The sequence below is a fragment of the Paenibacillus sp. 4624 genome (assembly GCF_050435065.1).
GTDB lineage: Bacteria > Bacillota > Bacilli > Paenibacillales > Paenibacillaceae > Paenibacillus > Paenibacillus amylolyticus_D.
Genome location: NZ_JBNDJR010000005.1, coordinates 403,699 through 461,369, shown reverse-complemented (window position 1 = coordinate 461,369; position 57,671 = coordinate 403,699). Strand labels below are relative to the sequence as shown.

The window sequence follows — 57,671 nt, the reverse complement described above, 5'->3', positions numbered from 1 at the left end:
CAGCCAAGGCGCATTTTTCGTTTCCATCGGTCGTCCCCTCCTTTCTACAAAAACTGGAACCAAGATGCGAGCACCCTCACATTACTTGCACAATACAAACTCTTTAAAGATACGTATTGTATCTTTATGAGGATTATAAGACACAATACGTATCTAAGTAAACAAGCTATTTCATCCCTTTCTTAGGGTTAAGTATTTCCCTTTAGCGCTACTGATTACCCAAGTTAAAGCCCGCTCGCCTCTATTATAGCTTTTTTTATTTAGACATCTATCTAATCGGAAATGGGAACATGTTCTTGTCCCTCAAACATCAGTCGATCGATTGCATGAAAAAAGGCAACCCATCATAGATCGGCTGCCTCATTAATTTTTTTTATTGAGCACGGTTATCCTTACATTCAATATTAAATCTAGTAAGACATTTTAATAAGTTAGGTTAAGCCGAAATGTTCTGTTAAAATCTTCACTAAAACTTGCTTATAAACATTCAAATCATATGAAGAATTGTTTGCCGTTTCCTTAGCTATATTTATGTTGTTAAAAATATCCTTTTCCAATTCTCTTCTTGCCTTAAGAACCTGAAGAGTTCCCTCTAGCCCAATGTAACCAAATTTTTTTCCATACCCTTGATTTGTATAATATTCAATAAAACCCTCTGACCATTCTTTAGGTCTTTCCTTAAACGCTTTTCTAAAGGAATGCTCAAGATCATTCTGTTCAACATAAATCAATAAGGGTTTTAGTCCTTCTACAATTTTTTCCAGTTCTCTGATATAGCTAGTAACATCTTCGTTCATAGCGCCATATTTGATCATTCCTATTGTTATAGGATTTTGCATAAAGCAACAATCAAAAATGTAAGTGTCTGAACCACTCAACGCACGCTTAGTAAACTGCTTCCATCGTTCTGTAATTAGTTCCTTGTTGTAATCTAGTGTTAATTCATAAACATCGTTTTTTAAAATTACATCTAGCAACTCATTTGGAATCTTGGTCGCACCCTCATTTATCATTTTTTGATATTCAAGGAAATAATGGTTGCCTTCATTAATTATACAATTATTTAATAAATCTCTAAATTTTTCATGGTTATTTAACAATTCATCGTATTCCTTTTTCTTAAAACAAGCTACTCCATCGTAGTCAGCAGGATGATCCAAGTTCCCTTCCAAATAAAGCTGAGTTTTAATGTTCATATCCGTTAGAATTTCATGGACCAATTGAGCAGTTGTTGTTTTCCCGAAGCCTGGTATTCCCTCAATCAAAATCAACTTAGGTGTCATAAGATTTCCTCCATTCAAGAATTTGGAGGATAAGCAGGTTCGAAGCGATTTGAGATGCGTTTTCACAATAAAATAAAAAAACGAATACCAAAAGTTATCCGGGGAATAGGTTTATAAAACAACTTGACCTGCATACCCTGTAAGAATAATTAAAAAAATGCCAAATAAAAGGCTGTTACTTTTAAAGGCCTATTTTAATTTGTTAATCTTTACAGGTTAATCCACATGATAAGGTTTATGCTCCTTTGTATGCATCTCATGACTGATTTTACCATTGGAAATGTAAAAATACAATGAAACGTAAGCAATTCGTGTGCACCGCATCTCTATTTTATGACTATATGTTCATCGAATAAACCCTTCAATAATATCGAATTAATTCGAATCCTTAATTTATAAGATAGTTATTCGATATGTTGATCTGATGTACGTTTGAGTGACATAATGGATCCTCCTATCAAAAAAGCAGCCCCGTCAGGAGCTGCTTCATGTTATACCTTATCTTGTAATCTGATCTGTTCCCGCTAACCTGCCAGCTTACTCGGCATCCGGATAAGGATTGATCTTCTGGATCGTTCCGTCTTCGTTGTATTTTAACTCGGAATATTTAACACAACGCTTGTGGTTGACGCCTTCCGACAGGGAGCTGTCGTGATAGAACAGATACCACTTGTCTTCAACTTTCACAATGGAGTGGTGGGTTGTCCAGCCGATAACCGGAGAGAGAATCTCGCCCTTAAACGTGAATGGTCCCATGGGGTTCTTGCCGATCGCATATACGAGCTTATGCGTGGTTCCTGTAGAGTAGGACAGGTAGTAGTAGCCGTTATATTTATGCATCCATGGGCCTTCAAAATATCTCCGGTCCTCATCCCCGGCCAGAATTGGATTCCCGTCTTCATCGACAATCGATATCTCGGCAGGCTTGCCCTGGAAGGACAGCATGTCGTCGCTAAGCAGTGCAACTTGCGGTCCAAGCGCCGGCTGGTCAGGAGCCGGTCCTTCTGCATCTGGCAGGAAGCTGCCAGTCTGCCATTTCTCCAACTGACCACCCCAGAGTCCGCCGAAATAGATGTATGACTGATTGTCGTCATCCACCAGTACGGCCGGATCGATACTGAAGCTGCCTTCCATATAATTCGGCTGCGGCGTAAAAGGGCCTGCCGGAGACTCTGATGTTGCCACACCTAGACGGAAGATACCGTCATGGTCCCGTGCGGGGAAGAACAGGTAATAGGTATTGTTCTTATAAGCGGCATCCGGTGCCCAGAGTTGCTTGGAGGCCCAGGGAATATCTCTCAGATGCAATGCTTCGCCATGATCGACCACCGGGGAATCGAAGTTGTCCATTGAGAGGACATGATAGTCTTCCATTTTATACTGGTCGCCGTTATCGTTGCTCGGCTCGTCATGATCGAGGTCATGGGAAGGATAGATGTAGATTTTGCCTTCGTAGACATGAGCGGACGGGTCCGCAGTGAAGATGTGGGTTACGAGCGGCTGGTGCGGCTTAGGTGGTTGTTGTTGATTCATAATGCATCTCCTTTGGTATTGGAATAATAGAATTCAGGACGGATACATATACTGTCTCCGACCTTTTCAAACAAAGCAAGCGCTTACATATCTGATGTAATTGTACACTCCCCGCTTGTTTTTTCCAATATACATACTAAAGGTCTTCCCCGAAAAAATGTACAATTTCTAACTTTACTGCTTCGTCCAACTAAGTGTAGATGATTCATAATCATATGTTATACTTGAAAGGTTGTTTTAACCAAAAGTAAGGAGGAATGTAAAAATATCTGTAGCGATTGTGTTATTCCATCCGCATTTCCCCCTTTTCTTCCTGTAACTTTTATGTAAAAAATCTAAATTGAGAGTCATACTAACTAGGAGGATGCATGTAACAAGTTGAATGTAGCATTTATAGATTTATAGTCTATAGCTACCAGTACAACCAGAATAGGAGTAACTTATACCATGAGAAAAATCATTCAACGTACATTTTTAATGACGACTTTAACCGCTCTTCTTACGATTCCTTTAGTCTCAACCAACATGACCATATCTGCTGCGGGTTATAAGCTACTTCCTAAGCCAGAATGGACATATCATGTACCGTCCGATACGACCACACAAATACATAGTAAGAACAATTATTACACTGGGAGAGTCGTTTTTCCTATTGTGTCAGAACTGACTAATCTAGAAACCGCATATACATTCTTGTATAAAACAGCTCGTTCTGCCGGCAAATCTAAAGCTGTAAATTCAATACTCGCGATAGATGATAAAACAGGAAAACAAAAATGGATTCATGACTCACCTATGCGCTATAATTCTTTTGACTTGGATGAGGAAGGTAATGTCTACTATTATGATGAGGTAATGTCTGGTAACAAAAAGGTATACAAATTAATTGCCCTGGATTCCAATAACAAGCAACGTTGGGTCAAAACATTCAAAGAGCATTTTCAATTCAATATACTGGAAGACGGACGTATAGCAGTAGTTACGTTCACCAAAGACACTAGCGTAATCACAATTTACAACCAGGAAGGCAAGCAGCTTATCAAAACGGAGTTTCCTGGTCACATGCGTCATATTCAGGGCAACTACGTCGGATTGATCAATTCTAATGCACCGAGAAGCACGACGACCATTGATATCTATTCCATATCCACTGGTAAAAAGGTTGTTACTGCTGTCCAACCACAAGATCATGTCAATATTGTGCATGCTGACTTTGAAGTGTTAAGCGGTGGCACTGTGATTGTTCCAATATATGATGCTAAGACGAAAGTAGAAACTTTACACGGCTACAAGTCTAACGGGGAAGAAAAATGGACCAGAAGATTGCCTAAGCCAGCACAAGATGCCGTGTACGGCACAACATACGCCCACGGCATGTACGATTCTATATATGTATCCTTAGGAAATAACTACTTGATTCAAGAAAAAAATAAGCTTAGTTTGTACAATACTAACAATCAATTGATAGCGACCAAGACATTTGATGATTTACCTGCACAAGGATTGCTACAACAACTCAACGATTACAGTATCGTCTTCGGAGCCACTGATAAATCACAAGCCTGGTATGATTCAACTAAGCCAGAGCCTAAGAAGGCAGTCTACTACATTCTAGATTCGCGGACATTAAAAGTAAAAAACACCCTTGAACTCGATGACGCTCTTTTTCACCAAGCTGATATTCGTTTTCACGATGAAAACACATTCTATATTCACATGGGTGAAACGATCACCAAATACGTTTTAAAATAACCTATGCAAGCTTGCACATTCACCTGAATAATGACGTATGACCTCGCTCCTTGATAAGAGCTAGGCATACGTCGTTTTTTTATTAGGTTATTTCATATTAGCAATCGGGTTAATACTCGTAATCCCCCATCAATGCATCTATCCAACATATTGAAGAATTAGCTGGTATAGCGCTATGGAAAGCCCTAGAAGACTCGCCTTCATTTTTGATGGATGGTATCTCTCTCGGTTTGATAAATATAATTAAAATCAATAAAAATCCAATGGGAAGCGATAGCTCAAAGTCTCCTTCTGATGAACCATAAGAATAGATTGGTGTAACGAGTGTACTGATCCAACAGTAAAGTGGTTCTCACACAAATTAAATAGATAATATGTGCAAGATCTAGTTATTTTCTTAAAAGGTAGTGCGGAACTGATGTTTCGATCTGTTATTATACTGACCGCTTATGTTACATCTTTTCATCGTGTAGTTTATACACCAATATTATTATGTATTACGGTACTTAATTCGTTTATAAGTGATGAGCTAAATGATTTAACATCCATCTAATCGGCAATTGAATTTATATTCATGTCAATTCCGGCAATCAATACAAGTCCTTGGCTCAATACAAGGACTTGTATTGATAAAAAAGTCGATAAAATAACGACTTCTTTTTTTGTAATTTCAACTACCATTTTAGAGACTTGTTACCTCGTGGCACAGCTTCTTTGTATTTATAATCGCTTAGCACACCGAATCCAACATTACTTTAAGCTTTGCGAAGCATTTCTCTATCGCTTAGGTGTGAAAGCATATCCTTCGTCATGGCCTTCAAGTCGTAGCGGGTATGAAATCCCCATTCTGTTTTCGCTGCCGTCGCATCAATGGAATGCGGCCAGCTATCGGCAATTGCCTGTCTCTTCGGATCAATATCATAATCGAGGATAAAGCCGGGAATCTCTTCCCGAATCGCTGCAGCGATCGCCTCCGGATCCACGCTCATTGCGGTGACATTAAATGAGTTTCGGTGTATCAACCGGGATGAATCCGCTTCCATTAAATCAATGATAGCATTCAAGGCATCCGGCATATACATCATGTCCATGTTAGAGTTCTTGGCAATATAAGATGTATACCGGCCAGTTGTTACAGCTGCATAGTAAATTTCCACCGCGTAATCCGTCGTTCCTCCGCCGGGAGGCGTCATATAAGATATCAAACCCGGGAATCGCAGCCCCCTGGTATCCAGACCGTATTTGTAAAAATAATAATCACAAAGCAGTTCGCCGGACACCTTGTTCACGCCGTACATCGTATTGGGCCTCTGGATCGTATCCTGCGGGGTATTGTCTCTCGGAGTCGAAGGGCCAAAAGATCCAATCGAGCTTGGGGTGAAAAATTGGCAACTGAGCTCCCTGGATACTTCAAGTGCATTCATCAATCCGCCCATATTCAAATTCCAGGCAAGCAACGGTTTCTCCTCTGCGGTAGCCGACAGCAGCGCAGCCAAATGGATGACGGTATCCACTTCGTATCGCTTGGCGATTTCGAACATCGCCTTAGCATTCGTCACGTCCAGCAGCTCGAATGGCCCGGTTCGGGTAATTTCGTGGGATGATGATCTGAGATCCGTAGCAACGACGTGGTCCTCACCATAATTTTCACGTAATTTAACAACTAACTCAGAACCGATTTGGCCCAGTGCTCCGGTCACCAATATCTTTTTCATAAGACATTCCTCCCGAAATAGACTCCCATAGGTTCAACTAAATCAGCTTCATTTCTTTGCCAACTTTCTCATAAACGGAGATCACCTGATCCAGCATCTCCTTGGAATGGGCAGCTGTCGGCATGTTGCGTATTCTTCCGGTTCCTTTCGGAACCGTAGGGAACAGGATTGCCTTGGCGTAAACGCCTTCTTCATAGAGCCGTTTGCTAAACTGTTGGGTGGTTACTTCATCGCCAATGATACAAGGTGTGATCGGTGTTTCGCTTTGGCCTACATCATATCCAAGCCGACTCAAGCCATTTTTCAAATGATTGCCGTTCTCCCACAGCTTCTCGATCAGTTCTTTGTCATTCATCAAAATGTCGACAGAAGCGCTACAAGAAGCGATTACAGCCGGTGGCAGCGATGTCGAGAACAAAAACGGACGGCTTCTCAACTTCAACCATTCGATCAGTTGTTTTTTACCCGCGACATAACCGCCAACAACGCCGATCGCCTTGGAAAGAGTACCAATTTGAAAGTCGATGCGGTCGGACAATCCAAAATGCTTCACGGTTCCCGCACCTGCTCCGAGAACGCCCGAACCGTGGGCATCATCCACATAAGTAATCAAATCGAATTCTTCTGCTATTTTCACGATTTCGGGCAGCTTTGCGATATCACCATCCATGGAGAAAACCCCGTCGGTGATGACCATAATTTTATGATACTGACCGGATTCCTTGGCCTCTTTCGCCTGCTGTCTTAAATCATTCATGTCCGAATGTTTAAAGCGGATCACCTTGGCTCTCGACAAGCGGCAGCCATCAATAATTGAAGCGTGGTTCAGCTCATCTGATAAAATCGCATCATGCTGGTCCATTACCGCGGATATAGCAGCCATATTGCAGTTAAATCCGGATTGATACACGATAACGGCTTCCGTTTTTTTGAAACGGGCGAGTTTTTCTTCAAGCTCAACATGAAGATCCATCGTACCATTAATTGTTCTCACAGCTCCTGCGCCAGCCCCGTATGTCTGCGCTGCCTTAACTGAAGCGTCGATCAGGCGGTAATCTGTTGCCAGTCCCAAATAGTTATTAGAAGACAAGTTGATTAGAGACTTTCCGTCGATACGAATAACAGGACCATTTGCACCCTGTAGCGTATCGATGACGTTATATAGACCTTTAGTCTTTAGATCTTCGATGTTAGAATTTAAAAATTGGTCCAATGCTTGACTTGACATTCCATTCCCTCCTCGATATACGTATGTCCTCGTACAGGAGACAACTAATTATACTTAAAAAACCTTGTTATAAAAGGATTTTTTCTGATTTCAATGTAGCATCTTTTTTGTTTTTTGTACACATATGGAGGACGAATTGACAAAAAAATCCGCAAATAAACATAGCGATTGCTCCCCAATTCCCGGAAGCAATCGCTGCTATATTTTTGTTTATATCTTTTGTTGCTCGGTAACTTTATGTGCAGCCATTTCCATAGCTACAAACTCCTTGCTTCAGTTCACTCACATTTTTTCACATCGCCACGATAATTGGCCATTCTGAAACTGGCTCCGCATCCACACGAAACTTTGGCATTTGGATTATTCATGGTGAATCCGCCTAACATTCCGCTTTCTTCATAATCAATCTCAAGACCATCGATATATGGAATACTGTTCGCGTGAACCAATATCCTGAATTGCTTTTTATTTAATATAATGTCTTCTTCTGCCTGCTGATCATCCACGACAAGGGTATAAGATAAACCACTGCATCCCCCTTCAACAGCGCCTACTCTAAGGAAAGCATCTTGGATATCCGCACTTGATAAAATTTCGATAATTCTGTCCGATGCTGCATCACTGACCTCGATGATCATCTTCATTCCTCCCTGATGGTATCATTTTGAAAATCTTGTATCCCAGTCCATTAGACAGGGGATGAATGTAGCAAGAGCAGCTCCTTTGGGTGTAAGTTCATACATAATTTGTGTAGGATGTTCCAGTATTGTTCTTTTGACCAAATGATCATGTTGAAGACCCTTCAAACGTCTGGAGAGGATCATTTCGGAAATGGAAGGAATACTTTCGAAAATTTCTCCGAATCTCTTTGGGCCTTGAGACAGAGCACATAAAATATGGATCGTCCATTTCGTTCCGATGATACGATAAGCCGTAAATAGTTTATTCGAATCTTCAGTGAACAATGGTTTGTACACCCACTTTCTTATTCATCGGCGTGGTGAGATCCGAGTGCTGGCAATGATACTCATGACAATCAACAAGAGATGGAAACCCATGGCTACAATTAAGCCGGATTGAAGTGACATTCCGCCAGCCTGGCACACGACAAGGATGGAACCACCGATGCCGATCACTACGCCAGGTGTAAAAGAATCTGCGAATTGCAGATTTGCTGAGGTTTGGCCCACGCCTTCTTCCCCCGTTTGGGAAAATGCGACAACACCGCTAATCGGATGTGCCAATCCGATACCGACTCCTGCGATGATCTGACCAATAACTGCAATGGTAACGGTCACAACGGGTACCCAAAATACGATGGCAATCCCTGTCGCAAGCAGTAATACCCCAATAAAAATTCTCATATGACGTCCACGGCCCTGATCTGCCGCATCCCACCGTCCTTGCAGATACGCAATGATACACCAACTTAATGCAGCACTGGCTACAATTAATCCGGCCTGCGAAGGTGTAATTCCTTTCACGTCGATTAGAGCCAGTACCAAGAAATTCTGAGTGCTGGTATAGGCTGCGAAGAACAACCCACGTGTTGCCAGAATAGCTGGCATACCTCTGCGCAACGTAAGCGTTCCCTTCGGTAGCAATTTACGGAGAGGAAATACCATAAATACAAAACCAATTGTGACTAAAACAAATCCCACAATGCTCGGAAGCCTACTTAGACCAACCAGGAAAATCCCTGTACCCATCGTTAAGAGTAACGCCATCCAAGTGGATGAAGATCCGCTATCCCCTCCCGTATTCTGCACTTTCAATTTCCTGAAAGCGGGTAAACTAAGAAATGCTGAAACAACCAGCACAGGTAGGATCCCCCAGAAAACAAACCGCCAGGACCACTGATCTGCTATAAGACCTGCTACATATGGACCAAGCATGGACGGCAGAACATAAGCTGTACCAAATGCTCCAAGTATTTTGGCGCGTAACTCATCCGGGTAACTTAAGGATATTGCCGTGTATACACAAGTCATCATAGCTCCGGCACCCAAACCCTGCAGAGCCCGTGATCCTATCATGATATACATATCGCTTGCTGTTGCGGCAGCAATCAGTCCTACGATAAACAACAGAAGCGCAACGGTAAACGGTGCTGCAGGTCCTTTTTTATCTATGATCCGACCGACGACCAGCGTTCCGATAATCTGCGCAAGCAGATACGTACTGAATATCCACCCGAACAGACTAAGACCGTTTAAGTCTCCAGCAATCGAAGGAGCTATGGTGGTTACGGATAGACCTTCGAATCCAACGGCCATCACTGACAAGATGATTCCTATGGAAAGTGCAAAATAACGTGGGCTGAAAATACCTTGATGATTAGACGACATGAAATGTGACCTCCAAGAAAAATGGTATGTATACTCGTATCCGGATACTTAGTAAACATTTTTGTTTATAATGTTAAGCTACAGTTCCACTTTGACTTTGTCAACATTTTTGTTTAAAATGTAGTGAGTGAGGTAAATTTAGTTGCTTCAAAAGGAGATGCACTATGAGCCGAAATCAAGTCAAAAAAGATGTCTCCACCAGTACTCGAAGAGCGATCATTGATCTGTTAAAGGAGCGAGGTGGCATGGATGTTGTGGCACTCTCCTCTCAATTTTCGTTGTCTGGAATGGCTGTTCGTCAACATTTGAATGCGCTGAAAGAAGAAGGATTAGTTACGAATGTGGAAGAGGCCCGTCCCATGGGTCGACCCACCAAGCTATGGATATTAACTCCCGCGGCTAATCGTTTTTTCCCAAGCGGCTATTCCGATTTATCCGTCAGTCTCATTAATTCGATGAAAGAAGCTTTTGGTAATGAAGGGCTGGACAAGCTGCTGGATGTTCGAAATAAAAATATGCAAGAAAAATATCTTCAGCATCTTGGCGATGCATCAAATGTTAGAGAGAAATTGGAGAAACTGGCCGAGATTCGAACAAATGAAGGTTATATGGCCGAGGTTGAGGCGCAGGATGATGGCAGCCTCCTACTCATTGAGAAGCATTGCCCAATCTGTGAGGCGGCGGCGGTATGTACCGGGTTATGCAAGAATGAATTACATTTATTTAAAACGGTTCTAGGCAATAATGTTCATATTGAACGGGGGGAGTACCTTTTAACAGGAGGAACAAAATGCGTATACACCGTCAGGCAACATAAGCCATGAAGAAAAGAGCAACCTCAATAGAGATTGCTCTTTTGTTTACTTCACATCAGTACTTGTTGATCTCTTTTATTTTTATTTTATCTCATTCATAAACTTCCTAAAGTTTTCGACCATTTCTTTGGATCGGGTATGGTGTAAATAATGTTGCAGCCGTGATCTCTTCAGGCGCATAGGTATCATTGTCCCCATACAGTATAGCACTACCGTTTCTTTTTACTTGGAAAGTAGATGGTTATTGTTATTATCGCAGTGGCGCAAAATGGCTGATGGAAGACAGAATGTTTTCCGTTTCCGAGATAATATCAGGTGTAAGCTGAAGCTCAACCGCTTTGAGATTCTCTTCAATCTGCGCGGGTCTGCTGGAGCCAATGATGGCAGAGCTTACTACGGGTTGACGCAGAATCCAAGCTAATGCGAATTGGGACAAGGTTGCTCCGAGTTCATTAGCAATTTCCGACAGCTGTAAAGTGCATTGGAGCACGTCCTCACGTAAATAACTGTTGATGACACCATTCGTTTGATCATTCGCAGCCCGTGTGCCTTCTGGGATTTGTTGCCCCGGTTTATATTTGCCCGTGAGCACACCCTGTGCTAGTGGAGAGAACACGATGAGCCCCAGCCCTTCCTGCTCGCATTGCTTAATCACACCTTCTCTCTCGATATAACGCTCAAACATATTGTATATTGGCTGATTGGAAATTAACGGACGCAAATTCAGACGTTTGCTGATTCCAGATGCTTCCGCAATCTGTGCGGCCGTCCATTCACTGACACCTGCATATAAAATTTTGCCTTGCGCTTGCAGATCATCCAATGCTCGAAGCGTCTCATCAACAGGAGTTTCGGAATCAAAACGATGACATTGATATAAGTCAATGTAATCTGTACCCAACCGCTTTAAGCTTGCCTCACACTGCTCGACGATGTGCTTGCGGGACAATCCACGTTCATTCGGTCCCGATCCTTGTGGGAAAAACAACTTTGTAGCAAGGACATAACTACTACGTGAATACGGCTTCAACGTACTTCCCATAACCTCTTCAGCACCTGCATACGAATTCGATGTATCAAAAAAGTTAATGCCGAGTTCGTATGCTTTGTGCATACATGCACGAGCTGCCTCCTCTGAAATGGCCGATCCATAGGTCAGCCAGCTCCCCAATCCGATTTCGCTAACCTTCAATCCACTTCTACCCAGTCTTCTGTATTTCAACTGAATCACTCCTTATGAGATTGGTTGGACTAGAGCCTATAATTGTAAACGCTCTATTGTACTATCTTAGGATAGTGGTTAAACTTAGGTTTAAGTCAAGGCCTTCAACCCTTTTTTGAAAGGAAGATATGCTTGGAATTTACGATTAAACAAGTCGCGGAACGTACTCAATTGCCTGCTTCCACTTTGCGGTTCTATGATCGGGCAGGTCTTATGCCTTTGTTGAAAAAGACGGAATACGGTACTCGTAAATATTCCGAGATGGATATATGTTGGCTGGAATTAGTACGTTGTCTGAGAGACAGTGGTATGCCACTTGAGAATATAAAAGCATTCATGCTGCTCTGTCTGGAAGGTTCAAGTACTAGTGAACAGAGGAAAGAAATGCTGCAGCAACATCGGCAAAATATTATGAAGCAAATGGAGATGTTGAACTGTAGCCTTGATGTCATTGATTATAAGCTAGAACATTATAATGAGATAGGCATCTTCCATATCGATACCAAATAATACGGTTGATGTTTACCAGCTTGATGTTCCTTTCAAATTTGGCTCTGCTACTCTAATTATAACCTCCAACCCTGTTGAAAATATTTTTACGAGGAGTGATTTTCATGCGACAACCGATCCAAGACGAATCATGGTACTCATACCCCGGAATGGTTGCAATAGTGACTGCGCGTCATGAGGGGCGACAAAATATTATGGCTTCTGGATGGCACACGTACATCGGCTCTTCACCAGGAATATATGGTATATCGCTTCGCAAAGAAACCTATACCTATACATTAATTAAGCAAAGCGGAGCATTCGGTGTACACTTTTTGCCTGCACATTGTTCAGAAATAATTCAAGCCGTTGGAACATACAGTGGGAGAGATTTGGACAAATTCAAGGAATTCAATATTGAGTATGAGGAAGGACTACAAGTCGATATACCTGTTCTCACGGATGCCTACTTTGCATACGAATGCCGTACGTTGAGCATTACAAGCTTTGGCGACCATGAGTGGATCGCAGGAGAAATTGTACAGCGGTATAGAGATGAGCAATGTTTTTTAGAGAATGGACTCCCCGACTTCTCAAAGCTTGAGATTCCATTATATGCAGGCCAATCAACCTACAAAATACTAAATCACGAAAGCCCGGAAAAGAACCATCCATTGTATCTTAATAGATCAAAGTAGATCTAAATCCTCTTAATAGATCAAAGTAGATCTAAATCCTCTGAATAGAACTAAATAGAAAGAGTCCCCTTTTGGGGACTCCGTTCATCATTCTGGATTTTTACGAGTTTTTCATGATACTGGGTCGCCATGCTCATATCGAGAAAGTTACCGCAGCGACTTAGCAAAGCCTGTTCTCCATGTAGGATATTCTAGAACCCACCCGCATTCGTTTTTGACTTTGTCGTTCGAGGCCCCTCTCTCCCACGGACTTCCTCCCGATTGAATGTCTGGTGCCGATGCACCCAAAGCTCGAGCATATACAGGGAGCCAGTCTACTCCCTTGGCGGGTTCATCATCGACGATGTTATACGTGCCGATCGGCCAATCGAGCGCCAGCAAAGCAGCATTTGCGGCATCTTCGACATGAACAAATGAAGACACCCCGTCCGTAGCGTTCATTTCTTGATTCATGATCTTTTGTGCGGTATCCCCATTTTTAGCATACCAAGTTGCAGGTCCATACAAAGTACCATATCGTAAAATGACATGCGCAGGAATTTCTTTTACAGCTTCCTCCAGGGCCACAACACCGTTAATGGTTGTATTTCTAGGCATAGGTGCATAGATGTCCAATGCGGTTTCTTCCGTCGCAGGGGTTGTGCCAGGCTCATAGGCCCATGAGATACTCTGTGCAATCATTTTTTGTACCTTCGCCTGTTTAGCTGCGTCTACCAAATTGCGGGTTCCTTCAATACGTATGCGTGCATTTTCTGCTGAGCTGCCTTGACTTAATGAGGTAAGTTGATGAATTACAACATCAGGTTTAATTTCCATTAGAATATCCACCATTTGCTCTCGATTAAACACATCGGCAAGCACGGCTTTGGCTCCTGTTTGCTCGATGGCTTCTTTCTGCTCTTCTTTCCGCGTCATGCCAACAACTTCGTGTCCAGCTTGTACGAGCTGCAGCAGCAACAATCTCCCAATAACACCACTTGCACCAGCTACAAAAATTTTCATAGAAATAGACCTCCAGGTTCTGTTTACAATTTATTATTTTGAAATTTCGCATACTTTATTTTGATAAAATCAATGAATCTTCTTTAGACATCATAGTTAAGGATAGAATTCCCATCGCTGTAGAGATCAATACCATGACCAATATTCCTTCATTAAAATGACCCGTACGATCATGCAGATAGCCTGTTAAGAATGGGCCTGATGCTCCAATTAGAAAGCCTATGCACTGCGTCATAGCCGCCCATGAGGCCGCCTCTTCAGGCGAAGTAGTCAGTTCAACCGGAAGCAAATTGAGCAGTGCAAACAACATACCCGATCCCAAACCACAAATAAACACAGCAAGCCATAAATAAGTAGAAAAGAAAATCAGCAACAGACCAGCAGCTTGCATTATGGAGGATACGATGAGCCAGTTTCTTCTTGATGGATGGCTTTTAAGTAACTGTTGCACAATGGCACCACTTGGAATTTGTATCAATGCGAACAAAGTAACCATAAGCCCGGCATGAAGTTTGGAAGCACCTGCTCCAATAAGGATTAAGGGAAGCCAACCTAAAAGGGAATAAAATACAAGGGATAACATTCCGAATTGCACAGCTAGAATCCATGCTTTTTCCTTTTGCCAAGGTAGTTCTAACGATTTTTTGTATGCAACGGTTGAATTCGGTTTAGAGCTAGAAGGATGTTGCTTTAGCACACTAAGCCATAGAGGCAAAGCGAGAATCACAGGCATCCCCCAGAACGATAATGACATTTGCCACGAATGAAGCTTCCAATTCAAGGGTGAAGTAAGGCTTGAACCAAGTGCCGCACCTAATGCTAGAGCCATAGAATAGATTGCAATCATGGAGGGTGCTCTGTCAGCCATATGCTTTTTGATAAAGCCGGATAACAAGGGTCCCATCATAGCAATACCTACACCAGATAACAATGTAGTGAAAAATAACAACGAAGCGGAATGGATAAATAGGCGTAAAAGTGTGCTCCCCCCAATCAGCGTTAAGGAAAAGGTAATGACCTTCTCAATTCCCCATTTTTCACTCAATTTTACAGAGAACGGAGCAAGTATCCCCATGCATAACACCGGAATAGATACAAGCAGGCTGGATACAGCACCGCTTAGGTCAAGGTCATGTTGGATGCTTCCCAAGACAGGAGCAATAGATGATACAACAGGTCTTAGATTCAGAGATGCCATAAAAAGTGCTATAACGCATAACCAACGATGCAATTGGTAATCTTTGTCCATGGGTATAATGGGTATCGGAGGTATACTCTCAGGTGCTGTGTTCATTGTTGGTGCTCTAAGGGTGTTGCTCCTATGTTTTCTCATACAATTCGCTTCTTTCTATAGGAATAGAGTTTGGCATGACTTATGATATCATGATATATTGGTCATCATTAGAGCCATTTTTATTTCATTTTGACCATACCACTTTAGGATGAAAGGAGATCCTTCATGCAGTCCGAACGGAATGAAACGAAAACCAGACAGGTATACTCGTGGATTAGAGATCGAATTATGCAAGGCATTTACAAAGCAGGGACCTCCCTCCCCTCTACTCGGGAATTGGCCAAAGAACTTGGGGTTTCACGTGCCCTTATTGTAGAGGTGTATGAGCAGCTAACGGCTGAAGGATTTCTGGAAGGTAAACAAGGTTCAGGGACCTTTGTAAGAGATATTGGCTCAAGCACAACGCTACGTCTGCAGCCTGAAGATAGGAGTTACAGGAATGAGGATATCTCTCCAATGCATGGAGATCGTTCATCTTATATCGATTTTCGTCCCAGTTTTCCTGCTCTTGAGCATGTTCCTCTTCAGAAGTGGAAAAGAGTTGCACTCGATGTGTACCACAATTTCCCCCCTTCTATGCTCGGGTATCAGGAGGATATGGCTGGTGATATGGAGCTTCGACTAGCTATTTGTGATCATCTTCTCCATATCAAGGGCCTTCACTGCCTTCCTTCGCAAATTATCGTTACGGCTGGAGCAACGCAGGCTTTTTCGATACTCGGCAAGCTTTTATTAACGGCTGGTGAAACGATTGCAATGGAAGACCCAACGGCAACATTTATTCATAATATCTTCGCTGAGACGAGCGCCCGGATTGTGCCTGTGCCCGTAGATTCCGATGGTCTATGTGTAGAGCAGCTGCCAACCGATGTGAAGCCCAAATGTATTTTTGTAACGCCGTCTCATCAATTTCCGTTCGGGAGTATTCTGTCGATCAGCAGGCGCCTCCAATTGCTGGACTACGCTCGAAACGCAGGCGCCTACATTATAGAGGATGATTATGACAGTGAGTTTCGTTACGGGGGAATGCCTATTCATGCCTTGCGAGAGCTTGATACAGAGCGGGTAATCTACGTAGGGACATTTAGTAAAAATATGTTCCCTGCATTAAGGCTCGGTTATATTGTGGCCCCACAAGAGTTGGTAGAATCGATCGTACAGCTTAAACGTACGGCCGATATGCAGTCTCCTGTCTTATCGCAATCAACATTGGCCCGATTTATGAACGAAGGGCATCTGAAACGTCATATTTTGCGAATGAAACGGATCTATCATAAACGAAGAACTCACCTGCTTCAGGCGTTACGGGAAACATTTGGAGAGAACGTTCAAATATCGGGTGATGCAGCAGGTTTGCATCTTATCGCAACTTGGCCAGGACGCAGCGCGGATCTTTTGACAGCAAAGGAACTGGAGAAGCATCATATCAAGATTTACCCAGCCGAGCGATACACCATTCGTAAAGATCAGCATAATGACAGTCTTATCATGGGCTTTGGCAATGTGAACGAGACTCAGATTTCCGAGGGGATTCAAGTGCTTGCACAATTTATATAATTTAGTGAGCATTTATATTTCTCCAAACGATCCAAAATCGCGAATATAAAAAAGGAAGAGCCTCTGCCCTTCCTTACTTCAGTTTTATTTCATTTGTACCATCAGATGATCCCTTCATCGAAATAGGATACCTGCACATTTTTACGGACGATTTTTTGTAAACTTTCCTCATAAAATGGCATCAGCGCATCCGCTTCTTCAAGACGAATCCAGGTTATTTGTCTGATCTCATCAGGTCTTGAGATGGTCTCAGCTCCACTTACAATGCATGCTCTGAAGGTTACACATATACCATGTTCGGAACAATCTTTCTTCCTATACTCATTTATGGCTGCGACACCTTTAAGCTGTACATGTAAACCTGTTTCTTCATATACTTCACGAATGGCAGCGGCTTCTAACGTTTCGTGAGGTTCAACTTTGCCACCCGGAAGAGACCACGTCTCTGAGCCTATATTTTGGACCATTAATAGATGTGAATCATTCGAGTCGGTAATCAATGAATAGACGGTGTACACTCTGTTCATCCTTTATTCCTTTCTAGATGCTGACGATAATGACCCCTAGAAGAATAATGCCAATGCCTGTCCATTGACTCTTCATCAGCTTTTCTTTCAAAATCCATCCGGCCATAAGTATGGTAACGACACTATATAATGACGTGAGTGCAGTTGTGCTCGTGGTATAATCAATGGTTTGTCCCATATTAAAAGAGAGTAAAGCTCCTGTATCCAGCAGGGCGGCTACAACCAGAATAAGACCGGTTGACAGTCCTATGCGCGGGAGCTGGATTCTTTTTACCCGTAGAAGTGTAAACGCACAGAAAAATTGGATGATCCGTGTGACGAGTACAGGAAGAGTCACCCCCAGCTGAGGAGTGACGTATCCGATCGCCCAAAAATAAAAACCGATGCAGATTGAGGCGATAATTGCCTCCGGTATACCCGACAACGTCACTTGTTGCCCAGCGCTTTTGCTTGATCTCGTTACCGTCAACACGCCGATAATCAGTAGGATGACACCAATAATCGTATTGAAAGGCAATCGCTCACCGCTGGCAAAAGCTAGAATGGCAGTTACCACAGCAAAGCCCGAGCCGATCGGAGAAACGAAGGATAAGGTCCCCTTTTCAAAAGCTCGATACAACAATAACGTACCAACAAAGTTAATTAAACTTATACCTGCTATTCCCATCCATGCCATTGCGTTTTGACTAATATGAGGGGATTGCGTAAGTACATACCCTCCCAGCAAAAGTGAGGAAATGAACTGAATTCCGAGCAAGGCAGGCAAAGTTTGAACTTTTCTGGTGGCCTGGGTAACCATAAAGTCCGAAAAACCAAAACAAAGTGCTGCAATCAGGCCGAATATCATACGTTTATCCTCCAAATTTCGCTTTTTGCCATGCACCCGAATTATTTATAAATTATGATGGAGATACAGAATTGTGGCTGCTGCCCTTCGTTTTACGATTCAAAGTTCTCTCTTCCCCGTACTTGTAGAACAGTACTAAGCTAAACATAAACAGACTTGCAAAAAGCGTGACAAGAGGTAAGCTCCACACTTTTTCTGCTGGAAATATAAAGGTTAGTAGCGGTATAGCGTACAAAGCGGGAATTCGGGCTTGAAAAAGGCGCGATATCATGACGACTACAATCATATCCATGAACGTAGCCAGCACCTGTGAATCCAACTGCATAAAAATGAGAACGCCAACGGCAGCAGATAACGTTAGTGTAATTCCCTGCTTAAATGCAATTTTTGCTGTGTACATCGGCTTTTGCAGCGATTCGTAAACGACAACAAAAATAGGCGGAATTACAGCCATTTGTTCATAACCCAGTAACCAGCAAACACTAAGCCAGCATAGTGAAATTCCCAGGAAGATTACCATGTATTTGTATTGGATCATCGACTTTGTTGCGAGATTTTTATGAAGCTGGAACACAACAACTCCGGCCATTAAAGTTAATGTAAAACCAAAGACAATCCATACAAATGACCAATCCTCTGAATGAATAGCGAGTGGTAATAGACCTGTAGCAATGGCGGGTGTAAGATTCGAACGTATTAATCTTAAAAACAACATCATGAACATTAGAGTAAGGACGATCTTGATTGGATAAAAAATCTGGAACTGATTGATGATCAGACCTATCGCAGCTGTAACGGTCGGTGCAATGAATATGACAGAGGGACGTCTGATCCACCCTGGTTCTCTATATACCCACATGGCAATAGCCATCGCTGCAACCTCTGGTAAAATGATCTCTGAATGTTGTAAAAGTTCAGATAAGCCAATCATGAGTAGAATAAATAATATCGCAATAACGTAAGGCATCTTGCTTATTTTGTTCGTTGCGGGATCTGTTGCATTCATATGCTCCCCTTTCATTCCCTGTTGCTGTTGGATAATCATAGCTATGATTGATATACATTTATTACAGCATGCTGTTTGATTATGCTAACATGAATATTTTGAATGTTTTAAGTACCACTATATGCATTTTTTTGCATACCAATTTTGAGTTGTAGGGAAAGAAGAAACTAAATATGTAATGAACTTTAGCGTTATACTTGAAAAATGGTGTGTGTATAACGAAAAAAGTCGCTAAATTAGCGACTTTAATAGGACTATGTTCATACCTGGACCCATCTTTCTTTCAATTCTCTATAAAAATTACAAGTATAGTTTCTATATGATGATAAAAATTAACTTCTATTTAAAATGCCGAGATAAGCACTCCAGGGTCCAACATCATTCCTGTATCTCTCCGCCATCACCCTAACAATCTGCGAAATATGTGTAAAATCATGAACGACCCATGCAGAGAGAAGCTCCCTTAACTTTACCTGGCCAAACTCCGGATGCAAGCCGGTTTTCTCCAGGTCAGGATTTGAAAGGATGATATCGTTGAGTGAGGAGATACTTGTCTTTCTGATGATGCTAAATTCCTGTAATGCCTCTTCCGTGGTTCGATCCGTTGTATCCTTCAAATGGGAGAAACGGTCAAAAGCAGGAAACAGCTGATGTTCCCCTTCCACCACAATGGATTGTACTCGCGGAATCCAATTATGTTTCTCTGCTTCAATGAGATGTTCCATCACCTCGTGTACATTCCAGGTTCCATCACCTTCATTACTTTGCAGCCATCCGTTTGAAAGTCCAGATAAGAATTGCTCCAGAGTTTGCGGCGTGCGCTCCAAAATCTCAATTGCTTCTTGTAAACTGAAATTAATATCAATACACCCCTCTATTAAATAATACATTCAATGATTGAACCAAGCCCATACCTTTGATCTTTACTAGAGTCTCAAATGAGATTAACAAAGCAACTTCTTTAAGTCTTCATTTGGATTGTTCTATTAGTTTCTTTTCTTTAACGCTTGTCCGTGTTCCTTCTTTTCCTAACTTTTCAGATGGATGTCACCATATTGAAAAACTTTTATTATGTCAAACGAGGAGTATAGCTCTAACGGGTCTTGTATATATAACAGCCCCCTTCTCTAAGGAATCGTTTGGAATACCCATTATTCTTCTTGTGCTTTCACTTTTGGCAGGTTATTTTTTGGATCGTCGATTATTTGTTAAAAAAAGAAGGTAATTTAGGGGATTCACATTTAGGCAACTTATAAAACAGATTGAAAGATGTGTCAAACTAAAAAAGATGGGCAAGAAATACAAAGGGAATTCCACTGTATTTCTTGCCCGGTTTATTTCAAAAAGATGGCGAAGGAGCAACTAACATCCCAGATGGAAGGTTGCATAATTAGTTTACGCCCAGTTTCTCTAACACAAGATCAATCGATTTTTCCTTAATATGAGGAGCATCGCTAATAATCCAGTGAGGTACAGTATAAACTTGTTTGTTCTTTATTGCCTTCATGTTGTTCCAGATTGAACTTTGAGTTAATTCCTCGTAAATCTTTTTAGCTTCTTGATCTCCGCCGCGCAGAGGGCGCCCAATCTGAATAAATATATGATCTGGATTTAGCTCCGGCAACTGTTCAATTGATATATTTTCGAAATTTTGAATCGATTCGGTTTGAGGCAAATATTGTAGGCCTGTGTCTTGAGATAATGTCGCTCCTAAGGATTGAGTGGAGCTATATATTCGAAGTACCTTAGGCATCACACGCATATAAAGGACCGTTTCAGTAGGGTCAATCTTTGAGGTAAGGAGCTGCATTGAAGCAGTTGCCTTCTGATCATACTGAGCTAACCATTCCTCCGCTTCCTTGTTTTTACCAAGCATGCTTCCGAGTTCTTGCAAAGATTTACGCCAATCATCGTTTTCCTTTGTAAGGATTGTGGGTGCAATTTTGGTCAATTGGTCAACAATTTCTCTTCGGCTTTCCCAACCGATAATTAAATCCGGATTGCTTTGAGAGAGTACTTCGAGATTGGGTTTATCTCCAAGATCAATGACACCCTCTAATGCATCTTTCTCTAAATATTCCAGGTTCGTTTCTCCCATTAAGTTTGTCATAGCGTAAGGTTTGATGTCCAAGGCTAAGAGAAAATCAGCTAGTTGCCAATTTAAAACTGCAATCTTTTTGGGCTCTCCATTTATCGTTGTTTCCCCTGCTTCATTCGGAATAGATATGGAATGCTCAGATGCTCTTTCCCCGCTTTTATCTGCATTAGAATCACGCTGCGTACCGATTGTGCGTTCACCTATACCACAACCAGAAAGGAAAAGGGTACTAATCAGCAGTAGGAGTAAAGTAATTCTGAGATATTTTTTGATATGTAACAAATGTCTTTCCCCCCATGTATATAGAATGCACACATTATAATGATAATAATTATCATTGTCAATTAGCAAGAGGTATTATCCATTCCTAGCAGGTAGATTACAAACCTGGCGTCAAGATCTAATGTAACCTACCCTTCTGTTCATAAAGATAGGCAATTACGAGTTCAAGAAACAGCGGCATCGTAGGATACAAAGATCCTACGATGCCGCTACATGATTCATACGATAAATGCTCCTCCTTCAGTGTAACGATGCATCATCTCAGAAGTTTTTAAGGAGTTAATGCACGAAGAATCTCCCTTAGCTTAGAGAGCGTCTTCATCTGATGCTGCTTCATGTGCAATCCAGTTTGCGGCGTGCGCTCAAAAATTGCGAATCGCCACAATAACTTTAATAGTTACGAATGATTCATCTGTTTCTTGGTATAATATTTTTCCATCACTTGATAAATAGATTCACTTTTAATGGGTTTACTAATGTATTCATCCATTCCTGCCTTCAAGCATCGATCCCTATCCCCTATTAGAGCATTTGCAGTCACTGCAACGATATAAGGACAGTCTTCTGAAGATAGATTCTCTTTGATCGCTTGAGTCACTTCAAATCCATTTAATTTTGGCATCTGCACATCCATAAATACTATATCGTATGCATTTCTCTTGACAGCCTCTAACGCTTCTTTTCCGTCCGCGACATGATCTACGAAGTGTCCCTTTTTTTCAATCATTTTACTAAGGACAAGCTGATTCATTTCATTATCCTCTGCAATCAGAATATGGAGAGGGGTGTCTCTATTCTTTTTTGGGGAGAGCTCTAAGCGTTGGCTGACTTCCTCATTGTTTATTTTAAAGCAGGCTGTGAATATAAACGTTGTGCCAGGTTCATCTGCATCCTCAATCCATATATCTCCATGCATGAGTTCTATCAATTTTTTGCTGATCGCCAGTCCCAATCCCGTTCCTTGTGTTTTGCGGGTCATAAAGTTATCCAATTGGTAGAATGGCTCAAATAATTGTTGCCTTTTCTCTACTGGAATTCCCACTCCCGTATCTTTGACTTTAAACTCGAGATACACGTTCTCCTCACATTGTTCTTTAACCCGTACTTCAATTTCAACGCTACCTTCGAGCGTAAACTTCACAGCATTACCGATGAGATTAGTAAGTACTTGTTTTAAACGAGATGCATCACCATAAAGCGGTATTGGAAGCGTCTCATCCAAACAAACATGAATGTCTAACTTCTTTTCGCGGATCAAAGGTTTTACGATTTGCACCGTTTCTGTCACGATTTCTTGAAGATCAAAAGGATCAACCACTAAATCGGTTTTCCCTGACTCGATCTTAGAAAAATCAAGGATATCATTGATAATAGTAAGTAAGGAATCTCCACTCTTTTGGATAATCTGAATATATTCTGTTTGCTCCTTGCTCAGTCCCGGGGTATCTAGAAGAAGATCTGTCATTCCGATCACACCATTCATAGGTGTCCGTATTTCATGGCTCATCATCGCCAGAAAATCGCTTTTCGCCTGATTCATCCTTTCAGCTGTTTCTTTGGCAATGAGAAGCTTTTTCTGTTCTGTGATGTCCTTGGCTATTAAATAGTAGCCGACATTGACATTATTAATAATAATTGGAGCAAGCGTTACCAACACTTCCGTTTCACGGCCGTCCTTGTGCAAAACAGTGTTCATTTTCTTCTCAGCCAAACCATAGTGACTCCGCAGAATGAGGCCTAGATTACTGGCTCCAATAAATCTTCCTATACTTTTTCCAATCATTTCGTTTACTGCATAACCTGTCATTTTTACGGCTGCAGGATTAGCATTAATAATGTTTCCACTCATGTCAAATGAAATAATAGCATCATGATTATACTTTTTGAGCGAGGTGTAACGTTCGATGGTTTCTTGAAGCCTGAATTCGATCTGTTTCTGTTCGGTAATATCCTGAAGTACACCTTTTAACTCTACGGGCTGTTGATGTTTGTTATAAATGATTAACCCACGTAATTGAATATACTTTACTCTAGCTTCGGACCGAGCGTATTTAAATTCAAAAACAAATGGATCTCTTTGTTCTGCGTCTCTTATTTTTTCTCGCAAAGATGCAACATCTGCAGTACTCATTACCTTATAGATATCTTTTGCGCAATAATATTGGTTTGTGCGGTCAAGTTCAAAGATTTCCAGCACCTGTTCAGAAATGGTGATCTGATCATGAACTACATCCCATTCCCAGCTTCCAATCTTCGCCAAGCGTTCGGCATTTGCGCTAATGCCTTTACTGTGCGAAAGTTTCCGTTCAGAACGGATACGATCAGTGATATCTACAATAAAGCAAATAAAGTAATGGAGTTCACATGTTACGTCGTCGCTGACTGGAGTTACATGAAATGAACACCATAATTCTTCGCCATTCTTTTTAATGCAGCGCCTTTCATATATATTTTCTTTTACTTTGTTATCAAAAAGTCCAGCTTCTTCAACTTTATCCATCGAGGAATTCTCCGGATGCGTTAAATCCTGGCAGCGGAGCTCCATCAGTTCTTCATAAGTGAAACCGGTCATATGACAGAAAGCAGGATTCACTTTCAGCCAATTTCCCTCCGGAGCTATAAGAGCAACTCCAATCGGTGTATGGTTATATATTTGCTCGAAGAATTCATGATGATTAACCTTCTGAACCTGCATTGAAAGCTCTCCCCTACTTCATTTTATGATTTAGAATCATTTTCCCAAAAACATTATTCTTTGTAAATCAAAATAAAACGAGATAAAACGTTTTTAAATATTAGCCTTTACCACATATCCAATTTGACTTCCAGTAACGGACAAGATGACACTGAATTTAGCATCGGACTACATTCTACTCCTCAAGTTTACGATAAGATAATATAAGTTCATAAATAATTATGCTTTATTTACTTCCAAGGGGGAACAGAACGTGAAACACAAGCGCAACAAAAGAATGGATTTAAGATTAAAACTATATTCGATCATCCTTGTCCCACTACTGGCTATGGGCGGCCTGATTCTGTGGGCAACGAACTACTCCAGTGAAAATTCATCCTTGATGACAATGCAGCATAACAACCAGAAGCTTGCAGTGAACATCGCTTCTGAGATGGGTAAGGAATCAGCATTAATCAACTCGTTATACAACTCAGGTTCGGAGGAAAGCTCCGAATACAAAACACTTAGAGAACAGCTTGTTAAGGCTCGCCTTCAATCGGGGGCTCTTTATGTTTATATGTATAATAAAACACCGAAAGGATGGGTCTACACCGTGGATGGCGCGGATTGGGACGATCCGGAATACAGTCCTTACGGGACTGCGTTTGAGCTGAACTCTCAAACTCTAGAACGTTTGGCTAGCGGTGAAGTTGTAACTACTGGCATTGTCGAAGATCCTGTCTGGGGAATGCTTATGTCCTCTTTTACACCAATTAAAGATTCGCAAGGAACTACTATTGGTTATTTGGGCATGGACCAGTCTGCAGCAGAAGTTGAAGGTGTTTCCGCAATAACGTTGAATAATACGTATGGTAAAGTTATCCCGATTTTTGCAGTAGTTTTAATTTTATCGTTCATCATTATGCTGCTTGTCGTAAGAGGGATCCTTCGTCAAGTATCTGACATTAAGTCAAGCCTGGAACAGGTCTCTTCCGGGAATCTCCGAGTTGTATCCACTCAGATGACAAACGATCAACTCGGGGACATCAGTAACCTAATCAATACTATGGTTGTGCAACTAACGAACATTATGAAGGGAATACAACAAGGTTCGGCTACACTACAACAGTCTTCTAAAAATATTGCCGAGACGGCTCTTACAAATCAGCGTCAGTCTGAAGAGCTCTCCAGAGCCATCGAGGAAATTGCCATAGGCTCCATGAAACAAGCTGAAGAGACAGAACGCTCCGTCCAGCATTCTGAAAATCTGGGCAGTATTATGAATGAAGTAGGTTCTTATGTGGAACAGTTCACCCGTACTTCCGATCAGTTATCTGCATTGCAAATACAAGTGACACGCCAACATGAAGTTCTGCTAGAAAAAGGCCGTGAGAACGCCAAACTTGTTGAGGATCAACAGAATATTTCCAAGTCGCTGACGACACGCTCGGAACTTGCTTCTTCCATCAGTGGACAGATTCACAACATATTAAAACAAACTCAAATTTTATCTTTAAATGCTTCGATCGAAGCAGCCCGTGTTGGTGAAGCGGGTAAAGGTTTTGGAGTTGTTGCTAATGAGATGGGACATCTCGCTCAAGAATCCGAACGTTCGATTCAGGAGATTGATGAGATACTGAGTTCATTTGTTCAAGAAATTCATCATATGGGAACGCATCTGGATTCAAATATGTTGGCTGCCAAGGAGCAGGAAGAACAGATCGCTGAATGTCTTCAAAGCTTCAAACAGGTAAGCCGGTTATCCTCTGAAGTGCATGAACTTGCTCAACGTCTGGAAAATCGGACAATCCATATGCAATCCATTCGCCAAGAGGTAGAGCAACATTTGAGTTACATTGCTTCCGCAACCGAGGAAACATCAGCGATGTCCGAAGAAGTTTCCGCCAGTGCTGTAGAGCAACAGCGTTCGGCCAATGAACTATCAGGTATTTCCGGAGAGCTAACCCTCCTTGCTGACAACCTCAAATCGTATTCAGATCAATTTCAAATCGAAGTCCATGATACGGATAAATAATAAGTAAAGACCGATGCTTGATTCAATAAAGTATCGGGCTTTTTTTATAGTTTTTGACTCTTGGTTTTACTTTTTAGGAGAGTTCCCTTATTCTTTTGTTTTGTGTTACGGTTCTCTGTAACTAAAATCCAACCGGCCAGTGTTTCATTACACAGCGGTTTGTTTTAAATTATCAACAGCTGGCTTTTCGCATGATTACAAGCCGGACTAGCAATACTAAGGAATAGTTGGAAAAAGCATACATAACGGAGGTCTCATCATGGTTTTCACAATCACAATTATCATCGTTGCACTGTTTGCAATATGGGGAGCAGTTGCCCCTGATCAGCTGGCGGATGTAGCTAACGTAGCTTACAACTTCTCGATTCAAAATTTTGGCTGGTTTTATTTGCTGGCGACACTGTTCTTCCTGATCTTCGCTTTTTATTTAGCTTTCAGTCGATTTGGCGGTATTAGGCTGGGGGATGACGATGATGAACCGGAATATTCTACGATTTCCTGGCTATCCATGCTGTTTAGCGCTGGTATGGGCATTGGACTAGTTTTCTGGGGAGTTGCTGAACCGCTCTCCCACTATTTATCTGCACCGGAAGGAGCGGCATCCGGGACTACGCAGGCAGCGAGACTTTCAATGCGGTATTCCTTTTTCCACTGGGGGCTGCATCCTTGGGCGATCTACACCGTCATTGGTTTAGCACTTGCTTACTTCCAGTTCCGGAAAGGCTACAAAGGTTTGATTAGCTCCACCTTTATTCCTCTCATCGGTGAGCGACTTGCTGCAGGTTGGCTTGGTAAGGCCATTGATATATTGGCGGTCATCTCCACCATCTTTGGTGTGGCGACCTCGCTTGGATTGGGTGCGCTTCAGATTGGCGGGGGGCTGAGTCATTTATTTGGAATTCCTAATACGACAATAGTTCAGGTTGTTATTATCACCGTTGTAACTGTACTTTTTTTAATCTCGGCGACTTCCGGTCTGGATAAAGGGATTAAGATTCTAAGCAACACAAACCTTGTGATCGCTGTGTTATTAATGCTTTTTGTATTGGTGACTGGCCCAACAACGTTTATCTTCGATACATTCACGACAACCATGGGCAGCTATTTACAGAATATTACTAACATGAGCTTGAGACTGACGCCGTTTTCAAGAGAAACCTGGATAGGGGCGTGGACGTTATTTTACTGGGCATGGTGGATCGCATGGGCTCCCTTTGTTGGTACGTTCATTGCGAGGGTATCGAGAGGTAGAACCATTAAGGAATTTGTAATTTACGTCCTGCTTATTCCAAGCCTTTTCGGATTTATCTGGTTCTCCGTCTTCGGCGGAACAGGACTTCACCTGGAATTGTTTGATGGCGTGCGTCTGGCAGAGGCTGTCAAGGAAGATACAACAACTGCTTTATTCCTTATGCTGGAACAGCTGCCTTTAGGCACGATCGTAGCTTTTATCGCTACAATCCTGATTATGATCTTCTTTATTACATCGGCTGATTCGGCTACCTTTGTACTCGGTATGCTGACTTCAGATGGAACGCTGGACCCGAGTAATCGAGTAAAGCTTACTTGGGGAATTCTTCAGTCCGCTATCGCGGTCGTGCTGCTGATCAGTGGAGGATTGAATGGCCTACAGACGGCCTCTATAGTGGCCGCATTGCCATTCGCTGTTGTTCTGATCGGGATGTGCGTCTCTCTTCTCAAAGCTTTGCAAGCTGAGGATCGTGAGCGTCGTCAGAAGGAAAAACGGCAACGTCAAAAGCTGAAACGACTGCTTGAAGAACAAGATAACCTGCAAGTCTGAATTTCAAATTTCAAGCAGGTCATGTATTCTTGATCTTTAACGTATACAACCTCAACAGAAAGACAATGAGGACACCCACCTTTGCGTGGGTGTTCTTTTATATCATTTTATTTTGTTGATCACCTGAAAATCGGGATCTCTAGCCCCATAAAATCTCAAGTAAGGCAGTTTATTATTATGGTTTGATGTTACTCCATTCGCTTACATCACATTGTCCATAATCATTATCGCCCACCGCAACTATCGTACCATCTGATTTCAGTCCAAGCGTATGGGCACACCCTGCTGAAACAGCTCGAATCTCATGCCATTCACTTACAACACATTGCTGATGTTTATTCGAACCCACAGCAATGACTGAATCGTCAGATTTTAAACCAACCGTATGATAACTTCCCGCTGCGATAGCTACAATATCACGCCATCCGCTTACGTCACATTCACCTTCCTTGTTCCTACCCACAGCCACTAGCGTGCCATCTGACCGAAGCCCAACCGTATGAAGATACCCGGCGGAGACAGCTAATATGCCTCTCCATTCGTTAACGTTACATTGTCCATACTTATTGTTACCAATGGCTGTTACTGTACCGTCTGATCTGAGACCGACTGTATGCCAGTCTCCCGTCGTGACTGCTGCAATATCGCGCCAGCTGTCAACGTTGCACTCCCCTTCATTATTTCGCCCCACCGCAACTACCGTGCCATCTAATTTAACCCCAACAGTACGACACCAGCCGGCTGAAACGGATACTATATCGCGCCATTCGCTTACATTGCATTGCTCATGTTTATTCCAACCGGTAGCTGTTACCGTACCATCGGATTTAAGACCAACGGTGTGGGCATTACCCGTGTTTGTAGCCATATGAACATTTGCAGCATCAACTGCGACGATATGACTCCAGTGACTTACATTACATTGTCCGCATTTATTATCACCCACTGCTGTTACTGTACCATCTGATTTGAGACCAACGGTATGACGACGACCCGCCGCTATAGTAGAGTTGCGAAGGCGTTTCGTGTCAAACCATGCTTTCTTCCGTGAACTGTAGTCCATATCGTTCCTCCATCATTCGAAATCCTACTTTTTCCTCCGTTCATTCAAATGATCTTTTCAAAAATGATTTTCCAAGCGGATTATTTTCACTAATGAAAAAAACCTCAGATGATAACTATTCTGAGGTTAATCCACTAACTATTTTTGAAAATTCCTATCCTGTTGCAGTCTTTTGATTCTGAAGACTGTCGTGTCAGTTATTTTCAATACCTTTGATGACTTCAACCTTCTTATCCCCTGCTGTTGCTATGTCTAACGTGGTTTTACCTTGGATCGCAACGATTGCACCAGTAGCTAGCATAGAAACGATTAAAGTTGCAGTCAGGGCAGTGGAAATTTTCTTCTTGACCATAACGATACCTCCCATATTTTCATGAATTTTTCTAAAAAAGAGATATGACTCAGACTTCACTGAAGAATAACAATATTTCACTTTATTGTTGGGTAATTTCATCTGGTGATTGTATTATAACCTACTGATAATATTTGTAAAAGGTTTTTACTGATGCTCAAAGAAAGTCAGATTCTACTGAATCTATACCTAAGCCCTACTGAAAACGACCGAAGTCTCCTGACTCTCTTGCAGTATTAAGTTAACATATTTCTGGTTACCCTTCATGTGCACTTGTGTCTCAACTCCATCAACCAGAGCGGTTGTCCATGGCAACCCCGAACTCAGTCGAATGGTATTATCTTGAATAAGTGAAGACAAAACTACTCTGATTATCCCCGTTGATTGATCCCATGACAAACGGCTTACTTTCACTTGTGTTCTTGCCATTAAGCCATCGATGTTACCGGACATCCAGTCAGAAGAAAGTGCAGGCAGTACTTCTATTTCTCCTGTATTGGAATAGAGCAAAGCTTCCTGTACCGCGGCAACTACACCAAAAGCAGTGTCCGTACAATAACAATGATTTCTACGGTTAGTATCATGATCAGTCATCAAAGAATCATAATAACCACCTTCGGTCATCATTGGTAGGAGTGAATGAAGAACACCACCTGCATTTTTTAATCGTGCATGTACGAGTGCTTTATGCATCCAGCCATGACCTGCTGTTGCATCCGTTGTGTTAAACTTGTCTCTGTTTGCCAGAGCTATAGCAGAAGCCGATGCAAGATCTGCATCACCGTGGGTTTCATAAGCAGGCCAGGCAGCATATAAATGACTCAGATGCCGGTGATCATTGTTTTCAATATACTCGGCCATAGCCCACTCACAGAGCGCACCATCTTCACCGTAACGATATGCTGGCAACTGCCCCATCAGCTTGTTCCACTTGTCTACCGCTTTCTCATATCCCGGGCGCTTTAAAGCCATCTCCGCTTGAATAACCATATTTAATCCATCTCGTGCTGCAGAAATGTCCATCGTAGCGTTTGCGGTGATAGTGCTGTTATAACCAATTGGGTGATTCTCAGGAGAGTACGTAGGAATGATCATATAACGCTCACCGGCAAGTAATGAACGTTTGCCAGGCTCATAACGTGATTGTCCCGTAACATCTGTGAAATACTCAGGTGTACAGATCTGCTCCCAGAAGTTAGCTTGCTTGGTGAGCAGCGGTAGCAAAATATCTTGAAGCAGATTCAGCGTACCGCGTTCTTTCAAACTCAGGAATGCCTCATCTGATAAGCCGTTGTCATGAACAGATAAAAGCGATTGCAGACGATCGATGTTCATCTCCTCCGCAATGGGAATATCACGATCGCCGAAACATTGCCAGTATTCAAAAATAGGAAGTAAACACCAGCTCGCACCGGCATTCCAGTATTCAAAAGGATAGTCGTTATCATATTCGACATGCATAGCACGGTCTCCGTCTGAGTTAACACTTACCTGAATCGCATCATGCATGCCGTAAGCCATACGGGCATTGGCTTCGAAATCCGGGGCATTTCTGAGGAGAAATGAGATGTACCCAAGCTGAGCCTGTGTTAGACTCCCCGTATTCATGGCTGCGACTTGCAGGTTCACATTCGCATCAAGTGTGTAAATGCCTCTCCATCCCGGATTCCATTCGCCTGTCCACATCCCGTATAAACGAGGAGCACTGCTTCCGCTGCAACAGATCATAGCATATCGCCCCTGGTTGTAGACCTGTTCCATAAAAGCATGATTAATTCGGTTTGCGGATGCCTGTTGCAGTTCAATGAGTTGCAGATTATCGACATCTTTGTGTTTCTCGTCACCATCAAGAGCAAAACGTACAGCGTTAAATTCACGGGAATGCCATTCGGCATGTAATGAAAGTGCCTGCTCATAATCAAATGCACATTGTGCATGACTATACTTCTGCACGACCGACTGGGTGTGCTGTAACAACTCATCTACAAGGAAGTAGCTTGAACAGTCGGCAAAGTTCTCTATGCTCCCCATCTCGTGAGTTCGTCCCGAAGTTGTGATGAGGTATACGGCATCGGCATCATTGATCTGAATTGCCGGGTTTTGTTCCAACCCTACATTCATCTCCTCGTCTGTGTCTTCCAGCAAGATCCGTTCCTTCGTACCGTTAACAACGATAACTTGAGTAACACCTGCATATCCACCTTGGCTCAACTCACTCCCTATATAAGAGGGATAATGAACCACTTGAGCAAGATAACAGGCATCGGGATCTACCAGTTTTTTGTATCGAAGTGCACAAACTTCGGACATCCCGTTATGAGCCCCGTCCATATGTGAAATATCATCAAGCTGCAACACCATATTGATCTTCCGTCCAAGGTCAGAATGCTCCAGCTTAGTGATGGAAACATCATCTTTTCTAGATGTAAACGAAGTGCGTACCCACAAGCCATCGTTATCACGATATCTTACGCCCGTTTCGGCCGTTTCATAGTTCGTCCACCGTTCATAGTCTGAAACTTGTTCTCTGTTTATCATGTTCAAGCGAAGCTGATGACCTGGATGGTAACAATAATAAAATGTTCTTACACGGGTCTGCCCATTGTTGTGCTTGATTTTCCATTGATCATTCTGTTCAAACACATTTTGTCTGGCTTCCTGCAATTGACTAGTCAGTTCTGGTGGTATCTCTCTAGGGTCAGCGGAAGGGAAATTGAACCACATATGTTGAAAAATAAAGCTATCGGAATAAGGTGAACCTGACGTAATATAGCCATTTCTTCCATTTCCACTTACCATGCCATCTCTCCAGGCGTGCCCCGGATTTACAGCGGGTATTTCGGTATAATGCAGAGCGTAATTGCCTCGATCATATAGATGAGCTCTCGTTTTTCCCAACTTCCTCTCCCCCTTTTTCCATTTCCCAATCAAGCTTTCATAGCTATAATTATAGGGATGAGCAATGGAGTTGTGTTATCACAAGAGCCGACCAAGTTCCGTTCATGATGTCGCATTATGACAGAGGAGAATAAACCATGAATCTGCCCCCGATAGATATTGATGATATGGATATCAAGTTAAAACTCGATGACCTTGTCCTTAACGTACTGTATGTAAAATTCGGTTATTTTCATCAAACGATGCCCAAACACAGCCACAGTCATGGCAGCTATGAGCTTCATTATATTCCCTGTGGAAAGGGTCTTCTTATCGCCAACGGGTTGCATTATTCCTTGACGCCCGGCACCTTGTTTATGACCGGCCCTGAGGTCGAACATGAGCAAATCCCGGATCACACGGACCCCATGGCCGAATACTGTGTTTTTTTTGAGATTGTATCTGGACCCAAAGCAATGGATATTCTCAGCAAGGGACTTCTCTCTAGATGGCTGCTGGATACGCCTTTCTGGATTGGCCCCGATCAGGAAAACATGATGTGTTTATTTGAGATGCTTGCTCGGGAAGTGTCACTCAAACATTTTGGTTTTCATCAGATGACAACAAACATACTTGAGATGATTGTGGCTCGGACGATCAGACACTATCACCAAGCCCCCACCGCGGTACTGAATGCACCGGTTAAAACACTAAATGATAGCAGGCTTGTGACCATTGAGAACAGTTTCTTATATGACTATCAATCCATAACACTGAAAAAGCTTGCGGATCAAATTGGATTAAGTACAAGGCAGACAGAAAGGACCGTGCGGAAGCAATATGGAATGTCGTTTAAGGACAAAAAATGGCAAGCGCGTATGGAGGCTGCAGCAAAGCTTCTGCTGACGACCGATTTGCCGATTCGAGAGGTAGCTATCGCGGCAGGCTTTTCAACACCAGAACGATTCAGTCATTCGTTTAAAAAATATTATTATCAGTCTCCCTCAAAATATCGGAGTGAGCGCCGTATACACGATATGAATTGAAACTCATCAAGATTTTGCTTTAATCCTAGATGTCATAAGCATTGCGGCAGGCTTTTTTCCCTTGACCAATACGATGCAGGTAATTAAATTCATCTACCTCTTTCGGTAAGCAACCTTATGAAATGCATTAATATAACGAAATATCGATTCACCATCATCATTTACGCGCTTGCTTCTACCCAATGGCAGTTTCATTGCCTGATACGGCTCTGGCACCATGCTATATTGATGAACATAGGAGGTCAGGACAAACCCGTTGCGTTGCCAGAACTGAATGCGTTTCAGATGAGCCTCCGTTGTCCCGGACTCCGCCTCGATAATTATGCCTTCGACCCCATATTCCCTTGTTACCCAAGCCCGGAGCTGTTTCAGCATCCATGTCCCTATACCCGATCCGCGCAACTTCTGTTCAACCGCGAGATAGTCGATGACCAGGAGGCGCTCCTCCCCCTCCCCCACCAGTCCAGTAACCGCCATAGCAACTACCTCCCCCTGATGCACGCCCATGTGTAAATAACCAATTCCACGATTCAGCATACTGCGGAGAATCCCTTTTGTCTTCGCGCCGGAGGGAAAAGCTTCATGATAGATCCGCTCCATCCGCTTCCACAAAGCTTCATTCCAGGTCTTTATAGTTGTAAACTCTAATTCCAGCACTTTTATCGCCTCCAGATGGTTATCACAATTCCTGTCTCATGTTGTCGATCAACAGCGAGTTCTATGGGAGAACGCTCCCCACTTCAGACCTGCACGCACAGGTTTTTACTTGCTTACGATGATTCTGGACAGCATTCAGAGTCTGTTCCTCCCTCACCTTATCCCAAGCGCCGCGGTTCTTCTGCTTTTTTCATTGATCGTGATCCAATCCATAACATGCTTAATGAAGCAACTAACAGTAGCACAATAAGGGCTACAATAACAGCGGAAAAGGACTGATCAAACGCAAACCGTGCGGCTTGTTTCAATGTTTCCGAAGCAGATACAGTCAATCTTTCTGCTACGATTAAAGCTTCATCCAAACTATCTTTCACATTTACTGGAACATTCAATCCTGTTGGGATTTTCATGGTTAACGTGTACACAAGACCTGATAGACTGCCGATCATGGCTATTCCTGTAGCTCCACCAACTTCATATCCCACACTTTCCATAGATGCAGCCATACCTGCTTTTTCATACGGAGCACTACTCATTATAGAATGAGATGCTACAGTCATCCCACCACCTAAGCCTGCTCCGAAAAGTGTCAGTCCAAATACCTGCCCAGCAATGCCTGAATCCAATTGTACAAGATAGATTCCCAACCCCACTGCTGTAAGGAATAGAACAGCACTCTTGATATAAATAACCTTGAAGCGATTCAAGAGCATTCCGGTCACTGGAGCTGCAATGACAGATGCAAAAGGGATAGTTAGCGTGTATACTCCAGATATTAGTGGACTGAAACCCTCTACCAATTGAAGCCGTTGCGTCACAATATATTGGATTCCCGTCATAGAAAATAAACCTACCAATGCTGTAATAAATCCTGTGGTAAACAGAGGTATCTTAAATAATGAAAGGTCAATAAGTGGGTCAGAACTTCTGTTTTGACGACGTATAAAGATAACAAGTGCCATTATGCCGACAGCAGCTCCAATTACTGCAAAAGTTACCGAACCTTCACGGCGAGTAAACTCCTTGATCGCATAAATAAGAGTCACCAAGGCAATCATAATTTGGATTGAACTGGTTAAGTCAAACTTTTTACTTCTATTCCCTTCATGTTTAGGACAAGCAGTATAGTTAGTGCAAATGCTAGTATTGCGATGGGTAAATTAATTAAGAATACAGATCCCCACGAGAAATACTCGAGAAGAAGTCCACCTACGATGGGTCCAAGTCCTGCACCTCCTGAGGCAATAGCGCCCCAAATACCAATAGCCAAGCCTAACTCACGCGGATCTGTAAAAGTAACTCTGACGATTGCCATGGTAGCAGGCATCATAATCGCTGCTCCAACAGCAAGAAGTACCCTTGCCGCTATCAAAACATAGGGGGTGGGAGCAAAAGCCGCAGTAAGTGAAGCTATTGAAAATATAATCAAACCTATCGAGAAAACCCGTTTATAACCAAGTCGGTCTCCTAATGTCTCCATTGCGGGAAGCAAACCCGCCATAACAAGGGAGTAACCATTTAAATCCATAATTTTTGTGAAGCAGTCGCACCTAATTCATGTGTTAACGTTGGCATAGCCGTGTAAAGAATCGTCATATCCATGACGATAAGTAAGAGTGCACTGGATACAATGATTAAAATCATCCAGCGTTTGAATGTTGACATAAGTAATCTTCCTCCGTACGAATTATTTTAAACTTTTAACATATTGAACTATAATGTATAGGGTAACCCTATAGTCAACAAACAAATTCAGCGAATTTAATACATAGCTATAGAGGCATGGAGGATAGAAAAATGTCGAATATATCAAACGAATATTTCACAACCAGTGAACTAGCTAAAACTTGCGGAGTGACTAAACACACCCTTTTTCATTACGATGATATTGGACTGTTAAAACCTGAATTTGTCAATTCTAAAGGCTACCGTTATTATTCCGTTCAACAATGTCTTGTACTTGATTTGATTATTGTGCTCAAAAAAGCCGGGAGTTCACTAGAGGAAATCAAGGTTTTTCTTCAGAAGCAAAATACGCCTCTATTCATAAATATGTTAAAAGAAAAACAGGTGGAGTTAGAACGAGAACAACGTAGAATTAATCAAATGCAAAATATTCTGACAAGTGCCATCAAGATGACTGAGGAAGCAACATTAGAATTACGAAACTCACCAAAAATTCTGGAATGCCTAGAGGAATATTTCATAACTACCAAACTGGATATAGGTGATGGTGATAAGGAGTTTGCCAAAAAATTAACCGAACATCGAGACTTTTGTGAAACACACTATATCGATCATGAATTTGCGATTTGGACGATTATAAGTAAAGACCGATTTGAATCCGGGGGCTATTATCCTGAATACATAGCTAACCAAATAAAGACCTCCATTCCTGAAGAAAAGATGTTGATCAAACCTGCAGGTTTATATGCAATTATAGATCACAAAGGGTCATACGATAGCATGCCACAAACGTATTCTGTCATTAAAAAGTTCATTGCACGTAAAGGAATGAATATAAGCGGAGATGTATATGCATTGGAACTGCACACCTATTGGACAGAAAAGAATCCAGACGACTATAAAATACGGATATTTGTTCAGGTATCACATTGATCTCTCCCTCATTTGCATGCCAGATGAATAACAAAATCCCCCCTTCATTTTTATAAGGGAGGATTAATGTTAAACGTTTAATATGTTCACTCTCATTTGACTCTAAAATGATTTGGAGCATATTTGCTGACAAGAGGTACAGCACTGAATAGATAAGCTACAGTCAACACAATTAAGGTAGCAGTTAACACCCAGAGCGTAGGCCCTAAAAACACCGCGACAACAATGCCTAATGAGATAAGACTGTTTACGATTGTAAAAAGAGGATGATTCGTATCCAATTCGGCGGTGTACGGCTGGAGCACATAGTACAACACTAGATGGTGTAATGAGAAAAAGACAGCCAGCGTGATAATCATAATCCAGATCGCAAGGTGTGAACCTACATTCCGTCCCTCAGTTAGTATGAGTATAGACACACTTATGACAGCTGCAAAACACAAGCCTAATTTTAGATTGTTGCTTAATAAATATTTTAACCTTAAAAGGAAATGTGGTTTCGCATCTTTGCGATAAAATGAATAACGCATTAGCGGCATATCGCAGTGGAAAAATAACACTTTACAGATTTGACTACCCACGGTCAGATTAAGCATAGCTAGTATGAGTAAAGGTGTAAATCTTCCAATGTAATCTAGAGAAATATGATCTTTGAAAATGAGTGCCAAGACAGACAGTAACAAGCCTAAGATCATAGTGGCTATTAAACGTCTGCGGAACGGTACCCGGAGAAGATTAGCGTGCCTCTTTAAAAAGAGTCCATGCAATTGCTCGTATCCCTTTTTGTCTAAGGTGCTCTGTGTCCTCTGTTCGACGACACGAGGGTTAGAAGTGGAAAGTTCGCTTAGGTCGTTACCTTTCGATTGGATCATTCGTTGTTGAAGATCAGCAATCATGATTTCTTTGTTTAACAATGGATCGGCGTAGGTAGTTACTGCTCGCACTGCAGCGGTATAATCCTTATGTTTGAGCAAAATATACCCAGCGACAGTCCCTGACAATACGATGATTGTCATAAGCCATCGTTGTTCAAATATCACAGCCCCGAATAAAGGGATGCTCCATGGGGTTAAAGGAAGGTAAGCAAGAGCTAGTGCGATTAACATCGTTAAAATCGTAGCCCAAGTTTTCTGTATAAGAACAATGCCTTTCCGCTGAAATATTTCCAGATGTAAAAACTCACATAAGATTCGCCAAAAAGTCATGATTCCCACGACCAGCAAGGTATGAATCATCGAAAAGTTAAAAAACACAGAGACCAGCGCAAAGGCCATCCCTTGATACACAAAAAATGTGGTATATCTGTGAAACATTACAGCCCGCATAAATCGAGTTGGCGCTATTCGCATAAATCTGATTGCAGTATACTTCATCTTGTTTGTTTCCAACACTTTTGCACTAGTTACCGCACCCATCACACCACTAATGCAAAAATACATATGAAGAATAAGTGCAAATCGCTCCGTATGATGATCTTGTGTCCATAAAAGTATGGGCAACGCGAGCATTCCCCAGAAGTAAAGTATACTCTCCAACAAACCAGCGCCAAGCATTAAAATAACTGCGATTGCACCTAATGTGCGTTTCGTCCGAAAAGCAGCGTATGTTTGGTCACGAATTAAAGTGCCTACCACCGGTAACCTTTGCATCATATATATTAAACGGTTGACTAGCGTGATTACCTGCAACTGCCACATGCGAGAAACCGTATTAAAGATTCCCTGCATCGGCATTCTCCTTCTGGGCACCCTGTTCGCTTCCATCGCGCAATAACTCAATAATTTGTGTTTCAAAGTCGGGTTGAGTGAGAATGTCAGGTGAAATCCGAGTCAAACTCCCATGATTTAAAATAACTAACTCGTCACACAAATCCGTTGCCAATTGTAATATGTGAGTTGAAAAAATGAGAATATGATCCTTTTTCAGATCACGCAGCAGTTGTTTCATTTCGCTCGCAACAATGACGTCAAATGAAGTCAAAGGTTCGTCCAGGAGAATCACTGCGGGTTTCATCAGTAAAAATAGCATCATTTGAACTTTATTTTTCATTCCATGTGAATACTGTTTAATGAGTTTGTGGCGGTCTTCTAGTGTCAGGTGCATCATATCGAATAAGCCATCAATGTCATTTCCTCGCCCTTCGATTACATCGGCGTTAACATCTATAAAAAATCGTACAAACTCATATCCCGTCAGAAACTCCGGTAGCATGGGCAAAGAATAAACATAACCTACATCATCGATTTCTAAGTGACGCGATGTTGATTCGTTAATGAGTTCCATTGTGCCGCTAACCGCCTGAATCTCGCCACCCAGACAATTGAATAATGTTGTTTTTCCAGCACCATTTCGTCCAAGCAGGCCATAGATTTTTCCCTTTTCGAACTGAAAATTCACATCACTTAATACGTTTCTCTCACCAAAACTCTTCCTTAAATTCTGTAATACCAGTTTCATTGATTAACTCCTCGCTTTCAAAGCCATTTTTCTCGTTCATATACGAATTGATTAATTGTTTAGTTTTCATACCTATCAATCCCTTCAAATTATTTTCATAAAAGGATAGCCATTAACATCCCTTTAGAAGGTAAATCGTCTTAATGAACCCAATAGCTAATCTTGGGAAATTAGACAATCACTTATCTTGTATTCGATCTTGATTTATATTATTCCTTGTTGTATCTGCGAATAAAAGAAAACGAACGATCGAATGATAGTCCGCTTATCCAAGTTATTGAATTACTAGTTCCTTCCATATAAACCACTTATAGCTGTAACTTCACTAGTAAATTGTTGGAACCATTCCCCCGTCCATACGGATCGGTGAACCTTTAAATGGCGTTGCATAAGGGCTGCATACAAATGTTGCTAGTCTTCCGATCTCGCTTGGTCTAATGAAGCGCTGCAACTCGGATTGTGGAAGATTGGCCGCCATGAACGTTTTTTCTTTCTCATCAAAGGTCAGACTCTCATCCTGAATGACACTCTCGATGATCTGCTTTACGTTCTCCGAGAGGGTTGGTCCAGGCAAGAGCGTATTGACCGTTACTTCTGTGCCTTTTGTCAATTTACTGAGACTCTTCGATAAAGAGAGCAGCATAGATTTGGTTACAGCATATTGCGGCATATGTCCAGGCATTACAGCTTCTTCACTGGCAATAAAGATGACCCTTCCAAAGCCGTTGTTCAGCATGGTTGGCAAATAAAATTTGGTCAGCGCGTTTGCGGAAAGCACGTTCGTCTGAATATATTTTTCCCATACCGTGTCGTCTATATTGTAATAGGGCATGATTTCGTAAATCCCGGTGTTGTTGATCAAAATATCAATCTGTGGGAACGTTTTGAACAAAGCTTCACGTTCAGTAGCGTTGACAATATCGGCAGCCGCATTTTGAGGAGAAGTGTTCGGATAGGCAGATTTGATTTCGCGAACGACTCGTTGTACCTCTTCAGCACATCGTCCATTGATAAGTACGTTGACCCCTTCTTGAGCCAACTCCATAGCAATTGCTCTACCGATTCCTTTGGTCGATCCTGTCACCAATGCTGTTTTGTTTTTTAATCCCATATCCATAAACCATTTCTCCTTTTTCTGTCTAGTTGGCTTCTAGTTGAATGTAAAGAATACTTAACTTATTTACTTGTAAATGTATTGCTAGCTTGCCTTATCTCTCCACATGTTCGCTTCGCCAATGAGCAGGTGTTTCCCCTTCCCAAGCGCGAAATGCACGGTAAAATGAATTCTGGTCTTCATATCCGATCAGGAATGCGATTTCCTTGATATCAAGCGATAAGTCTGCCAAGTACATCCGTGCTTGTTCATGTCTTGCCTGGGTGAGCAGATGTACGAAACTTGTTTTTTCATCCATTAATCTGCGCTGCAAGGTGCGGTTACTCATGCCCAATTCTTTAGCCACCGTATGTACCTCCGGACGTCCGGCACTTAAGCTGCGCTTCATGATCCATTTGACCATGTCCGACACGGAACGATTTACTTTATGTTCATGTAGCGTATGATCCAGTGAGGGGCCCAAAATCTCAAGTAACTCTTCATTGTAGGTGAGAAAAGGAATATCCAGGTCTTGTCGATGAAGCGTCAACCGATTGCCAATAGCATCTGTCCGGATCGGGCAGCCAAAATAAGCTTCGAGAGCTTTTACATCTCCCATCGGCTGGGTAAATTCTACCGCACTTGCAATAAGAGGCCGTCCTGTTCCCTTCCGTCCCAATTCAAGCAGGAATGCTAATGTGATGCCGACTAGTAATGGCGGACAAGTGTGATCGGTGACGATCCACTCGAGATCGATTGTACAACTCTCCCCCGCCTCAACCATCTTTAATTTTTCGGGAGGACAGAGTTGTTTATATCGAGCCATCCGATGCAATGCATCACGGTAATCTCGGGCATGATATGTGGCTAATATCGGCGGCGGATACTTTGTTACTTCATAAACGGTTGCCAGTTTGATGATCCCTTGGGCAATATCGCCTGTGAGGTCGGAGTACGCTTGCCAAATAGCATAATATTGAGCGGTATTCACTGTCGTTTCTGAAATGATCGTAAGCGGTAATCCGGCTTTGCGAGCTACATCATATGAGGCAATCCCTAGCTGCCGCAGCCCTTCCCAGAAGCCTTGCGGCATTTTAATACGGTCGTTGGAATCGGATGACATTCATTTGCACCTCCTTCTGCTGAATGACACACTCGAATAACAAATCTTCCTTGTCTTCGTTGACTCACGAATAATATGATACCCTTAACTTTCTGATATGTAACTAGCACAGGGTGACAACAGACTAACGAATTACGCCGTTTTATAAACCATGTCCAGGTCATTGTACGATCCTTCCTTCGAATATACTTCTGAGATACATAAGTCACTCACCCGGTGTGTTGTAACTGCTATGAAGGATGTAATATTCCGACCTGATATACATAAAAAGGACCCGCCTGTATGTGACAGACGAGCCCTTGAGTTGAGCTTTAAAAGGAATATTTTTTCACCTTTTTAATGTGCCCGATAAAATTTGATAAAAACGTTCCCTATCAACTTCTCGGGAAATCTCCACGTTTCCATTAGGAGCTGCTCTAAACGAAGTCCCTCCCATCAAAGTCTCCTTCTGGGTTTCCACATGGACAAAACCTTTCTCGAATTGACAAACTTCAGGATAAAATATACTAACGGCCGCGAGTGGGTCATGCAGAGTCAGTTTGTTCGAACTTTTCAGCCACGAATTGCCAAAATCAAATACGGCTTTCATCAACTCCGAATTGGCAAGAAAAAGCTCCCCTGCTCTGGACGCTTCTATAGTCAATCGATCTGTAATTTCCAGTGTGATGGCTCGGTGAGCCGCTATGTTGGAAGCAAAAACAATTTGAGATGCGAGCGGATCAGCCCAGGAGTTCCAATTGTAATAGGCTTCAGGCAATTCTTCATGACCGAAATATCCATTCATCACATAAAGCCCCTTTAACAGGGATGGGGCATCAGGATAGGTGTTAAACAACGTGGCAATATTCGTCATGTTTCCAATGCCGAGTAATATAATTTCATGTGGATTTGACCGAATCATCTCATACATAAATGCAGGTGCATCCGATTTTTCATAGATATGGTGCTCCCAGTTGGACAATGCTGTCGCACCATCCGGGGTTGGATAAACAGGAACTGGCTGCAAAGTTGTATCCGATCCGGCAATAATCGGAATATTCCGCCTAACCGTTTTACAAATGGCACTTGCAATGGCCGCCCGCTTTTCCGGTTCTCCACACACGGTTGTAATGCCAACTAAGTTACACTGTGGTTCCTTTAATAAATATGCCAGACAGATCGCATCATCTATATCCCCGCCAATATCGGTATCAAGCAGTACTTTTTCCATGTATTAATCCTCCTGTATTTAAAATTAGTTATACAAGAGAAAAGTGCAAATCCCCATGCTGCACCTCCAACATTTGATATGCCTCAGTTTATCATAAATCATTAGACAGATATCCAATTGTGTGCACTTGGCTGATGCCCTTTGCAAAATCTGTTGTTCTTATGTTCCTTCCCCTAATCCAGCAAGATAATGTAGAATAAAGAATAGTCATTATGGTTCTTTGCTGCACAGGGGGAAACAATATGTTGAGGGAAAAGTTTTCAAAAGAAAACGCTTCTATTTTTCAGAAGTTGGCGCTTGGTCTTGTTTTGATGTTTGTACTAATCATCCTGATCTTCTGGTGGATTTATCGATTAAACGTAGACGAAATTCAGCGTGAGCTGCAGAAGAATAAACTTGGAGAAGTACGTTTCATGTCCTCCCAGCTGTCTAACCAATTTGAGCAGGTATTAATGAATGCGCTAACATTATCCGAGGATCAGTCGGTTAGAGGGTATACGTATGCCCTCACTTACGGGAATGATTTTGCTAAATACAAAGCCAAGCTGGAGCTGATGGAGAAACTGGCCCTTAACAGTGCTTCAACCGCATGGAACAATACAATCATTTTGTATTATCCGGATGAGAAGGCTACCGTATCTTCGGATCGTGATTTTTCATTTCAGCCGTTCGTCATGTCCAAAGATCCGCTGGATAAATGGATGTTACATATGAACAAGGATGGTACGGGGTATTACTCGCATCTAACCAAGGGACATCGAGGTCCGATGTACATTGAGATCCGAATATCACTCGAAGTGTTGCAGAAAATGATGTCTGAATATACTTCCGGGACACCAATGCTGTATGATTCGCATTTTAAAACAGCAATCCGGGGAGCACGCTCCCCACAACTTGCCGAAGCTGACGCAAAGGTTATTCCACAGATCAGAGATGATAGCGGTTTCTTCGAAATTGCATTTCAGGATCAAAATTATTTCATCAGTTATATGAAAGCAAGTATTCTCGATCTGTACTTTATTGATTACCATCTCACGAATCAGTTGCAGCAGTCTATCTCACGTAACAATACGTTGTTTGTGTTGGCCCTCGTGGCGATGCTTCTGCTCTCTCTACTGTACACGCTGGCGCTGCGGAATCAGATCCAACAACCGGTTATTCGTCTGCGCAAAGCGATTGATCGTTTTGACCGGGGAGATTTCTCAAGTCGGGTTGATGAAACAAAGACTCTCGAATTTCGAATATTAGGTCGATCGTTTAACCGGATGGCCGAGAATACCCAGACATTAATAGAGCAGGTGCTGCTTGGAGAGCTTTCGGTCAAAGAGGCCCGGTTGAGGCAGTATCAAGCCCAGATTAATCCACATTTTCTATACAACTGTCTCAACTATATTCAGAGTAAATCCAGTGTAAAGGACTATGAATCTGTAACCGCCATGACCCTGGAACTAGCTGCCTATTGCCGCTACATTCACCGCATTGAAGATATGGATACCACGCTTGGTGAAGAGCTTCGGTTTGTGAATCATTACATGTCTATCATACATATGCGAAAAAAAAGTATTACCTGTGAGATCCATGTGCCAAAGCAGCTTCTATCCATACGGATCCCTCGTATGATCCTGCAACCGCTCGTTGAAAATGGAGTCAAACACGGGATAGAGCCTTCGATGGGTCCCGGAAAAATTACAATTCGGGCAGAGCAGGATCAGGATTCCATACGTATCACAGTTGCAGACAATGGCGTAGGCATGCCTGCAGAACGGCTTGCACTCATCAGTGAACATATGGATGAATTAACGCGTCCAGAAGAACAGATTGGAACAGGAGTTCGAAATGTAAATCAGCGAATCAGGCTTACATATGGCAAACGGTCGGGCTTGTCCATTCAATCCGGCTTATACGAAGGGACCTCGTGCATCATTACTATACATAAGGAGGATATTGCAGATGCATCAGATTCTGTTAGTTGACGATGAATCCTATGTGATTGACGATCTAGAGATCTCATTCCCGTGGGATCAATACCGTATTGAGCGTATTCACAAAGCATACTCCGGCATGCAGGCATTATCTATTATGGAGGAACAAACGGTAGACATGGTGATCACCGATATTTCCATGCCTGTCATGAACGGACTTGAACTGATCCGGCAGATCAAGGCGATAAAGCCCAATCTGCCCTGCATTTTGCTTACGGGTTATGCCGAGTTTGAGTATGCTAAAGAAGCGACGAAATATGGTGTTGTCGAGTATTTATTGAAACCGCTGGATGTCGAAAAACTGGCATCCTGTCTGGAACAAACAGTGCTGTCCATCGAAGAGCAAATTCGTAAGGCCTTGTCCTATGAACAAGCCCTGAACTCCTTTCATGAGCACCTGCCTTCGCTGAAGGACAGGTTACTGAATCAACTGATTGAAGGTAACCACTATGCAGAAGATATTCTGAACGACAAGTTGCAACATTATCATCTCCCCTTCCATGCCCAAGATGAAGTACAGCTTGTTCTGGTGCGGCTGGAAGAGCATTTCACCAAGTATACGACGACCAGTTTGCAATTGTTTGAATACGCTGTGACCAACATTGCATGTGAGTTATTCAATACGGCTTTTTATACCTGGCACTGTAGGGATCATTTCGATTATCTGGTCTTTTTATTAAAGTCTGCTGGACCTGACAACAACGAATTGCATACTTCACCAGAGACGAATCACAGTGAGCAACCCATGAAGCAAAATCAGGATCTCACCCATCTTTCCTTGCAATTGCATCACAATGTTAATGAATACCTGAAAGGTGGAATTTCGGTTATTCTTAGCCATGGAGGTAGACTCCAGCAAGATATTCGTGACATGTATGAGCAAGCCCTATCGGCTCTCAAAAAGCAGGTAGGTAACGGCACGGGATACTTCCTTTCCCTTGAGGAAAGTTATCGCCCCGTATCCATTCGTTCTTTGCATATATTATATGAACCCCCAACCTTCAATCATTTACTTGAAACAGGACAATGGGAAGTATTCAAAGAACGTCTACACCGAATTAAGATCGGATATAGTGCGCTACCTGAACAAACCGAAGAACATCTGGACGAGATTCAGATTGTATTGTTATCGGCCTTTCATTACATTGCCCACAAAAATCAAGCGCTGTTGTCCGATCTGGTCGGAAACGAGTGGGTTCCACGTGTGCCTTTTCGATCAGTATCCCAACTTACAGATTGGGCTGATAACATACTTGATAGTCTGCGTCTAAAGCTGGAAGAACAGTCATTTGATGAGCAACATGACGTCATTCATCAGATCAAGACGTTTGTTTCGGCGAACTTGCATTCCCTCAGTCTTCAATCGATCGCAGATCATGTATCCTTGCACCCGGTGTACGTCTCCAAGCTGTTTAAACAACTTCAAGGCATCAGTTTGAGTGAGTATATTTTAAGTGTGAAAATGGATCTTGCACTCTACCTACTAAACCATTCGCAGGATAAGGTATATGAGATCTCAGAAAAACTGGGGTATGCCAACTCCCAATATTTCATCAAGGTGTTCCGTGATAAATTTGGGATGACACCGCAGGAATATCGGGAGCAGTAAAGCAGCGTACCATGAGAAAGTTAACGTAAAACAAAGTAAAAAACCGCGCTTCATGTACAAAGGTAAAGGAAACCACTTGTACATGAAGTGCGGTTCGTTTTTTTATTTTATCGTATCATACCATGCGTTGACTTCTTCGGTAATCTGTTTGCCTCCAGAAGACATGTACTGCTGCGCAAAAGTATCAAATTCATCAATCGGCGCTTGACCATAAATGATTTTGTTCAATACTTCTTTTTCCAGCTTGGTCAGCAAATCGCCTCTGGCAACCTGTGTTTTCGTTGGAACACCCGTGAACATTTGAGGCATTACAATATCTTTTTGATCAATAACAATTTTGGCTGCTTTAATCTGTTCAGGGATTCGGTCCGCCAGGTTTTTCTCATACTGAGTGGTCGGCTCTTTACCATTCGCAAGATCAGCTAGCGTATTCATCATGAGGTTAGGAATGATCGCTCCATCAAACGTAAGTGTATAACGGATCGCATCGATCCAGCCGCCCGGAATTTTATCGCTTTGCTGCTCTTTGTATACCTCGCCGTCAGGGCCAATATCATAATCATAGCCTTTGGCAAACCCGTGTACGAATGTTGTACTTTCCGGATTAGCCCAGTGATCAAACAGATAGTTCTGATATACAAAGAATGCGTCTTTGTGTTCCATATCCTTATTGATCAGAACAGCACCCGTACTGATTGGTGTTCCGTGCCGTCCCATTTTACCGCCAGGACCAGCAGGAAGTGGATATGCTTTATATTCAGCACCTGGCACATTTTGCTGCAGATCCGGGATTGGCCAGCCTGTCATCCAGTATGGACCAACGATAATACCAGACTTCCCTGCAGTGAATGCTTCAGCGGCTTTGGGCTCATCATACAGCCCTGCTTCTTTATCAATGTAACCTTTCTCCATCCACTCTTTCATCTTCTCCAGTGCCGGTTTCATCTCAGGTTGGATAGAGCCGTATGCAAGTGAACCGTCTGCTGCTTTATTCCACTGATTCGGCATCGCCCCAAACATGCCAAAGATCCAGCCGGAGTCTGCCATCCACGTGTTCAAATTGTTTTTGAACCCTACAGAGAGAGCAACGGTATCTTTCTTCCCGTTTCCATCCGGGTCCTGATTGACGAAGGCTTCCATCACCGTTTCTAATTCATCTAATGTTGTTGGTGCTTTCAGATTCAACTTCTTAAGCCAGTCTTCACGAATGTACATCACTGGATCATTATTGTAAGCGTTCTCCAGAATGGGGATTGCCATTCGTTTACCATCACGGATGTAGGGATTCCACACATTCGGATCTTCCGCCATCGCTTTTTTATACGTATCCGAAGCATATTTATCGAATAGTTCTCCTGCATCCACGAATTGACCCGATTCAATTAAATCACTGATTAATGTTTGACTACCGCGGAAAGAGATAATATCCGGCATTTTCTGACCTGATGTGAGCATCAGACGAAGTTTGGTCTGGTAAGCATTATTTTGTTCACTGACCGTCCATAAGTATTTAATGTCGATCCCCAGTGTATCGTGAGCCCACTTCGTATGAACGTTATTTTCAATATTTTCTCCATTTTTGAATTTCAAGCTGCTGGTGATCGGGAATACCGTGGAAATGGTAACCGGTTCAACATATTTACCATTTTCAAACGGTGCGGAATAAAATTCATTACTGTCGTTAGGATTTTTCTCGGATGTAGAATCGTTGCTGCACGCTGCGAGTACACCAGATAACATTGTAGCAGCCATCAACATGCGAAGCGGCTTTTTCCATGTTTTAAACACGTTGTCTCCCCCATATCATATAAAAATTTAGTTGAACCAGAATTGGTCTTACTCTTTAACAGCACCAAGTACAATCCCTTTAACAAAAAAGCGTTGCAGTAAGGGGTATACAACCAAAATCGGCGCCATGCCAATGAAAATCTGAGCCGCCTTGATCGTCCGTTGGGAGATGTTCTCCAGGTCTTCGGGACGCACGGAAACTTTACTGAAGTCCTGCTGAACGATGATCGTCTGCAGGAAGGTGGCGAGTGGATATTTTTCGTGATCTGTCAGGAAAATCAAACCATCGAACCAGGCGTTCCAGTGCCCCACCATGGAGAACAGGGATAGTGTAGCGATGGCTGGCATCGACACAGGTAAAAAGACGGAAATCAATGTTCGAAAGTAACCCGCACCATCAATAAAAGCTGCTTCTTCCAGCTCTTTAGGCACATTGCGGAAGAAATTTAATAACAGGATCATATTCCACACAGATACCGCTCCGGGAAGAATAAGCACCCACATCGTATTGAGCAAATTAAGCTTCTGAATAAGAATGTAGAATGGAATTAAGCCTCCACTGAACAGCATTGTAAATACAAAGTACCACGTATAGATATTACGACGTTTGAAGCTTCGATTTTCCCGAGATAACGGATAAGCTGCCAGAATGACAACAATCATGCTAAGAAGTGTGCCCAGCACGGTTCGCTGTACAGCAACCCATAGGGAACGGATAAAGTTTTCATTAGCCAATGTTTTCTCATAAGCATCAAAAGTAAATTCAACCGGAAAGAGTCCGACCAGATTGGCATTGGCAGCTGCTTTACCGCTGAAGGAGACCGCGAGAATGTGGATCAACGGGATAATACAGAGTAACGATAACAAAATTAAGAACGTATAGTTAAACACGGTGAAAACTTTGTAGGGTTTTGTTTTATGATACATGCCGTGAGGTCTCCTTTCTAGAAAATACGGTAATTCGCAAATTTATAAGCTGCACGGTATGCGAGCACAATCAGAACGAATCCGACAACCGATTTGAAGAGCCCAACTGCAGCCGAGAATCCAAACTTTCCATCGATGAGACCTACCCGATACACAAAGGTATCAATGATATCACCCTTATCGTAAACGAGCGGATTATATAGGTTGAAAATCTGGTCGAATCCTCCGTTCAAAATGTTTCCAAGGGACAACGTTCCTACGACAATCATGATGGGAATGAGAGCAGGAATCGTAATGGACCAGGTCTGTTGCCAACGGCTCGCTCCATCCACTTCAGCAGCTTCATATAGTGCCGGATTAATGCCTGCCAGCGAGGCGAGAAAAATGATTGCGCCGAACCCGAATTCTTTCCAGATATCACTGGTTACCACAACGATTCTAAACCAGGTACCTTCTCCGAGGAAAAAGATAGGTTCAAGACCAAACACGGCCCCAAGAAACTGATTGATCATGCCTTTTGTTGCCAGCATGTCCAGCAAAATTCCGCCTAGAATGACCCATGACAGAAAGTGCGGCAGATAAACGAAGGTTTGTATGCTCTTCTTGAACGTTTCCTTCCGTACTTCGTTGAGGAGTAATGCAAAGATCAATGGTGCAATCAGACCTCCAATCAGTTTCATTCCCGCAATAATTAACGTGTTCCAGATTACCTGCACATTCTCCGGCATGCTGAACAGAAATTGAAAATGTTCCAGGCCGATCCAAGAAGACTTGGCAAACCCGAGCCAGGGTTTGTAATCCTGAAAAGCGATAACCAATCCGCCCATCGGTATGTACGCAAATATGAACGTCAAGATGACTGCTGGCAGTAGCATAAGATCCAGTGCCAGTGTTCGCTTAAAGCCTTTTTTGCGTTTGGTGCGCCGGGGACTCGGACGAATCACATCGGCTTGCGTGGGTGTGGTGGCTTTTGCATTACTCATTCGTGTGCTACCCTTCTTTCTCTATGTTCTGCAGAGATAAGCATCATACTCTGTTGTATCTCCGTACATTTAGTATAGATTCGCAACTTCCAAGTCAACATGATAAAACGATAGCTTCGATAACAAATTGTTAATATGACACGTTCGTTGAACGAAAATAACCCTCATACAATGGATTTTCACTCCACAAGTATGAGGGTTTTGATTTTACAGGTATTATTCACCGAAAATGACTTCACATGCTTTATTTATGAAGTGACCTCCGCCACCTACTGGAACGACGATCGTATCAATATCTTGGTTTTGTTCTAAAATTTCAATGCCTATCGTCCCTTGTCCACCATAAATATCCGGATCATCGTAGTAAGGATCGATATACGTTAAATGATGTTCATGAATGTATTTCATGCCGAGCATATGAGCCTCGTCAAAATCTTTACCTAATTTCATCACTTCTGCCCCCAAAATAGTTCATTTTATCAATCTTTCTTTGGGCTGTCGTTTCGGGAATAATTACCTTGACGTTATGAATTCCGAGAATAGAAGCCGCGTAGCTCACAGCACTACCGTGGTTACCTGAAGAAATGGCGGCAACGCCTTTGTTTTTTCTTCCTCGGATAGCGTCATCATTTTGTTTAAAGCCCCTCGGATTTTAAAACTCTTTGCTCGTTGAAAGGACTCCAGTTTGAAAAAGTATCTTCTATTCAGATCGCCTAGATAGAACGACTCTTCAAGTGGTGTTGGCTTCAGATGTTTCTTGATGCGATCATATGCTTGAAACACATGTTCATAGTTAAAAGTCATTTCAAATTTTCCCTTACATGTCAATTTTAATGCCTAGATTTCGCTCCTCAGCATTCTGTAACGCCATTTTTGCTGCATATATATCCAGAATCGCCATACCTGTCGCATCAAATATGGTGATTTGTTGGTTTGATGTTCTTCCCTCTATTTTCCCTAAAATCAAATCGCCGATCTCACCGCATATATGGCTTTCTGTAATCTTGCCTTCTTTTAGCGGTATTTCAATCTCGCCCACATGTATACAGTGTTCTCGATCATCTACATACAAACGTGCTTGTGATATCAGCTTGGAGTCAACCTCCTGTTTCCCTGCCATATCTGCACCGATGCAAGAAAGATGTGTACCTTCTTTTACCCATTCCCTCTTAATGATCGGCGTTCTGGATGATGTGACGGTGATGATAATATCACTGTTTTTTACAGCTTCTTCTAACGATTCTGCTACTTCAAACGTAACGTTCTCTACGTTCGTACAAAATTCAGATTGAAGTCGGTGTGGTAAGGTGTTTACAAAAGATATCAGCTTTTCTTGGTCCCTGGCGGCAACACAAACCGTTTTCAAGTTCGGAAGCACAGACAAGGCACAAGCGATTTGGAAGATCGCCTGATTGCCAGAGCCTACGACAAGGAGAGTTTCAGAGTCCGTTCTAGCCAAGTATTTTGCTCCGATTGCTCCCGAAGCACCTGTACGTATGCCCGTAATAAAGGATGCCTCGGTTATTCCGAAGGGTCTGCCTGTTTCGGCATCAAATACGTTTATGAGCCCCGTCAACGTGGGAAGCTGCTTCGCTTCATTCTCGGCAAACCATGTGATCGTTTTATGTCCAAATACCTTATCACTCTTCAGGTATCCTGATTTGATATCCATATCTGCCTTGCCTGGAACAAAATCGTAGAAGATTGTCGGCCAAGTCTCCGTGTTATGTTCACTCCTAGCCTTGTATACTGTTTCTACTAGGTGTATCACCTGCGGTACATTCAATCCTTGTCTGACATCGTTATCACTTAAAAATCGCACCTGGTATGCCTCCTTCTTTATCAAAAAAAGCATTGAATCTCATCCCTCCTACATTATGTAGGCCCTAGTGGGGAGTGAGACTCAATGCTTATCATCGTTTTTACCCGGGGATAAAAACAAGCATGATATAAAATTTGTAGCTTTATTTTAGCTGAACTTTGTTGAGAATACAACGATTATTCAGTTAGGCAACCGTGAGACATAGGAATGCGGGACTTGGTGAGTGAAAGGAAAGGTGTTGAAGTACACGGGTAACATCTGTTTGGCTTAAAATCATTCCTCGCAACTGTTTCGCCTTCGGTTTCCCATGGGTTTACATAACTTTAACTATGGTGATAATTCATCATATATTCTGGTTGAAGTCGAACGTATATATTATCCTTTACGCCGGGCTGTCCTTTCGATTGCATCAACAACTGTTTCGAACAGTTGCTTGGGAAGATCATGCCCCATTCCTTCAAGTAACATCAATTCTGCATCATTGATAGCTTCCGCCGTATCTCTACCGCAAGCGGGAACAAACATCGGATCCTCCACACCATGAATCACTAAGGCTGGAACCTTAACTTTTGCCAGTCGCGTCCGTCGATCACCTGAAACCGCAATTGCAGCAATCTGTCGCCCGACACTGCCCGGATCATAAGCTCGCTGTATTTCCTCTCGAATGAGCGAACGATACTCGTCTTCCTCAAACGCGTGACCTGTACCGGCAATACGTTTGGCAAAAGCTACGCTTTGGGCCAAATGTCCCCCTTCATCCTCCATCGGATTCGGTGCTGGCCGAGTCATTAACGCCATGACTTCCGGGGATGTCGGTGGAAGCTCGGGATTGCCTGTAGTTGACATAATAGAAGTAAGCGAGAGGACACGCTCAGAATATTGGCTGGCCACAAGCTGCGCAATCATACCACCCATCGAACGTCCAACAATATGGGCTTTTGATATTCCCAGGGCATCTAACAATCCAATCGTATCGTCAGCCATATCATCAAGAGTATATGGAAGATCAGGGAGTTTTCCCGACATGAGTGTATTGGCAAGTGCTTCGAAATCTAATGTTGCATGATTGCTAAAATGTGTAGATAAACCCGTATCTCGATTATCAAAACGAATCACTCGAAATCCTCGTGCAGCTAACATCTCACAGAATGGAACCGTCCAACGAATCATCTGTGTGCCAAGCCCTGCAATTAATAGAATGGCTTCATTCTTTTCGCTGCCATAACTGTCATAGGCAATATCAATATCGTTTACTTTTAACACTTTCATTATGATATGCTCCTCTATTCCTGCGTGAATGCATTACTGGCCAAAAACTTAATATAGTCTCTTATATCGGGTGTCCAATCATTGATCGATTCGTAAAAACGATTTTCATTCGCGGCATACAGTGCTCTCAAAGCCTCTTCGTATTGAGGGAAATCCCCCGCCATTGCTGTCATGAAATGATACGTTATTTCCTGCGCCGCACGAACTTTATTTCCGTTCTCCCCTGAACGGCGAGCCTCATCAATCAGTTTTCGCAGGGTTACCGAAGCGCCTCCGGGTTGAGCTTTAAGCCAGTCCCATTGCCTGGGCAGCAAAGTGACTTCACCAGATACTACGCCTAGTTTGGGGCGGCCGGCTCTGCGAACGGGTTGTTCATTCTCTTTCGTATCCGTTAAACATCCAGGCTTACTGTTTAGGCGGTTCAATACATCCTCTAGGCTTCCTCGAAAATCAATATCTATCGGTTTCCCAGTAAAATCGTCAAAAATAAGCAATTCAACAATTTCATTCTCTTCCAAGTTTTCTTTTACGACTTTAACAACGTCTTGTAATGTGCCTTTAGCGAAATGTTTTCTGCCTACAAAAGCAGTGCAGTTCATTTGGGTAGATGAATCATGCATGTTAACCCTCCTTTAATGATCTTCTATATGAATTATACCCGGGTAAAAATATAAAATCAATATTACCCGGGTATAATTCATATATCTGTACTTGGTCTTTTTTACATGAAAAAATCCCCTCACAGCAAAAGAGTGACTATTTCACTGACTGCCGTAGGAGAGCATATTGCATATATAAAATATAGTACTGTTAAAATTCCAATATAAATGTAAAATGACTGCCGGCAAATAACGCCGACAGTCATCCTTTCAGTCCGTAGTATTCTTCTCTTCATATTCGCTTGATATTTCTTTGAGCGATCTGATTTTACCATGAGGGTGCTGTTCTTGCTTACGTGACTTCCAAGCAGCTTCCTGCCTTTTCTTCTGGCGAGCCATATAAGATCTCCTCCTCAGGAAATGAGAATGGTACTACTTCTGTAGGATGTCATGAACAAGTCACTTTCATTCATACCAAGCTGTATTCTCTGCCTACGATCAGGCTGTTATCTGTCATATATGAAAACTTCTCTTGTTACATTAATTAGGATTGATTTAGCCATTCTGCCTCCAATGCATCCCAGTTAGGCGTAGGTACATCCTACCTTGACCTACATTCAGCAAAGGCTTCTTTATGAACATCCCACGGTCTGCAAACTGTGCAATGCACTCGAACATGAACCCACAGAATCTGAAAACAACTTCATCTCTGATGCAGTATTAGCCGCTGATATTAAACCTGGGCACCCCTTTTCAGTACGATCTTTTCAACAGAATAAGGTTTTACTTACAGGCGCCACTGGCTTCTTAGGTGCATATCTTGTGAGGGAATTGATTCAAACTAATCCTCATATTCAAATATATTGTTTAGTTCGTGCTAGAGACGAAAGACACGCTTTGAAGCGCATTCAAGTCAGCATGGACAAGTATCAGCTCTGGGAGCTGTACGAAAACATGCCGAAGTACGACTCTTCCAATACACAAAATGCTCTGGGTCCTTTAAGGATTCATTTTCCGGAAATCAACACCAGTTTGATGAAACGTTATTTTAATTATATGAAAAATGTCGGATACCTGGAAAAATGCTAGAAAAGGAAAATGCACGATTGTTGGAAAGACTTAAACTGCACTCCTGTAGTTTAATGGTTTTGAAACGAAGGAGTGCAGTTTAGATTCGCGGCTGATGCTATCCCGCAGCAATTGAACCTGACGTAATCAGTTGTAAAAAATGAGGGAAATCTTCGGCCACTTTTGTAACCTCTTCAAATTCAGGTTCTTCCCCGTGTACAACTGCACCAGTTTCATTGGATAGATCAATGGCATAAAAGGAATAACCATCATGAACCGACATCATAATCGGCAGATACTGATCCCACCAACTCGTGATTTCGGATTTCCACACATCATCGTTTGCAGCTGCTTCCAGGCTGATTAATTCATATTCATTCCAGTGGAATTCCGAAATGGAACTGTTATTGTAGTCAGCTTCGCACAGGAACCAGGTCTGCTCGCTAGATGTCATGCATTGGCTGACCAAACGCAAGAATGAGGCATATTCGGCGGGAATAATCTTGTATCTGGCGATCCATTGTTGATTCAGCTGGAGTTCAGGTTCTGACTTCAGGGTTATCATCCAACCGCTTAGCTCAGCCCATGTTATAAAATCCAGAACGACTTTATCCATACCGCACCTTCTCTCTAAGAAGATTACTTCCGTGCAATCCAGCGCTGCAGCACCGGGTCAAACATCATCTTTAAAATAGAAATGTTCGTGATGGATTGAATCCATTCCTGCCAGCTTACCCGTTTTTTTGTGGTAAAAGGCAAAGTTATGATTCAGCGGCAATCGCAGCAATTGATAATTGTGATCTCGGGGTAAAGAATGGATTTCTTTCACGGCCTCCTCCCTCGTGCTGTACATGCCGATGGGAAAAAAGTTAGGAAAGTGTGCAGAGACATCTGTTGCGAATATTCCCCAAACGAATTCAGTCAATGGATTTCATCTCTTTTCTGTAAATGATCAGCTGCTGCTTGCTCAATGGCCATTCCTTTCGTGTACCGTTCCATAAATCGGTTGAACCCGTTCACATCAGTAATGTCCGGATCAATCCTCAGTGCTTCGACGTCTTTAAATACTTTCAGATGGAGGAAATCTGTCAAACTTTCGTTTTTCTCCTTACAAACCATATAGGAAGCCAATACGGCTATACCCCATGCACCGCCCTCACCAGCAGTCGGCATGACAGATACGGGAACATTAAGTGCAGCTGCACACATTTTCTGGCCAGCTAAGGGGGTCTTGAATAGTCCGCCATGTGCCAAGATCTGGTCAACCTTTACATTCTCCCTCTGCGTTAAAATGTCCATTCCGAGCCTTAATGTGCCAAACGCACTGAACAGATGCGTCCTCATAAAATTAGCGAGTGTAAAGCGGCTCTCGGGAGAACGAACAAATAACGGACGCCCTTGAGTCATACCGGTAATTTTCTCTCCCGAATAATAACCGTAACTTAGCAAACCGCCGCCATCTGGGTCTGCTTCGAGCGCTTTATTAAACAGAACATGGAACAAGTGACTGACGTTAGCTTTATATCCCAATGCTTCATAAAATTCATGAAAGAGTCTGATCCATGCATTGATATCACTAGTACAATTGTTGGCAAGAACCATACCAACAGGACTTCCATCAGGTGTAGTCAAAATGTCAATCTCGGGGTACATCCCTATATCTTTATCCAGAACAATCATAGCAAAAATAGATGTTCCTGCGGATAGACTGCCGCTACATGTATGGATACTGTTCGTAGCCACCATGCCTGTTCCTGCATCCCCTTCCGGAGGGCAGAACGGAATACCGGCTTGTAGATCGCCAGACGGGTCGATGAGACGTGCACCAGCTTCATGAAGATAGCCTGCATGTTCACCAGCCGAATATACAGAAGGTAAAAGATCTTCTAGTTTCCATGGGTAATCTTTATGCCTAATTAATTCGTTAAACTGCTCGATCATCTCTTCATTGTATCCTCTTGTCGCAGTATTGATCGGGAACATACCGGAGGCATCCCCTACACCGATTGCTTTATTGCCTGTTAGAAGAAAGTGCATGTAACCCGACAACGTTGTCATATAGTTAATGTTCCTTACATGTTCTTCATCGTTTAAGATGGCTTGGTACAGATGCGCAATACTCCAGCGCTCCGGAATTTTATATTGGAATTCCCGGGTTAAAAATTTTGCTGCAGTACTCGTTGTGAGGTTACGCCAAGTACGAAATGGAACTAACAATTCTCCCGTGCTATCCAAAACAAGATATCCTTGCATCATGCCGGATAGTCCGATGGAGCCTATGCTGCTCAGCGTTACTCCATAATGCATCATAACCAGCTGCTTCAGTTGAGCATACACTTCTTGCAACCCTCGAATCATCTCATTAGGGTGATAGGTCCAGTAATGATTGTTCCATTGATTTTCCCATTCGTAGCTGCTGGAAGCAATGATTTCAAACTTGTTATTGATCAGAACAGCCTTGATCCGGGTTGACCCAAATTCAATGCCAAGCGAGGTTTCTCCGCCGACAATCGCTCGTTTGAGATGTTGATCCATTATGGGCTTTGCACCACCTTTTACTTAAGCTTGGTGTGATAATAACATGTTTACAACACTTTGTATATTGGATAAACTAAGTTTTGTCCATGAGAAGTAATAAAGACATCCCCAATTTCCACCTGCCTAGAATGGATGTAAAACAACATTTTTGGCATATGAAAATAAGACATGTCTCATAAAAATACGATTCTATTTAATTTATGGAACGCTCATGTTTTATATTAGCTACACTTTCAATCTGTTCACTTTATGCTTTAAAGCCGCTTAGTTTCTCTATAGCCCGATGTTCGTCTGACACAAAGAATATATCATTACCATTATTGCTTTCATAGATAAAGTCTTTCAGACTTTTGCTGGAATAGCCTGAGTAATCGCCAATG

Annotated in this window: 53 protein-coding genes and 1 pseudogene (2 of these 54 only partly in view); 12 read left to right on the top strand and 42 right to left on the bottom strand. The window is 42.4% G+C overall.

Features of this window, described 5'->3' with window-relative positions; translation table 11 throughout:
- The 3 genes from ABIE27_RS14825 to ABIE27_RS14815 form a co-directional block, all read right to left on the bottom strand.
- A protein-coding gene (locus tag ABIE27_RS14825) for a paeninodin family lasso peptide (RefSeq protein WP_123066920.1) crosses the window boundary here: on the bottom strand, nucleotides 1-27 show its 5' end (the start). It extends 111 nt beyond the left edge of the window; 27 of the gene's 138 nt are visible here — the first part of the coding sequence; the start codon lies at nucleotides 25-27; the stop codon falls past the left edge of the window.
- 404 nt (nucleotides 28-431) lie between these two features.
- Nucleotides 432-1,283, bottom strand: a complete 852-nt coding sequence (locus ABIE27_RS14820; RefSeq protein ID WP_429350809.1) for a hypothetical protein — start codon at nucleotides 1,281-1,283, stop codon at nucleotides 432-434.
- A 537-nt stretch (nucleotides 1,284-1,820) separates the two neighbouring features.
- Nucleotides 1,821-2,816: a glycoside hydrolase family 43 protein gene (locus ABIE27_RS14815; RefSeq protein WP_429350808.1), complete on the bottom strand. Its 996-nt coding sequence runs from the start codon at nucleotides 2,814-2,816 to the stop codon at nucleotides 1,821-1,823.
- Nucleotides 2,817-3,263: 447 nt separating this feature from the next.
- Here ABIE27_RS14815 and ABIE27_RS14810 point away from each other — a divergent pair, with 447 nt between their 5' ends.
- Nucleotides 3,264-4,568, top strand: coding sequence for a PQQ-binding-like beta-propeller repeat protein (locus ABIE27_RS14810; protein ID WP_123066917.1), 1,305 nt, complete (start codon nucleotides 3,264-3,266; stop codon nucleotides 4,566-4,568).
- 549 nt (nucleotides 4,569-5,117) lie between these two features.
- Here the strand turns inward: ABIE27_RS14810 and ABIE27_RS14805 are convergent.
- From ABIE27_RS14805 to ABIE27_RS14780, 6 genes are all read right to left on the bottom strand, one after another.
- Nucleotides 5,118-5,249: a hypothetical protein gene (locus ABIE27_RS14805; RefSeq protein ID WP_275670054.1), complete on the bottom strand. Its 132-nt coding sequence runs from the start codon at nucleotides 5,247-5,249 to the stop codon at nucleotides 5,118-5,120.
- A gap of 74 nt (nucleotides 5,250-5,323) precedes the next feature.
- Nucleotides 5,324-6,283, bottom strand: coding sequence for an L-threonine 3-dehydrogenase (locus ABIE27_RS14800; RefSeq protein WP_123066916.1), 960 nt, complete (start codon nucleotides 6,281-6,283; stop codon nucleotides 5,324-5,326).
- 37 nt (nucleotides 6,284-6,320) lie between these two features.
- Nucleotides 6,321-7,511 (bottom strand): glycine C-acetyltransferase, encoded by a 1,191-nt coding sequence (locus tag ABIE27_RS14795; RefSeq protein ID WP_123066915.1) that lies wholly within the window; start codon nucleotides 7,509-7,511, stop codon nucleotides 6,321-6,323.
- Nucleotides 7,512-7,789: 278 nt separating this feature from the next.
- Nucleotides 7,790-8,149, bottom strand: a complete 360-nt coding sequence (locus ABIE27_RS14790) for a HesB/IscA family protein (RefSeq protein ID WP_123066914.1) — start codon at nucleotides 8,147-8,149, stop codon at nucleotides 7,790-7,792.
- Between the two features lie 21 nt (nucleotides 8,150-8,170).
- Nucleotides 8,171-8,488 (bottom strand): winged helix-turn-helix transcriptional regulator, encoded by a 318-nt coding sequence (locus tag ABIE27_RS14785; RefSeq protein WP_240037225.1) that lies wholly within the window; start codon nucleotides 8,486-8,488, stop codon nucleotides 8,171-8,173.
- 12 nt (nucleotides 8,489-8,500) lie between these two features.
- Nucleotides 8,501-9,859: an MFS transporter gene (locus ABIE27_RS14780; RefSeq protein ID WP_429350807.1), complete on the bottom strand. Its 1,359-nt coding sequence runs from the start codon at nucleotides 9,857-9,859 to the stop codon at nucleotides 8,501-8,503.
- Between the two features lie 164 nt (nucleotides 9,860-10,023).
- Between ABIE27_RS14780 and ABIE27_RS14775 the strand changes: the two genes are divergently transcribed.
- The gene (locus ABIE27_RS14775; protein WP_123066911.1) at nucleotides 10,024-10,683 is read left to right on the top strand and encodes a helix-turn-helix transcriptional regulator; all 660 of its coding nucleotides are present in this window, start codon (nucleotides 10,024-10,026) and stop codon (nucleotides 10,681-10,683) included.
- Between the two features lie 241 nt (nucleotides 10,684-10,924).
- On the opposite strand, the gene ABIE27_RS14770 is transcribed toward ABIE27_RS14775, so the two are convergent.
- Entirely contained in the window at nucleotides 10,925-11,896 is a 972-nt protein-coding gene (locus ABIE27_RS14770; RefSeq protein WP_429350806.1) for an aldo/keto reductase family protein, read from the bottom strand.
- 132 nt (nucleotides 11,897-12,028) lie between these two features.
- On the opposite strand from ABIE27_RS14770, the gene ABIE27_RS14765 reads away from it, so the two are divergent.
- Together ABIE27_RS14765 and ABIE27_RS14760 are read left to right on the top strand one after the other, a co-directional pair.
- Nucleotides 12,029-12,406 carry a MerR family transcriptional regulator gene (locus tag ABIE27_RS14765; RefSeq protein ID WP_123066909.1) on the top strand — a complete coding sequence of 126 codons (378 nt, stop codon included), beginning with the start codon at nucleotides 12,029-12,031 and terminating at the stop codon, nucleotides 12,404-12,406.
- A 104-nt stretch (nucleotides 12,407-12,510) separates the two neighbouring features.
- Nucleotides 12,511-13,083, top strand: coding sequence for a flavin reductase family protein (locus ABIE27_RS14760; RefSeq protein ID WP_429350805.1), 573 nt, complete (start codon nucleotides 12,511-12,513; stop codon nucleotides 13,081-13,083).
- A gap of 147 nt (nucleotides 13,084-13,230) precedes the next feature.
- Here ABIE27_RS14760 and ABIE27_RS14755 read toward each other — a convergent pair whose 3' ends face one another.
- Together ABIE27_RS14755 and ABIE27_RS14750 are read right to left on the bottom strand one after the other, a co-directional pair.
- Entirely contained in the window at nucleotides 13,231-14,085 is an 855-nt protein-coding gene (locus tag ABIE27_RS14755; RefSeq protein ID WP_429350804.1) for an NAD-dependent epimerase/dehydratase family protein, read from the bottom strand.
- A 55-nt stretch (nucleotides 14,086-14,140) separates the two neighbouring features.
- The gene (locus ABIE27_RS14750; RefSeq protein WP_161557049.1) at nucleotides 14,141-15,334 is read right to left on the bottom strand and encodes a CynX/NimT family MFS transporter; all 1,194 of its coding nucleotides are present in this window, start codon (nucleotides 15,332-15,334) and stop codon (nucleotides 14,141-14,143) included.
- 210 nt (nucleotides 15,335-15,544) lie between these two features.
- Here ABIE27_RS14750 and ABIE27_RS14745 point away from each other — a divergent pair, with 210 nt between their 5' ends.
- A complete protein-coding gene (locus ABIE27_RS14745) occupies nucleotides 15,545-16,936 on the top strand; it encodes a PLP-dependent aminotransferase family protein (RefSeq protein WP_429350803.1) in 1,392 nt (463 codons plus the stop codon).
- Nucleotides 16,937-17,037: 101 nt separating this feature from the next.
- Here ABIE27_RS14745 and ABIE27_RS14740 read toward each other — a convergent pair whose 3' ends face one another.
- The 6 genes from ABIE27_RS14740 to ABIE27_RS14715 form a co-directional block, all read right to left on the bottom strand.
- Nucleotides 17,038-17,463, bottom strand: coding sequence for an NUDIX hydrolase (locus ABIE27_RS14740; protein WP_123066904.1), 426 nt, complete (start codon nucleotides 17,461-17,463; stop codon nucleotides 17,038-17,040).
- 13 nt (nucleotides 17,464-17,476) lie between these two features.
- On the bottom strand, nucleotides 17,477-18,310 hold the full coding sequence (locus tag ABIE27_RS14735) for an EamA family transporter (RefSeq protein ID WP_429350802.1): 834 nt from the start codon (nucleotides 18,308-18,310) through the stop codon (nucleotides 17,477-17,479).
- 52 nt (nucleotides 18,311-18,362) lie between these two features.
- On the bottom strand, nucleotides 18,363-19,316 hold the full coding sequence (locus ABIE27_RS14730; RefSeq protein ID WP_429350801.1) for a hypothetical protein: 954 nt from the start codon (nucleotides 19,314-19,316) through the stop codon (nucleotides 18,363-18,365).
- A gap of 332 nt (nucleotides 19,317-19,648) precedes the next feature.
- On the bottom strand, nucleotides 19,649-20,176 hold the full coding sequence (locus tag ABIE27_RS14725; RefSeq protein WP_123066975.1) for a DinB family protein: 528 nt from the start codon (nucleotides 20,174-20,176) through the stop codon (nucleotides 19,649-19,651).
- Nucleotides 20,177-20,706: 530 nt separating this feature from the next.
- The gene (locus tag ABIE27_RS14720) at nucleotides 20,707-21,696 is read right to left on the bottom strand and encodes an ABC transporter substrate-binding protein (RefSeq protein ID WP_429350800.1); all 990 of its coding nucleotides are present in this window, start codon (nucleotides 21,694-21,696) and stop codon (nucleotides 20,707-20,709) included.
- Between the two features lie 397 nt (nucleotides 21,697-22,093).
- Nucleotides 22,094-24,391 (bottom strand): PAS domain S-box protein, encoded by a 2,298-nt coding sequence (locus ABIE27_RS14715; protein ID WP_429350799.1) that lies wholly within the window; start codon nucleotides 24,389-24,391, stop codon nucleotides 22,094-22,096.
- Between the two features lie 253 nt (nucleotides 24,392-24,644).
- Here ABIE27_RS14715 and ABIE27_RS14710 point away from each other — a divergent pair, with 253 nt between their 5' ends.
- Together ABIE27_RS14710 and ABIE27_RS14705 are read left to right on the top strand one after the other, a co-directional pair.
- A complete protein-coding gene (locus tag ABIE27_RS14710; protein ID WP_123067335.1) occupies nucleotides 24,645-26,408 on the top strand; it encodes a methyl-accepting chemotaxis protein in 1,764 nt (587 codons plus the stop codon).
- Between the two features lie 259 nt (nucleotides 26,409-26,667).
- Nucleotides 26,668-28,209 (top strand): glycine betaine uptake BCCT transporter, encoded by a 1,542-nt coding sequence (locus ABIE27_RS14705; RefSeq protein ID WP_429350798.1) that lies wholly within the window; start codon nucleotides 26,668-26,670, stop codon nucleotides 28,207-28,209.
- 175 nt (nucleotides 28,210-28,384) lie between these two features.
- Here ABIE27_RS14705 and ABIE27_RS14700 read toward each other — a convergent pair whose 3' ends face one another.
- The 3 genes from ABIE27_RS14700 to ABIE27_RS14690 form a co-directional block, all read right to left on the bottom strand.
- Nucleotides 28,385-29,272: an RCC1 domain-containing protein gene (locus ABIE27_RS14700; protein WP_123067333.1), complete on the bottom strand. Its 888-nt coding sequence runs from the start codon at nucleotides 29,270-29,272 to the stop codon at nucleotides 28,385-28,387.
- A 193-nt stretch (nucleotides 29,273-29,465) separates the two neighbouring features.
- Complete coding sequence (locus ABIE27_RS14695; RefSeq protein WP_192895174.1) at nucleotides 29,466-29,624, bottom strand: hypothetical protein; 159 nt, start codon at nucleotides 29,622-29,624, stop codon at nucleotides 29,466-29,468.
- A gap of 189 nt (nucleotides 29,625-29,813) precedes the next feature.
- Nucleotides 29,814-32,522, bottom strand: coding sequence for a glycosyl hydrolase family 95 catalytic domain-containing protein (locus ABIE27_RS14690; RefSeq protein ID WP_429350797.1), 2,709 nt, complete (start codon nucleotides 32,520-32,522; stop codon nucleotides 29,814-29,816).
- A 137-nt stretch (nucleotides 32,523-32,659) separates the two neighbouring features.
- Between ABIE27_RS14690 and ABIE27_RS14685 the strand changes: the two genes are divergently transcribed.
- The gene (locus ABIE27_RS14685; protein ID WP_123067332.1) at nucleotides 32,660-33,547 is read left to right on the top strand and encodes an AraC family transcriptional regulator; all 888 of its coding nucleotides are present in this window, start codon (nucleotides 32,660-32,662) and stop codon (nucleotides 33,545-33,547) included.
- Nucleotides 33,548-33,640: 93 nt separating this feature from the next.
- Here the strand turns inward: ABIE27_RS14685 and ABIE27_RS14680 are convergent, their stop codons facing one another.
- The 4 genes from ABIE27_RS14680 to ABIE27_RS14665 form a co-directional block, all read right to left on the bottom strand.
- The gene (locus tag ABIE27_RS14680; protein ID WP_429350796.1) at nucleotides 33,641-34,204 is read right to left on the bottom strand and encodes a GNAT family N-acetyltransferase; all 564 of its coding nucleotides are present in this window, start codon (nucleotides 34,202-34,204) and stop codon (nucleotides 33,641-33,643) included.
- Between the two features lie 158 nt (nucleotides 34,205-34,362).
- Nucleotides 34,363-35,262, bottom strand: a complete 900-nt coding sequence (locus ABIE27_RS14675) for an MFS transporter (protein ID WP_429350795.1) — start codon at nucleotides 35,260-35,262, stop codon at nucleotides 34,363-34,365.
- A 17-nt stretch (nucleotides 35,263-35,279) separates the two neighbouring features.
- Entirely contained in the window at nucleotides 35,280-35,732 is a 453-nt protein-coding gene (locus tag ABIE27_RS14670; protein ID WP_429350794.1) for an MFS transporter, read from the bottom strand.
- Nucleotides 35,723-35,869, bottom strand: coding sequence for a hypothetical protein (locus tag ABIE27_RS14665; protein WP_240037285.1), 147 nt, complete (start codon nucleotides 35,867-35,869; stop codon nucleotides 35,723-35,725). The genes ABIE27_RS14670 and ABIE27_RS14665 overlap by 10 nt, the downstream gene beginning before the upstream one ends.
- A 132-nt stretch (nucleotides 35,870-36,001) precedes the next feature.
- Between ABIE27_RS14665 and ABIE27_RS14660 the strand changes: the two genes are divergently transcribed.
- The gene (locus ABIE27_RS14660) at nucleotides 36,002-36,823 is read left to right on the top strand and encodes a MerR family transcriptional regulator (protein ID WP_161557081.1); all 822 of its coding nucleotides are present in this window, start codon (nucleotides 36,002-36,004) and stop codon (nucleotides 36,821-36,823) included.
- Between the two features lie 92 nt (nucleotides 36,824-36,915).
- On the opposite strand, the gene ABIE27_RS14655 is transcribed toward ABIE27_RS14660, so the two are convergent.
- The 5 genes from ABIE27_RS14655 to ABIE27_RS14635 all read right to left on the bottom strand — a co-directional run bounded on the left by ABIE27_RS14655 (nucleotide 36,916) and on the right by ABIE27_RS14635 (nucleotide 42,706).
- Nucleotides 36,916-38,550 (bottom strand): hypothetical protein, encoded by a 1,635-nt coding sequence (locus ABIE27_RS14655; RefSeq protein ID WP_429350793.1) that lies wholly within the window; start codon nucleotides 38,548-38,550, stop codon nucleotides 36,916-36,918.
- Complete coding sequence (locus ABIE27_RS14650) at nucleotides 38,534-39,280, bottom strand: ATP-binding cassette domain-containing protein (RefSeq protein ID WP_429350792.1); 747 nt, start codon at nucleotides 39,278-39,280, stop codon at nucleotides 38,534-38,536. Before ABIE27_RS14650 ends, ABIE27_RS14655 begins: the two co-directional genes overlap by 17 nt.
- A 325-nt stretch (nucleotides 39,281-39,605) precedes the next feature.
- Nucleotides 39,606-40,397, bottom strand: a complete 792-nt coding sequence (locus ABIE27_RS14645) for an SDR family NAD(P)-dependent oxidoreductase (protein ID WP_123067327.1) — start codon at nucleotides 40,395-40,397, stop codon at nucleotides 39,606-39,608.
- Nucleotides 40,398-40,488: 91 nt separating this feature from the next.
- Nucleotides 40,489-41,496 (bottom strand): helix-turn-helix domain-containing protein, encoded by a 1,008-nt coding sequence (locus ABIE27_RS14640; RefSeq protein ID WP_429350791.1) that lies wholly within the window; start codon nucleotides 41,494-41,496, stop codon nucleotides 40,489-40,491.
- Nucleotides 41,497-41,824: 328 nt separating this feature from the next.
- Nucleotides 41,825-42,706 carry a nucleoside hydrolase gene (locus tag ABIE27_RS14635; protein WP_429350790.1) on the bottom strand — a complete coding sequence of 294 codons (882 nt, stop codon included), beginning with the start codon at nucleotides 42,704-42,706 and terminating at the stop codon, nucleotides 41,825-41,827.
- A gap of 242 nt (nucleotides 42,707-42,948) precedes the next feature.
- Between ABIE27_RS14635 and ABIE27_RS14630 the strand changes: the two genes are divergently transcribed.
- Both ABIE27_RS14630 and ABIE27_RS14625 read left to right on the top strand, forming a co-directional pair.
- Complete coding sequence (locus ABIE27_RS14630) at nucleotides 42,949-44,679, top strand: sensor histidine kinase (protein WP_161557080.1); 1,731 nt, start codon at nucleotides 42,949-42,951, stop codon at nucleotides 44,677-44,679.
- Nucleotides 44,657-46,297, top strand: a complete 1,641-nt coding sequence (locus ABIE27_RS14625) for a response regulator (protein WP_161557079.1) — start codon at nucleotides 44,657-44,659, stop codon at nucleotides 46,295-46,297. The genes ABIE27_RS14630 and ABIE27_RS14625 overlap by 23 nt, the downstream gene beginning before the upstream one ends.
- 102 nt (nucleotides 46,298-46,399) lie before the next feature.
- On the opposite strand, the gene ABIE27_RS14620 is transcribed toward ABIE27_RS14625, so the two are convergent.
- From ABIE27_RS14620 to ABIE27_RS14580, 9 genes and pseudogenes are all read right to left on the bottom strand, one after another.
- Nucleotides 46,400-48,055, bottom strand: coding sequence for an extracellular solute-binding protein (locus tag ABIE27_RS14620; protein WP_123067337.1), 1,656 nt, complete (start codon nucleotides 48,053-48,055; stop codon nucleotides 46,400-46,402).
- A gap of 78 nt (nucleotides 48,056-48,133) precedes the next feature.
- Complete coding sequence (locus ABIE27_RS14615; protein WP_311279963.1) at nucleotides 48,134-49,012, bottom strand: carbohydrate ABC transporter permease; 879 nt, start codon at nucleotides 49,010-49,012, stop codon at nucleotides 48,134-48,136.
- Nucleotides 49,013-49,029: 17 nt separating this feature from the next.
- Nucleotides 49,030-49,887, bottom strand: a complete 858-nt coding sequence (locus ABIE27_RS14610; RefSeq protein WP_240037289.1) for an ABC transporter permease — start codon at nucleotides 49,885-49,887, stop codon at nucleotides 49,030-49,032.
- A 324-nt stretch (nucleotides 49,888-50,211) separates the two neighbouring features.
- Nucleotides 50,212-50,448 carry a pyridoxal-phosphate dependent enzyme gene (locus ABIE27_RS14605; protein WP_275670062.1) on the bottom strand — a complete coding sequence of 79 codons (237 nt, stop codon included), beginning with the start codon at nucleotides 50,446-50,448 and terminating at the stop codon, nucleotides 50,212-50,214.
- Nucleotides 50,432-50,799: pseudogene (locus ABIE27_RS14600) on the bottom strand (pyridoxal-phosphate dependent enzyme). Before ABIE27_RS14600 ends, ABIE27_RS14605 begins: the two are co-directional and overlap by 17 nt.
- Before the next feature lie 13 nt (nucleotides 50,800-50,812).
- Nucleotides 50,813-51,817, bottom strand: a complete 1,005-nt coding sequence (locus tag ABIE27_RS14595) for an ornithine cyclodeaminase family protein (protein ID WP_429350789.1) — start codon at nucleotides 51,815-51,817, stop codon at nucleotides 50,813-50,815.
- A gap of 375 nt (nucleotides 51,818-52,192) precedes the next feature.
- Nucleotides 52,193-53,086 (bottom strand): alpha/beta fold hydrolase, encoded by an 894-nt coding sequence (locus ABIE27_RS14590; RefSeq protein ID WP_123067319.1) that lies wholly within the window; start codon nucleotides 53,084-53,086, stop codon nucleotides 52,193-52,195.
- A 14-nt stretch (nucleotides 53,087-53,100) separates the two neighbouring features.
- Nucleotides 53,101-53,706, bottom strand: coding sequence for a DUF2239 family protein (locus tag ABIE27_RS14585; protein WP_123067318.1), 606 nt, complete (start codon nucleotides 53,704-53,706; stop codon nucleotides 53,101-53,103).
- Nucleotides 53,707-53,955: 249 nt separating this feature from the next.
- Nucleotides 53,956-54,084 (bottom strand): DUF6254 family protein, encoded by a 129-nt coding sequence (locus ABIE27_RS14580; RefSeq protein WP_222128654.1) that lies wholly within the window; start codon nucleotides 54,082-54,084, stop codon nucleotides 53,956-53,958.
- A gap of 207 nt (nucleotides 54,085-54,291) precedes the next feature.
- Here ABIE27_RS14580 and ABIE27_RS14575 point away from each other — a divergent pair, with 207 nt between their 5' ends.
- On the top strand, nucleotides 54,292-54,774 hold the full coding sequence (locus ABIE27_RS14575) for an SDR family oxidoreductase (RefSeq protein WP_429350788.1): 483 nt from the start codon (nucleotides 54,292-54,294) through the stop codon (nucleotides 54,772-54,774).
- A 97-nt stretch (nucleotides 54,775-54,871) separates the two neighbouring features.
- Here the strand turns inward: ABIE27_RS14575 and ABIE27_RS14570 are convergent, their stop codons facing one another.
- The 3 genes from ABIE27_RS14570 to ABIE27_RS14560 form a co-directional block, all read right to left on the bottom strand.
- Nucleotides 54,872-55,369, bottom strand: coding sequence for an SMI1/KNR4 family protein (locus tag ABIE27_RS14570; RefSeq protein ID WP_123067316.1), 498 nt, complete (start codon nucleotides 55,367-55,369; stop codon nucleotides 54,872-54,874).
- A 305-nt stretch (nucleotides 55,370-55,674) separates the two neighbouring features.
- Nucleotides 55,675-57,288: a xylulokinase gene (locus ABIE27_RS14565; RefSeq protein WP_429350787.1), complete on the bottom strand. Its 1,614-nt coding sequence runs from the start codon at nucleotides 57,286-57,288 to the stop codon at nucleotides 55,675-55,677.
- A gap of 250 nt (nucleotides 57,289-57,538) precedes the next feature.
- A protein-coding gene (locus ABIE27_RS14560; RefSeq protein ID WP_123067313.1) for a DUF4180 domain-containing protein crosses the window boundary here: on the bottom strand, nucleotides 57,539-57,671 show its 3' portion. Its footprint extends 239 nt past the window's final position; the window shows 133 of its 372 coding nt (coding positions 240-372); its start codon lies beyond the right edge, outside the window — the gene reads right to left on this strand; the stop codon is at nucleotides 57,539-57,541.

Bases quoted from the DNA above. Each gene is read 5' to 3' on its own strand.
- ABIE27_RS14820 (WP_429350809.1), bottom strand. From the start codon at position 1,283: ATGACACCTAAGTTGATTTTGATTGAGGGAATACCAGGCTTCGGGAAA.
- ABIE27_RS14815 (WP_429350808.1), bottom strand. From the start codon at position 2,816: ATGAATCAACAACAACCACCTAAGCCGCACCAGCCGCTCGTAACCCAC.
- ABIE27_RS14810 (WP_123066917.1), top strand. From the start codon at position 3,264: ATGAGAAAAATCATTCAACGTACATTTTTAATGACGACTTTAACCGCT.
- ABIE27_RS14805 (WP_275670054.1), bottom strand. From the start codon at position 5,249: ATGGTAGTTGAAATTACAAAAAAAGAAGTCGTTATTTTATCGACTTTT.
- ABIE27_RS14800 (WP_123066916.1), bottom strand. From the start codon at position 6,283: ATGAAAAAGATATTGGTGACCGGAGCACTGGGCCAAATCGGTTCTGAG.
- ABIE27_RS14795 (WP_123066915.1), bottom strand. From the start codon at position 7,511: ATGTCAAGTCAAGCATTGGACCAATTTTTAAATTCTAACATCGAAGAT.
- ABIE27_RS14790 (WP_123066914.1), bottom strand. From the start codon at position 8,149: ATGATCATCGAGGTCAGTGATGCAGCATCGGACAGAATTATCGAAATT.
- ABIE27_RS14780 (WP_429350807.1), bottom strand. From the start codon at position 9,859: ATGTCGTCTAATCATCAAGGTATTTTCAGCCCACGTTATTTTGCACTT.
- ABIE27_RS14775 (WP_123066911.1), top strand. From the start codon at position 10,024: ATGAGCCGAAATCAAGTCAAAAAAGATGTCTCCACCAGTACTCGAAGA.
- ABIE27_RS14760 (WP_429350805.1), top strand. From the start codon at position 12,511: ATGCGACAACCGATCCAAGACGAATCATGGTACTCATACCCCGGAATG.
- ABIE27_RS14755 (WP_429350804.1), bottom strand. From the start codon at position 14,085: ATGAAAATTTTTGTAGCTGGTGCAAGTGGTGTTATTGGGAGATTGTTG.
- ABIE27_RS14750 (WP_161557049.1), bottom strand. From the start codon at position 15,334: ATGGACAAAGATTACCAATTGCATCGTTGGTTATGCGTTATAGCACTT.
- ABIE27_RS14745 (WP_429350803.1), top strand. From the start codon at position 15,545: ATGCAGTCCGAACGGAATGAAACGAAAACCAGACAGGTATACTCGTGG.
- ABIE27_RS14740 (WP_123066904.1), bottom strand. From the start codon at position 17,463: ATGAACAGAGTGTACACCGTCTATTCATTGATTACCGACTCGAATGAT.
- ABIE27_RS14735 (WP_429350802.1), bottom strand. From the start codon at position 18,310: ATGATATTCGGCCTGATTGCAGCACTTTGTTTTGGTTTTTCGGACTTT.
- ABIE27_RS14730 (WP_429350801.1), bottom strand. From the start codon at position 19,316: ATGAATGCAACAGATCCCGCAACGAACAAAATAAGCAAGATGCCTTAC.
- ABIE27_RS14715 (WP_429350799.1), bottom strand. From the start codon at position 24,391: ATGCAGGTTCAGAAGGTTAATCATCATGAATTCTTCGAGCAAATATAT.
- ABIE27_RS14705 (WP_429350798.1), top strand. From the start codon at position 26,668: ATGGTTTTCACAATCACAATTATCATCGTTGCACTGTTTGCAATATGG.
- ABIE27_RS14700 (WP_123067333.1), bottom strand. From the start codon at position 29,272: ATGGACTACAGTTCACGGAAGAAAGCATGGTTTGACACGAAACGCCTT.
- ABIE27_RS14695 (WP_192895174.1), bottom strand. From the start codon at position 29,624: ATGGTCAAGAAGAAAATTTCCACTGCCCTGACTGCAACTTTAATCGTT.
- ABIE27_RS14685 (WP_123067332.1), top strand. From the start codon at position 32,660: ATGAATCTGCCCCCGATAGATATTGATGATATGGATATCAAGTTAAAA.
- ABIE27_RS14675 (WP_429350795.1), bottom strand. From the start codon at position 35,262: ATGATTGCCTTGGTGACTCTTATTTATGCGATCAAGGAGTTTACTCGC.
- ABIE27_RS14670 (WP_429350794.1), bottom strand. From the start codon at position 35,732: ATGGATTTAAATGGTTACTCCCTTGTTATGGCGGGTTTGCTTCCCGCA.
- ABIE27_RS14665 (WP_240037285.1), bottom strand. From the start codon at position 35,869: ATGTCAACATTCAAACGCTGGATGATTTTAATCATTGTATCCAGTGCA.
- ABIE27_RS14660 (WP_161557081.1), top strand. From the start codon at position 36,002: ATGTCGAATATATCAAACGAATATTTCACAACCAGTGAACTAGCTAAA.
- ABIE27_RS14655 (WP_429350793.1), bottom strand. From the start codon at position 38,550: ATGCAGGGAATCTTTAATACGGTTTCTCGCATGTGGCAGTTGCAGGTA.
- ABIE27_RS14650 (WP_429350792.1), bottom strand. From the start codon at position 39,280: ATGAAACTGGTATTACAGAATTTAAGGAAGAGTTTTGGTGAGAGAAAC.
- ABIE27_RS14645 (WP_123067327.1), bottom strand. From the start codon at position 40,397: ATGGATATGGGATTAAAAAACAAAACAGCATTGGTGACAGGATCGACC.
- ABIE27_RS14640 (WP_429350791.1), bottom strand. From the start codon at position 41,496: ATGTCATCCGATTCCAACGACCGTATTAAAATGCCGCAAGGCTTCTGG.
- ABIE27_RS14635 (WP_429350790.1), bottom strand. From the start codon at position 42,706: ATGGAAAAAGTACTGCTTGATACCGATATTGGCGGGGATATAGATGAT.
- ABIE27_RS14630 (WP_161557080.1), top strand. From the start codon at position 42,949: ATGTTGAGGGAAAAGTTTTCAAAAGAAAACGCTTCTATTTTTCAGAAG.
- ABIE27_RS14625 (WP_161557079.1), top strand. From the start codon at position 44,657: ATGCATCAGATTCTGTTAGTTGACGATGAATCCTATGTGATTGACGAT.
- ABIE27_RS14620 (WP_123067337.1), bottom strand. From the start codon at position 48,055: ATGTTGATGGCTGCTACAATGTTATCTGGTGTACTCGCAGCGTGCAGC.
- ABIE27_RS14615 (WP_311279963.1), bottom strand. From the start codon at position 49,012: ATGTATCATAAAACAAAACCCTACAAAGTTTTCACCGTGTTTAACTAT.
- ABIE27_RS14610 (WP_240037289.1), bottom strand. From the start codon at position 49,887: ATGCTACTGCCAGCAGTCATCTTGACGTTCATATTTGCGTACATACCG.
- ABIE27_RS14590 (WP_123067319.1), bottom strand. From the start codon at position 53,086: ATGAAAGTGTTAAAAGTAAACGATATTGATATTGCCTATGACAGTTAT.
- ABIE27_RS14585 (WP_123067318.1), bottom strand. From the start codon at position 53,706: ATGCATGATTCATCTACCCAAATGAACTGCACTGCTTTTGTAGGCAGA.
- ABIE27_RS14580 (WP_222128654.1), bottom strand. From the start codon at position 54,084: ATGGCTCGCCAGAAGAAAAGGCAGGAAGCTGCTTGGAAGTCACGTAAG.
- ABIE27_RS14570 (WP_123067316.1), bottom strand. From the start codon at position 55,369: ATGGATAAAGTCGTTCTGGATTTTATAACATGGGCTGAGCTAAGCGGT.
- ABIE27_RS14565 (WP_429350787.1), bottom strand. From the start codon at position 57,288: ATGGATCAACATCTCAAACGAGCGATTGTCGGCGGAGAAACCTCGCTT.